Source organism: Jeotgalicoccus nanhaiensis (assembly GCF_015235105.1).
Lineage (GTDB): Bacteria > Bacillota > Bacilli > Staphylococcales > Salinicoccaceae > Jeotgalicoccus > Jeotgalicoccus nanhaiensis.
Genome location: NZ_JADGLW010000009.1, coordinates 1 through 57,671, shown reverse-complemented (window position 1 = coordinate 57,671; position 57,671 = coordinate 1). Strand labels below are relative to the sequence as shown.

General features: G+C 43.8%; 54 protein-coding genes, 3 tRNA genes, 1 pseudogene and 1 other annotated feature (1 of these 59 running past the window's edge). Of the genes and pseudogenes, 54 read left to right on the top strand and 4 right to left on the bottom strand.

The features are described 5' to 3' along the window. The 24 genes and pseudogenes from IR135_RS10370 to IR135_RS10255 form a co-directional block, all read left to right on the top strand. On the top strand, positions 1-335 hold the 3' portion of the coding sequence (locus IR135_RS10370) for a RidA family protein (RefSeq protein WP_135099152.1). It extends 40 nt beyond the left edge of the window; the window shows 335 of its 375 coding nt (coding positions 41-375); its start codon lies off the left edge, out of view; it ends in the stop codon at positions 333-335. 80 nt (positions 336-415) lie between these two features. Then, a pseudogene (gene spoVG / locus IR135_RS11600) lies at positions 416-718 on the top strand (septation regulator SpoVG); the annotation flags it as partial. A 248-nt stretch (positions 719-966) separates the two neighbouring features. Beyond that, positions 967-2,322 carry a bifunctional UDP-N-acetylglucosamine diphosphorylase/glucosamine-1-phosphate N-acetyltransferase GlmU gene (gene glmU / locus IR135_RS10360; RefSeq protein WP_135099149.1) on the top strand — a complete coding sequence of 452 codons (1,356 nt, stop codon included), beginning with the start codon at positions 967-969 and terminating at the stop codon, positions 2,320-2,322. A gap of 16 nt (positions 2,323-2,338) precedes the next feature. Beyond that, on the top strand, positions 2,339-3,316 hold the full coding sequence (locus tag IR135_RS10355) for a ribose-phosphate diphosphokinase (RefSeq protein WP_115883851.1): 978 nt from the start codon (positions 2,339-2,341) through the stop codon (positions 3,314-3,316). Positions 3,317-3,431: 115 nt separating this feature from the next. Then, positions 3,432-4,067, top strand: a complete 636-nt coding sequence (locus IR135_RS10350) for a 50S ribosomal protein L25/general stress protein Ctc (protein WP_135099147.1) — start codon at positions 3,432-3,434, stop codon at positions 4,065-4,067. Between the two features lie 66 nt (positions 4,068-4,133). After that, complete coding sequence (gene pth, locus IR135_RS10345; protein ID WP_135099145.1) at positions 4,134-4,706, top strand: aminoacyl-tRNA hydrolase; 573 nt, start codon at positions 4,134-4,136, stop codon at positions 4,704-4,706. Beyond that, complete coding sequence (mfd, locus tag IR135_RS10340; protein ID WP_135099143.1) at positions 4,699-8,169, top strand: transcription-repair coupling factor; 3,471 nt, start codon at positions 4,699-4,701, stop codon at positions 8,167-8,169. The genes pth and mfd overlap by 8 nt, the downstream gene beginning before the upstream one ends. Next, positions 8,166-9,344 carry a MazG nucleotide pyrophosphohydrolase domain-containing protein gene (locus tag IR135_RS10335; RefSeq protein WP_135099141.1) on the top strand — a complete coding sequence of 393 codons (1,179 nt, stop codon included), beginning with the start codon at positions 8,166-8,168 and terminating at the stop codon, positions 9,342-9,344. Before mfd ends, IR135_RS10335 begins: the two co-directional genes overlap by 4 nt. Next, positions 9,331-9,603, top strand: a complete 273-nt coding sequence (locus IR135_RS10330) for an RNA-binding S4 domain-containing protein (RefSeq protein ID WP_115883856.1) — start codon at positions 9,331-9,333, stop codon at positions 9,601-9,603. Before IR135_RS10335 ends, IR135_RS10330 begins: the two co-directional genes overlap by 14 nt. Before the next feature lie 75 nt (positions 9,604-9,678). After that, positions 9,679-10,068 carry an FtsB family cell division protein gene (locus tag IR135_RS10325; RefSeq protein ID WP_115883857.1) on the top strand — a complete coding sequence of 130 codons (390 nt, stop codon included), beginning with the start codon at positions 9,679-9,681 and terminating at the stop codon, positions 10,066-10,068. Positions 10,069-10,149: 81 nt separating this feature from the next. After that, positions 10,150-10,530, top strand: coding sequence for a S1 domain-containing RNA-binding protein (locus tag IR135_RS10320; RefSeq protein ID WP_135099139.1), 381 nt, complete (start codon positions 10,150-10,152; stop codon positions 10,528-10,530). Between the two features lie 68 nt (positions 10,531-10,598). After that, positions 10,599-11,858, top strand: coding sequence for a tRNA lysidine(34) synthetase TilS (gene tilS, locus IR135_RS10315; protein WP_135099137.1), 1,260 nt, complete (start codon positions 10,599-10,601; stop codon positions 11,856-11,858). Continuing rightward, positions 11,842-12,384: a hypoxanthine phosphoribosyltransferase gene (hpt, locus tag IR135_RS10310; RefSeq protein ID WP_228063490.1), complete on the top strand. Its 543-nt coding sequence runs from the start codon at positions 11,842-11,844 to the stop codon at positions 12,382-12,384. The genes tilS and hpt overlap by 17 nt, the downstream gene beginning before the upstream one ends. Positions 12,385-12,456: 72 nt before the next feature. Continuing rightward, positions 12,457-14,547 (top strand): ATP-dependent zinc metalloprotease FtsH, encoded by a 2,091-nt coding sequence (gene ftsH, locus IR135_RS10305; protein ID WP_135099135.1) that lies wholly within the window; start codon positions 12,457-12,459, stop codon positions 14,545-14,547. A gap of 144 nt (positions 14,548-14,691) precedes the next feature. Then, positions 14,692-15,564 carry an Hsp33 family molecular chaperone HslO gene (hslO, locus tag IR135_RS10300; protein ID WP_135099133.1) on the top strand — a complete coding sequence of 291 codons (873 nt, stop codon included), beginning with the start codon at positions 14,692-14,694 and terminating at the stop codon, positions 15,562-15,564. A gap of 69 nt (positions 15,565-15,633) precedes the next feature. Beyond that, a complete protein-coding gene (gene cysK, locus IR135_RS10295) occupies positions 15,634-16,569 on the top strand; it encodes a cysteine synthase A (RefSeq protein ID WP_135099131.1) in 936 nt (311 codons plus the stop codon). Positions 16,570-16,715: 146 nt separating this feature from the next. Next, positions 16,716-17,510 carry a dihydropteroate synthase gene (folP, locus tag IR135_RS10290; protein ID WP_135099129.1) on the top strand — a complete coding sequence of 265 codons (795 nt, stop codon included), beginning with the start codon at positions 16,716-16,718 and terminating at the stop codon, positions 17,508-17,510. After that, positions 17,503-17,877: a dihydroneopterin aldolase gene (gene folB / locus IR135_RS10285; RefSeq protein WP_135099127.1), complete on the top strand. Its 375-nt coding sequence runs from the start codon at positions 17,503-17,505 to the stop codon at positions 17,875-17,877. Before folP ends, folB begins: the two co-directional genes overlap by 8 nt. Next, positions 17,868-18,344 (top strand): 2-amino-4-hydroxy-6-hydroxymethyldihydropteridine diphosphokinase, encoded by a 477-nt coding sequence (gene folK / locus IR135_RS10280; RefSeq protein WP_115883867.1) that lies wholly within the window; start codon positions 17,868-17,870, stop codon positions 18,342-18,344. Before folB ends, folK begins: the two co-directional genes overlap by 10 nt. 44 nt (positions 18,345-18,388) lie before the next feature. After that, a complete protein-coding gene (gene lysS, locus IR135_RS10275; RefSeq protein WP_135099125.1) occupies positions 18,389-19,876 on the top strand; it encodes a lysine--tRNA ligase in 1,488 nt (495 codons plus the stop codon). Between the two features lie 172 nt (positions 19,877-20,048). Beyond that, positions 20,049-21,026, top strand: coding sequence for a nuclease-related domain-containing protein (locus IR135_RS10270; RefSeq protein ID WP_135099123.1), 978 nt, complete (start codon positions 20,049-20,051; stop codon positions 21,024-21,026). 158 nt (positions 21,027-21,184) lie between these two features. Next, positions 21,185-21,260, top strand: a tRNA-Val gene (locus IR135_RS10265). A 29-nt stretch (positions 21,261-21,289) separates the two neighbouring features. Then, a tRNA-Gly gene (locus IR135_RS10260) sits at positions 21,290-21,364 on the top strand. Positions 21,365-21,382: 18 nt separating this feature from the next. Beyond that, positions 21,383-21,456: transfer RNA gene (locus tag IR135_RS10255), tRNA-Ile, on the top strand. Positions 21,457-21,570: 114 nt separating this feature from the next. Here the strand turns inward: IR135_RS10255 and IR135_RS10250 are convergent. Continuing rightward, positions 21,571-22,893 carry a MurT ligase domain-containing protein gene (locus IR135_RS10250; RefSeq protein ID WP_135099121.1) on the bottom strand — a complete coding sequence of 441 codons (1,323 nt, stop codon included), beginning with the start codon at positions 22,891-22,893 and terminating at the stop codon, positions 21,571-21,573. A gap of 120 nt (positions 22,894-23,013) precedes the next feature. Here IR135_RS10250 and IR135_RS10245 point away from each other — a divergent pair, with 120 nt between their 5' ends. Then, entirely contained in the window at positions 23,014-23,823 is an 810-nt protein-coding gene (locus IR135_RS10245; protein ID WP_135099119.1) for a ZIP family metal transporter, read from the top strand. Positions 23,824-23,878: 55 nt separating this feature from the next. Here the strand turns inward: IR135_RS10245 and IR135_RS10240 are convergent, their stop codons facing one another. Further along, positions 23,879-25,090, bottom strand: coding sequence for a NupC/NupG family nucleoside CNT transporter (locus tag IR135_RS10240; RefSeq protein WP_135099117.1), 1,212 nt, complete (start codon positions 25,088-25,090; stop codon positions 23,879-23,881). Between the two features lie 215 nt (positions 25,091-25,305). Between IR135_RS10240 and IR135_RS10235 the strand changes: the two genes are divergently transcribed. Genes IR135_RS10235 through IR135_RS10220 form a run of 4 tightly spaced genes read left to right on the top strand, consistent with a single transcriptional unit; the run spans position 25,306 to position 29,743 of the window. Further along, entirely contained in the window at positions 25,306-25,773 is a 468-nt protein-coding gene (locus tag IR135_RS10235) for a CtsR family transcriptional regulator (protein ID WP_135099115.1), read from the top strand. Between the two features lie 4 nt (positions 25,774-25,777). Then, entirely contained in the window at positions 25,778-26,290 is a 513-nt protein-coding gene (locus IR135_RS10230) for a UvrB/UvrC motif-containing protein (protein WP_135099113.1), read from the top strand. Further along, complete coding sequence (locus tag IR135_RS10225) at positions 26,283-27,293, top strand: protein arginine kinase (RefSeq protein WP_135099111.1); 1,011 nt, start codon at positions 26,283-26,285, stop codon at positions 27,291-27,293. Before IR135_RS10230 ends, IR135_RS10225 begins: the two co-directional genes overlap by 8 nt. Before the next feature lie 2 nt (positions 27,294-27,295). Further along, complete coding sequence (locus IR135_RS10220) at positions 27,296-29,743, top strand: ATP-dependent Clp protease ATP-binding subunit (protein WP_135099108.1); 2,448 nt, start codon at positions 27,296-27,298, stop codon at positions 29,741-29,743. A gap of 52 nt (positions 29,744-29,795) precedes the next feature. Here the strand turns inward: IR135_RS10220 and IR135_RS10215 are convergent, their stop codons facing one another. Beyond that, positions 29,796-31,274: an anthranilate synthase component I family protein gene (locus IR135_RS10215; protein ID WP_135099106.1), complete on the bottom strand. Its 1,479-nt coding sequence runs from the start codon at positions 31,272-31,274 to the stop codon at positions 29,796-29,798. Between the two features lie 212 nt (positions 31,275-31,486). On the opposite strand from IR135_RS10215, the gene radA reads away from it, so the two are divergent. The 25 genes from radA (at position 31,487) to tuf (ending at position 57,500) form a co-directional block, all read left to right on the top strand. Next, on the top strand, positions 31,487-32,866 hold the full coding sequence (radA, locus tag IR135_RS10210) for a DNA repair protein RadA (protein ID WP_135099104.1): 1,380 nt from the start codon (positions 31,487-31,489) through the stop codon (positions 32,864-32,866). A 14-nt stretch (positions 32,867-32,880) separates the two neighbouring features. Continuing rightward, positions 32,881-33,939: a PIN/TRAM domain-containing protein gene (locus tag IR135_RS10205; protein WP_135099102.1), complete on the top strand. Its 1,059-nt coding sequence runs from the start codon at positions 32,881-32,883 to the stop codon at positions 33,937-33,939. Next, positions 33,936-34,607 (top strand): 2-C-methyl-D-erythritol 4-phosphate cytidylyltransferase, encoded by a 672-nt coding sequence (gene ispD / locus IR135_RS10200; RefSeq protein WP_135099100.1) that lies wholly within the window; start codon positions 33,936-33,938, stop codon positions 34,605-34,607. Before IR135_RS10205 ends, ispD begins: the two co-directional genes overlap by 4 nt. 4 nt (positions 34,608-34,611) lie before the next feature. Further along, positions 34,612-35,097, top strand: a complete 486-nt coding sequence (ispF, locus tag IR135_RS10195) for a 2-C-methyl-D-erythritol 2,4-cyclodiphosphate synthase (protein WP_194194260.1) — start codon at positions 34,612-34,614, stop codon at positions 35,095-35,097. Beyond that, positions 35,094-36,548, top strand: coding sequence for a glutamate--tRNA ligase (gltX, locus tag IR135_RS10190; protein ID WP_167753411.1), 1,455 nt, complete (start codon positions 35,094-35,096; stop codon positions 36,546-36,548). The genes ispF and gltX overlap by 4 nt, the downstream gene beginning before the upstream one ends. Positions 36,549-36,794: 246 nt before the next feature. Beyond that, positions 36,795-37,451, top strand: coding sequence for a serine O-acetyltransferase (gene cysE / locus IR135_RS10185; protein WP_115885270.1), 657 nt, complete (start codon positions 36,795-36,797; stop codon positions 37,449-37,451). Then, positions 37,435-38,829, top strand: coding sequence for a cysteine--tRNA ligase (gene cysS, locus IR135_RS10180; RefSeq protein WP_135099096.1), 1,395 nt, complete (start codon positions 37,435-37,437; stop codon positions 38,827-38,829). Before cysE ends, cysS begins: the two co-directional genes overlap by 17 nt. Continuing rightward, positions 38,822-39,223 (top strand): Mini-ribonuclease 3, encoded by a 402-nt coding sequence (locus IR135_RS10175; RefSeq protein WP_135099094.1) that lies wholly within the window; start codon positions 38,822-38,824, stop codon positions 39,221-39,223. The genes cysS and IR135_RS10175 overlap by 8 nt, the downstream gene beginning before the upstream one ends. After that, a complete protein-coding gene (gene rlmB / locus IR135_RS10170) occupies positions 39,220-39,963 on the top strand; it encodes a 23S rRNA (guanosine(2251)-2'-O)-methyltransferase RlmB (RefSeq protein ID WP_135099092.1) in 744 nt (247 codons plus the stop codon). Before IR135_RS10175 ends, rlmB begins: the two co-directional genes overlap by 4 nt. A 2-nt stretch (positions 39,964-39,965) precedes the next feature. After that, positions 39,966-40,490 (top strand): NYN domain-containing protein, encoded by a 525-nt coding sequence (locus tag IR135_RS10165; protein ID WP_135099090.1) that lies wholly within the window; start codon positions 39,966-39,968, stop codon positions 40,488-40,490. 60 nt (positions 40,491-40,550) lie between these two features. Beyond that, positions 40,551-41,201 carry a sigma-70 family RNA polymerase sigma factor gene (locus IR135_RS10160; protein WP_135099088.1) on the top strand — a complete coding sequence of 217 codons (651 nt, stop codon included), beginning with the start codon at positions 40,551-40,553 and terminating at the stop codon, positions 41,199-41,201. Positions 41,202-41,211: 10 nt separating this feature from the next. Continuing rightward, positions 41,212-41,349: a 50S ribosomal protein L33 gene (rpmG, locus tag IR135_RS10155; RefSeq protein WP_115885265.1), complete on the top strand. Its 138-nt coding sequence runs from the start codon at positions 41,212-41,214 to the stop codon at positions 41,347-41,349. A gap of 17 nt (positions 41,350-41,366) precedes the next feature. Continuing rightward, a complete protein-coding gene (secE, locus tag IR135_RS10150) occupies positions 41,367-41,543 on the top strand; it encodes a preprotein translocase subunit SecE (RefSeq protein ID WP_115885264.1) in 177 nt (58 codons plus the stop codon). Between the two features lie 18 nt (positions 41,544-41,561). Continuing rightward, entirely contained in the window at positions 41,562-42,101 is a 540-nt protein-coding gene (nusG, locus tag IR135_RS10145) for a transcription termination/antitermination protein NusG (protein WP_026860134.1), read from the top strand. Between the two features lie 149 nt (positions 42,102-42,250). Further along, complete coding sequence (gene rplK / locus IR135_RS10140; RefSeq protein ID WP_115885262.1) at positions 42,251-42,676, top strand: 50S ribosomal protein L11; 426 nt, start codon at positions 42,251-42,253, stop codon at positions 42,674-42,676. Positions 42,677-42,737: 61 nt separating this feature from the next. Then, positions 42,738-43,436: a 50S ribosomal protein L1 gene (gene rplA, locus IR135_RS10135; protein WP_115885261.1), complete on the top strand. Its 699-nt coding sequence runs from the start codon at positions 42,738-42,740 to the stop codon at positions 43,434-43,436. Positions 43,437-43,478: 42 nt separating this feature from the next. Further along, positions 43,479-43,628: a sequence feature (ribosomal protein L10 leader region), on the top strand. A gap of 26 nt (positions 43,629-43,654) precedes the next feature. Beyond that, positions 43,655-44,161, top strand: a complete 507-nt coding sequence (rplJ, locus tag IR135_RS10130; RefSeq protein WP_135099086.1) for a 50S ribosomal protein L10 — start codon at positions 43,655-43,657, stop codon at positions 44,159-44,161. A 44-nt stretch (positions 44,162-44,205) separates the two neighbouring features. After that, positions 44,206-44,571, top strand: coding sequence for a 50S ribosomal protein L7/L12 (rplL, locus tag IR135_RS10125; RefSeq protein WP_115885259.1), 366 nt, complete (start codon positions 44,206-44,208; stop codon positions 44,569-44,571). Positions 44,572-44,659: 88 nt separating this feature from the next. Beyond that, the gene (locus IR135_RS10120) at positions 44,660-45,247 is read left to right on the top strand and encodes a class I SAM-dependent methyltransferase (protein WP_135099084.1); all 588 of its coding nucleotides are present in this window, start codon (positions 44,660-44,662) and stop codon (positions 45,245-45,247) included. A gap of 237 nt (positions 45,248-45,484) precedes the next feature. Continuing rightward, on the top strand, positions 45,485-49,027 hold the full coding sequence (gene rpoB / locus IR135_RS10115) for a DNA-directed RNA polymerase subunit beta (RefSeq protein WP_135099082.1): 3,543 nt from the start codon (positions 45,485-45,487) through the stop codon (positions 49,025-49,027). Positions 49,028-49,066: 39 nt separating this feature from the next. Beyond that, entirely contained in the window at positions 49,067-52,687 is a 3,621-nt protein-coding gene (rpoC, locus tag IR135_RS10110) for a DNA-directed RNA polymerase subunit beta' (RefSeq protein ID WP_135099080.1), read from the top strand. Between the two features lie 401 nt (positions 52,688-53,088). Beyond that, on the top strand, positions 53,089-53,508 hold the full coding sequence (rpsL, locus tag IR135_RS10105; protein ID WP_115885255.1) for a 30S ribosomal protein S12: 420 nt from the start codon (positions 53,089-53,091) through the stop codon (positions 53,506-53,508). A gap of 69 nt (positions 53,509-53,577) precedes the next feature. Continuing rightward, a complete protein-coding gene (gene rpsG, locus IR135_RS10100; RefSeq protein WP_026860143.1) occupies positions 53,578-54,048 on the top strand; it encodes a 30S ribosomal protein S7 in 471 nt (156 codons plus the stop codon). 59 nt (positions 54,049-54,107) lie between these two features. Next, the gene (gene fusA / locus IR135_RS10095; protein WP_135099078.1) at positions 54,108-56,189 is read left to right on the top strand and encodes an elongation factor G; all 2,082 of its coding nucleotides are present in this window, start codon (positions 54,108-54,110) and stop codon (positions 56,187-56,189) included. Between the two features lie 126 nt (positions 56,190-56,315). Beyond that, on the top strand, positions 56,316-57,500 hold the full coding sequence (gene tuf, locus IR135_RS10090; protein ID WP_135099076.1) for an elongation factor Tu: 1,185 nt from the start codon (positions 56,316-56,318) through the stop codon (positions 57,498-57,500). 76 nt (positions 57,501-57,576) lie between these two features. On the opposite strand, the gene IR135_RS10085 is transcribed toward tuf, so the two are convergent. Then, on the bottom strand, positions 57,577-57,666 hold the full coding sequence (locus tag IR135_RS10085; protein WP_416212699.1) for an IS3 family transposase: 90 nt from the start codon (positions 57,664-57,666) through the stop codon (positions 57,577-57,579). Positions 57,667-57,671 lie beyond the last annotated feature (5 nt).

The following is a 57,671-nucleotide window of genomic DNA, read 5'->3' as shown; positions in this document are numbered from 1 at the left end:
GACCATACAGCCACGGAGTGAGAACGGGGAATTTATTCTATTCTTCAGGCCAGGTGCCGCTGACATTGGAAGGGGAGATTGTTTCAGACGACGTCGCTGAGCAGGCAAGACAGGTTCTCGACAATATTGGAGCTGTACTGGAAGCGGCCGGTCTCGGCTACAGCAATATTGTAAAAACGACTATTTTTATCGCCGATATGAACGACTTTGGAGTGATTAACGAGGTTTACGCTAAGTACTTTACGGGTAAATTACCTGCAAGATCATGTGTAGAAGTTAGTCGTCTCCCATTAGATGCAAAAGTGGAGATCGAGGTCGTTGCATCTTTCGAGTAACTGTTGATTTGAGTGGGGTTCTAAGCTAGATAGGTTTTACACAGAAGATCTAAAACACAAATCTATGGAGGAACAGACACATGAAAATAACAGACGTAAGACTAAGAAAAGTCAACAATCAGGATACAAGAATGAAAGCTCTCGTTTCTGTAACATTTGATGAGTCATTTGTTATTCACGATTTACGTGTAATAGACGGTAATAACGGACTGTTCGTTGCGATGCCGAGTAAGCGTACGCCGGATGGAGAGTTCAGGGATATTGCCCACCCGATTAATTCCGGCATGCGTCAGCATGTACAGGAAGAGGTAATGCGTGTTTACGAGGAAACTGCTGACCCTGCTGAAGAAAAAGAGGAAAAGGCGAGTGAGCCGACTGTGGAATCAGACCCGGCTGATGATGAAGAAACACCGGAACACGTTGATGAAGAGACCGCCGATGGTTCAAACACTGCTAAAGAAGAAAACGTGAAAAATGAAGATTCTCCAAAAGTATCGGAAGATACTGCAGAAAATGATAAATAGATAGAGAAAGTTTAGGCCGGGCCGGTGTGGTCCGGCCTAAGTTTCGTCTTGAAAGATACCATGGACTGAAATATAATTAGAATATCGTATTATAATGGGGGTTAATTATGCAAACGAGAGTGATTATTGTTGCTGCAGGTGTCGGCAAGAGAATGAATTCAAAGAAACCGAAAGTATTGCATGAGGTCTGCGGAATTCCGATGATTACGAGAGTAATTAACACCGTGAAAACGGCGGGAATCAGTGATATCCGCGTCGTGTCAGGTTCAGGGCAGGATGCGTTTGCTGAAATTCTGCCGGAGGACGTTAAAATAACAGTCCAAAAAGAACAACTCGGCACGGCACATGCTGTTAAGCAGACAGCGCCGGAACTCAGTGAAGCTGAAGGCGAGACACTGATTATCTTCGGGGATACGCCGCTGATTTCTGCAGAAACGGTCAGAAATTTAATCGCTGACCATGAAAAAACGGGGCTGAAAGCAACAGTTTTATCAGCCTATGCAGATAATCCGACTAATTACGGCCGCGTGCTCCGTAAAGAAAACGGCACGGTCAAAGAGATACTGGAAGAAACTGAAATCACGCCTGAACAGAAAGAAATTAAAGAAGTCAGCGCAGGCGCTGCTGTTTTTAATAACCGTGAACTGTTTAAAGTGCTCGATAAAATTTCGAATGATAATCCTGAACAGGAGTATTATCTGTCTGATGCCATCGGTCTTTTGAGCAGTAAAGGTGCCCGCGTCGGTGCGTTTGTCACCCCGGATAAGAATGAAATTATTAATGTGGACAACCGTCTGCTTTTAGCACGTGCCTCAGAACTTTTAAGGCAGCGTATCAACGAGCGGCATTTGGAACAAGGTGTGACAATTATCGATCCTTCGAACACATACATCGATGAAAGTGTTAGAATTGGTATGGATACTATTATTTATCCTAACACTGTTATTAAAGGCGATACGGTAATCGGAGAAAATGCGATTATTTCGGCCAATTGTGAAATCAGCAACAGCGTAATCGGCGATAAGGCGGAAATTAAACATTCTGTAGTAACCGATGCAGAAGTCGGCAGCGGCACAACCGTCGGCCCATATGCGCAGCTGCGTCCGGGAGCGAAACTGGGAGAAGCTGTGAAGATTGGAAACTTTGTTGAAGTTAAGAAATCGGAGTTAAAAGACGGCGCGAAAGTATCGCACCTGAGCTATATCGGCGATGCGTTCATCGGCGAACGCGCAAATATCGGCTGCGGCGCGATTACTGTTAATTACGACGGGGTCAATAAGTTTAAAACGACCGTCGGAGCAGATGCTTTTATCGGCTGCAACACCAATCTTGTAGCGCCTGTATCGGTAGGAGAACGTTCTATTACAGCGGCAGGGTCGACGATTACGGACGATGTGCCTGATGACAGTTTGGCGATTGCACGAAATAAGCAGACGACAAAAGAAGGCTATTATAAAAAATAATACTTGGAGGATCAAAATGTTAGCTTCTAGTAATCAAAACAAAAATTCTAAGATGAAATTATTTACGTTGACAGGCAACGAACCATTAGCACGTGAAATTGCGGAACATATCGGTATCCCGCTTGGTAAATGTACTGTAAACCGCTTTTCGGATGAAGAAGTCCAGGTCAACGTTGAAGAAAGTGTGCGCGGCTGCGACGTATTCGTTATTCAGCCGACAAGCCAGCCGGTAAATGAAAACCTGATGGAATTGCTGATTATGCTTGATGCGCTGAAGCGCGCGTCAGCCAACACAATCAATGTTGTTATGCCGTATTACGGCTATGCCCGCCAGGACCGTAAGAGCCGTGCACGCGAACCAATTACAGCGAAGCTCGTTGCAAACATTATTGAAACTGCAGGTGCAGACCGTGTGATTTCACTTGATCTTCACGCCCCTCAAATTCAAGGGTTCTTCGATATTCCAATCGATCATCTGATGGGAGTACCGATTTTAAGTGATTACTTCCTTGAACATGAAGGTATTGACCTTGAAGAAGTAGTTATCGTTTCGCCTGACCACGGCGGAGTGACCCGTGCCCGCCGTATGGCAGACCGTTTGAAAGCTCCAATTGCAATCATCGATAAACGCCGTCCGCGCCCGAATGTGTCGGAAGTAATGAACATCGTTGGAGAAATTAACGGGAAAACCGCAATTATTATCGACGATATTATCGATACAGGCGGAACGATTAAAACAGCAGCGCAAGCCTTAGTGGACAAAGGTGCCAAAGATGTTTACGCATGCTGTACGCACCCGGTGCTGTCAGGTCCGGCAATCGAACGCATTCAGGACTCTGTAATTAAAGAGCTTGTCGTAACCAACTCCATCCAGCTGCCGGAAGAAAAGAAAATCGAGAAAATTACGGAATTGTCTGTTGGCGAACTGCTTGCTCAGGCGATTGTGAGAGTCCACGAACAGGAATCAGTGAGCATTTTATTCGACCAAACATGATAATTTAGCAGTTTTTTTACAAACTGCTGTATTTTGTGGTATTATAATGCGTGGCTATGTGTTAGGATAGGCGTTATTATAATAGACTTGTATTAGATGAAAGGTGGAAATAATTATGGCTAAATTAGCCTCAAACTCAAGAGCTGAGAAATCAAAACAGTCAGAACTTAAAGAATTACGTCAAAATGGTAAAGTGCCTGCTGTCGTATACGGTTTTGAAACAGAAAATACATCATTATCAGTAGATGAGAACGAATTTATTAAAGTAATTCGCGAAGTCGGACGTAACGGGGTTATCGACCTTGAAGTTGCTGAAGGAACTACTCAGGTAATGGTTAACGATTATCAGTTCGATGCACTTAAGAACCAAATTACTCACATCGACTTCATTGCAATCAATATGCAGACTGAAGTAACGGTAGAAGTACAAATCGTTCTAGCGGGCGAAGCACCGGGACAAAAAGAAGGCGGCGTTCTTGAACAGCCATTATTCGAAGTGTCTGTAACGGCTAAACCGGCTGATATTCCAGAAACTATCGAAGTGGATATTTCTGAACTTAACATCGGAGATTCAATTCACGTTGAAGACATCCGTTCTAAAGGTAACTTCGTGATTGAAAACGAAGATACTGATGCATTAGTAATCGTAAGTGCGCCAACTGAAGAGCCGGAAGAAGATGAAAACGCTGAAGAAGAAAGCGTGGAAGTTGAAGCAACTGCTCAGAAAAATGATCAGGCGGACGAAGAGTAATAACAAGAAAAATAACAACGGCGGTGGACTTTCCATCGCCTTTTTTAACGTTGATGAGGTGATGGAATGAAATGTTTTATCGGTCTCGGAAATCCGGGTCCAAAATATGAAAAGACACGTCACAATATCGGATTTATGGCGATAGACAGATTGAGCAGTGATACTAACATCGATCTTGATAAAACGAAGTTTAAATGTCATTACGGCACAGGTTTATTAAACGGAGAAAAAGTGATGCTCGTTAAGCCGCAGACTTTTATGAATTTATCAGGTGAAGGTGTGCGCCCGCTCATTGATTACTACAATATTGAACTTGAAGATATCGTCGTTATTTACGATGATCTGGACTTGCCGCTTGGCTGGATCCGTCTGCGTCAAAAAGGGAGCGGCGGCGGGCATAACGGCATTAAGTCACTGACGCAGCATTTCGGAAGTGAAAAATATAATCGTATCCGTCTCGGTATTGAGCGCCCGCCCGCAGGTATGCCGGTAACGAATTATGTGCTCGGTAAATTTTCTGAAGCGGACTCGAAAATACTGGACAAGGTGCTCGATGCATCCAGTGAAGCCTGCCGGAGTTTTGTTACGGCACCGTTTTTAGACGTGATGAACAAGTATAATGGTGATGTCAATGCATAAAAAAATAAGCGCTAGAATACTAAACGATGAACGCGTCAAAGGCATTTTAAATTACAAGAGTGATAAAAATCTGCTCGTCACAGGTGTAAATGATGACTTTAAACCGGTCCTGCTGAAAGAACTGACACAGAATTCAGAGGAACCTCAAGTCGTTTTTGTTGAAAACAACCATCATATGGAGAAGCTCGCCAACAGTATGATGGACGTTATGGACAATATATATACATTCCCTGTCGGCGATATTATGATTGAAAGTTTATCAAAGCAAAGCCCTGATTTTATGAAAGCAAGAATGACTGCATTATATGCGCTTGCTCATGAGAAACCAGGGCTCTTTATCGTACCTGTACACGGGCTTTTAAAACCTCTGATGCCAAAAGACAAGCTGCTGTCCTACGAAAGAACGCTGCAGCTCGGCGGCACGGTAAATTACGATGAGCTGATAGAATTTCTCGTCAGCCTGGGATATAAGCGCATGAATCAGGCTCAGAACTTTGGTGAATTTGCGGTCCGCGGCGATATCTTTGATATTTACATGCATGACTCTTTTCTCCGCCTGGAACTTTTCGATGATGAAATTGATTCGCTCCGTCTGATTGACCCTGAAACACAGCGGTCTCTTCAGAATATCGACAGCATTACGCTGGAACCATATGCAGAGTATATTGTTGAGGCGAGCGAGCGCGAAGAGCTGCTCGGTAAAATTGATGAATTATACGAACAGACCGCTGAGGGGCTTGAAGGTGTAACGAAAGAAGCTCTGGAGGAATATTATGATGTTGTGACGCATCCGGATCAGCTGGTGAACCACCTTGCGCAGTTTGCGCATCTTTTGGAAGATCACGATAAATCGCTGCTTGACTATTTAACGCCCGCTCACCGGGTGTTCGTCGATGACGTCAATGCCGTGAAAACTTCTTATGATTCGGAGTTTGAAGCAGTGCATAACTATTTCGCTTCAGTGATGGAAGCGGGACAGATGTTCACCGGGGCAGCTAATTATCTGGAGGGTCAGTACGAGCGTCTGTTAAATATTAAAGGCGTGACATATTTTAATTTATTTATGAAGAGCATGCCTGTCGCTATCGGTGAAATGATTAAAATCTCTGTTAAACCGACGGAAATCTATTATGGCCAGTATGATATTCTCGCATCGAATTTAAACGGCATGCTGGACAACGATTATTTAGTCAACATTATACTGCGCGATGAAGATGAACTGAATAAGACGAAACAGCTGTTGGAAGACTTAAAGATACCGAGCTTTATTAACGATATCCCTGAAGATTCGGGAATAGTACTGACTACAGGCAGCATGGCGACAGGATTTATTCTGCCGTATATGAGCGCTGCGATTTTAACATCGAAAGAACTGTACAATAAAGTTCAAAAGCGCAAAAAGCGTAAACAGAAAATATCTAATGCTGAAAAGATTAAATCCTACCAGGAATTAAATGTCGGGGACTACATTGTCCACGTGCATCACGGGGTCGGACGGTATCTCGGCATAGAAACGCTGCAGGTCGGCGGTATTCACAGTGATTATATGAAATTGCAGTACAAAGGGACTGATCAGCTTTACGTGCCGGTGGACCAGATGGATCTCGTGCAAAAGTATGTTGCGAGTGACGACGGTTCGCCTAAAATGCATAAACTTGGCGGCGTGGAATGGAAAAAAACGAAAGCCAAAGTTGAAGCGAACGTCAACGATATTGCTGAAGAATTAATCAGGTTGTATCAGGAACGTGCACAGTCGAAAGGTTTCCAGTTCAGTCCGGACACCGAAATGCAGGAAGCGTTTGAAGCGCGCTTCCCGTATGAACCGACGCCGGATCAGCTGGCAAGCGTGCATGAGATTAAGAAGGATATGGAAGATCCGAAACCGATGGACCGCCTCTTATGCGGCGATGTCGGCTACGGTAAAACTGAAGTCGCAATCAGAGCTGCTTTTAAAGCGGTGCAGGATGGCAAACAGGTGGCATTTTTAGTGCCGACGACGATACTTGCCGCCCAGCACTTCGAAAGTCTGATTGAGCGGATTGAAGATTATCCTGTCAATGTTGCGATGATGTCGCGCTTCAGGACGGCAAAGGAAAACCGTGAAACAGCAGAGGGCTTAAAAGAAGGCCGCATTGATATCGTAGTCGGCACGCACAAAATACTCGGCAAATCGATTGAGTATAAAGATCTCGGCCTTTTAATTGTCGATGAAGAACAGCGTTTCGGCGTCAAACACAAAGAAGCAATTAAACAGATGAAAAATAATGTCGATGTGCTGACTTTAACTGCGACGCCGATTCCGAGAACTCTCCATATGAGTCTGACGGGCGTTCGGGATTTATCAGTAATAGAAACGCCGCCTGAAAACAGGTTTCCGGTGCAGACTTATGTTTTGGAATATAACGGGAATTTTGTTAAGGAAGCAATTGAACGGGAACTTGCGAGAGGTGGCCAGGTGTTTTATCTGCACAACAGAGTCGACACAATTTATAACAAGCAGGCGCACGTTGAAATGCTGGTGCCGGATGCATCGGTCGGTGTTATGCATGCCAAGATGACGGAGAAGCAGATCGAAGAAACGATGCTCGATTTTGTCAATGGTGAATTTGATGTTTTAGTCACAACGACGATTATTGAAACCGGTGTGGATGTGCCGAATGCCAATACGCTGATTATTGAAGATGCCGACCGCTTCGGCTTAAGCCAGCTGTACCAGTTGCGCGGCCGGGTCGGCCGTAGCAACAGAATCAGCTATGCATATCTCTTCCATCAGCCGAATAAAGTGCTGACGGAAGTGGCGGAAAAACGTCTCGAAGCCATTAAGGAATATACAGAACTCGGCAGCGGTTTTAAGATTGCTATGCGCGATTTGAATATCCGCGGCGCCGGTAACCTGCTCGGTAAGAACCAGTCAGGATTTATCGATTCGGTTGGTTATGAGATGTACAGCGACATGCTTGAAAGTGCAGTCCAGGAAAAACAGGGGATTGAACAGGAAGAAGAACCGGTCAATATTCCGATTAATATTGAAGCGGATGCCTATATTCCAGCGACTTACATTACACATGAACAGTCGAAAATAGATATTTACAAACGTTTAAGAAAAGCGAATTCACTGGCGGATATCCAGGATATTGAAGATGAGCTTATTGACCGTTTCGGTGAATACCCTGAAGAAGTCGTGAATTTAATCGAACTCGTAAAAGTGAAGGTTTACGCGCTTATGTTCGGTATTTACAAAGTGTCGGAAGATGCGCGGCATTATTATCTGAACGTTTCAAAAGCCGCGACGGAAGAAATCAGCGGCGAGAAACTGTTCCAGGATACACAGGATTACAGCAGAATATTGAAAATTTCAGTTAAAGACGGGGAAATCCGTTTAACGATCCGTTCTAAAAATATTAAGGAACTCGTTAATATTATGAGCGCAATACAGGACAGCAGAATGGAGGCAGTCAGATGAACACGATAAGAATTATCGGGCTCGGCACATCGGACACCGATAAGATGCCGCTCGGCGTTTACAAAGAGCTGAAAGCCGCCGGGAAAATATATGTGCGCACGCTGGACCATCCCGCAGTAAAGATGCTGGAGGATGAAGGGTCCGAAGTTATAAGCTTTGATTCTTACTATGAACAAAATGATACTTTCGAAGACACCTACGAACGCATTACAAACACCCTGCTGAAAGCAGCTGAAGCAGAAGATGTACTCTACGCAGTGCCGGGTCATCCGATGGTCTATGAAACAACGACGGAACGTCTTTTGGAGGCCGGTAAAACTGGCATAGTCCATGTGGAGCTTGCAGGCGGACAGAGTTTTATCGATGATGTGATTACAGCGCTTAAAATACCGGTGAATGAAAACTTCCAGCTGCTGGACGGGACGGCGCTCGATGTACAGGACCTTGATTACAGAAAACATACACTCATTACTCAGGTCTACGATCAGCTGTCTGTCAGCGAGGTGAAGGTCACGCTGCTCGAGTATTATAATTATGATGCTCCGGTATTTCTAGTGGACAAGGCCGGCAGTATCGATGAAAAAATTATCGAGAGCACAATTGCAGAGATAGACTTTCATGTGCCGGACTCCAATCTCCTGTGCATGTTTGTGCCGAGAGCGGCCGGGGAACAGTACGATAACAAGTCGCTCGGGCATATGATTAACATTTTTGACAAACTCGTCGGTGAAGACGGCTGTCCGTGGGATAAGGTGCAGACTCATGCATCGCTTGAACGGTATTTGCTTGAGGAGTCATATGAAGTTATTGAAGCCATTGAGAAAGAAGACGATGACGGTCTGGTTGAAGAACTTGGAGATATTCTTCTGCAGGTAGCACTTCATGCCGCCATCGGCAAGAAAGACGGCTACTTTGACTTTTATGACATACTTGCTTCGCTGAATAAAAAAGTAGTGCACCGTCACCCGCATGTCTTCAGCGATGAAACAGTTGAAAATATGGATGACTTAAATAAAGTCTGGACGAAAGCTAAAGAAGCGGAAGGCAAGAAGCCGAAAGTGAAGCATGAAAAAGAATATGCTGAAGCGATGCTGAAGTGGATGAAAGAAACAATTCACAAAGATATACCGCTGCATGACATTATTACAGAGGATGATGATTATGAGACTCGATAAATTTCTAAAAGTATCAAGAATCATTAAACGCCGCACGCTTGCAAAGGAAATCAGCAGCGAAGGGCGCATTGAAGTAAACGGGCGGCCCGCCAAAGCAAGTACAGCACTTGCAGTGGGGGATACGCTTAAAATCCGTTTTGGCCGCAGTATTGTGACGTATGAAATACTGGAACTGAACGAGAAAGCGAAAAAAGATGAAACAGACCGGATGTATAAAGTTCTAAATGAAGAGAAAATTGAAAAAGAATCAGATTTTTAATAGATTGTCACGTATTTTTCCTGTATCTTGTATATAATAGATAGTGAATACAAGATAAAGATTGGATGTGACAAGATGAGCAATAAGGTAGTCAGACTCCTGAATAACTATACGAAAAAACGGGATAGCGAAAAGAAGCGGTTAGCGAGTGAATCGCGTGTTTCACGCCGCCGTACTATGTTTTTTGGAAGTATTCTTCTCGGGATTGCCATCGTACTTCTGCTCGTTGCATTCAATCAGAAACAGGCAAATGAAGAACTGTACAGTGAAGTACTGGCAACGACTGAAGTGCTGGAAGATAAAAACAAGCAGCATTCCGATCTCGAACAGCAGATCAGGCAGCTTAATGATGATAATTACATCCTGCGTATCGCACGCAGCGAGTTCTTTTTATCCGAAGAAGGGGAATTGATATTTAACCTGCCGGATCAAGAGGGAGAAGAACAGGAGCAGGCTGAAGAATAATCATTGCTTATATAATGATTATTCTTTTATTTAATGGTAATATAGGAATGTATAATGATTTTGGGAGGATATTAAATAAACATGTCAGTTGAAGCGGGCAGTAAAGTTATCGGCAAAGTTACAGGAATCAAACCATTTGGTGCGTTTGTTCAGTTGCCAGGGGGAAATACAGGGTTAGTTCACATCAGTGAAGTAGCTGATAAGTACGTAGAGGACATCAACGAACATTTAAAAGTCGGTGACGAAATCGAAGTTAAAGTGCTAACGATAGGTGACGATAACAAGATAAGCTTATCTATTAAAAAAGCACAGGATAAACCAAAACCGAAACCGCGTGCAAAAACACCGTCTCCGGAAGACTTTGAGAAGAAATTATCAGGTTTCTTAAAAGACAGTGAAGAAAGAATGTCTACAATTAAAAGACAAGCAGAATCGCGCCGCGGCGGAAGAGGACGTAAATAATTATATTAAGAGGCCGGAGCAATTCGCTCTAGCCTTTTTCTTATTTATTGAGAGTGGGGAGACGGTGAATGATGAGCTTGACAATCAATACTGCATGGAACCCGGATGACAATATCGCTCTGGCCTTGTCCGGCGGCATAGATTCCATGGTGCTGTATCATCTTCTGACCCGGGAATATAAACATACATACAAAACGCTCACTGTCCTGCATGTCAATCATAATGTGAGAACGGCATCAAAAGAAGAAGCGGAATATATAGAAAAGATGACACGCGAGGACGGTATCCGTTCAGAAATTGCAGTACTGAACTTTACGGAGGGTTTTTCTCAAGGTGAGGGCAGAATCAAACGATATGAATTTTTCGACGCTGTAATGAAAGAATTAAATATTCAGCACCTGCTGATGGGGCATCACAAAGATGATCAGTATGAAACGGTGCTGCAGCAGCTTTTGACCGGGCGTCATCTTTATGGAAATCTCGGGATTCCGGATATAAAGGATAAAGGGGCTTACACGATTGTCCGCCCCTTTAGAGAGGTAACGAAAGAGCAGATTCAGTCTTACCAGACATTCAATAAGGTGATCTATTTTGAAGATGCGAGCAATGCAGCTGATGACTATACACGAAACTATGTGAGACATCACATTATTCCGGAAATAAAACAAGCGGCTTCCCTTGATATAGAACAGCTGTCTTACGTCCGTGAAGATATAAATGAGCTCAGTGATTTCGCTTATGATTATGCGGAACAATTCGTCAGCAGGTACAGCGGCAGGCTGCCGCGGAGCAAATATTTAGAACACAGCAGCATTATCAGGAGATATATTCTTACTGTACTGCTGAACAGCGTGTCTGTGCGTCTCGGCAGGCCGGCTCTGGAAACGCTCGATAATCTGCTGCAGTCGAAGACGGCGCAAAGTGTATTCGATGCGGGGAGCAGCGCGGTTCATATCGAATATGAATATTTCCGCGCGGCGCCGGTGAAAGAACTGCCGGCGGATTCCTGTTTATCTATTGAGGATAACGGCGAGTTTATTTATAATGATTATCATGTATCTGTGAATCTGCCGGCGTCGGAACTGCCGCTGACGTTACGGATAAAAGCTGACGGCGACAGAGTACATATTAAGAATGTAGGTACAAAAAAAGTCAGCCGGCTGTTTATCGATAAAAAAGTTCCGGCCGGCGAACGGCTGAAAATGCCTGTCGCAGTCAATTCACACGGTATTATTATTGCAGTTGGAACAATTTATAATATAATTGAACCATCTGAAAACAGACTATTAAAGATTACGAAGGAGTTTAATAATGACAATTCAAAATGATATAAGCGAGATTGTGTTATCGGTTGATGATATAGAAGCAATCAACCAGCGTCTCGGCGAGCGCATTACTAAAGATTACGAAGGCAAGGCTCCTGTGTTTGTAGGTCTCCTGAAAGGTTCTATTATGTTTATGGCAGACTTAATTAAACATATCGATACACATATGGAAATTGATTTTATGGATGTTTCGAGCTATGTCGGCACTAAATCAACAGGTGAAGTTAAAATTCTGAAAGACTTGTCTACATCAGTGGAAGGCAGACATATTATTATCGTCGAAGACATCGTAGAGACAGGCACAACTTTAAACTCTATCATTGAATTTTTAACGTACAGAAAAGCCGCATCGATTGAAATTGTGACGCTGCTCGACAAACCGGTTCCTGAAAGAAAACTGAATGTCGAAGTGAAATACATCGGCACTAAAATTCCGGATGGTTTCGTCGTCGGATACGGACTTGATTTTGAGCAGCAGTACCGCAATCTTCCGTATATCGGATTATTAAAACCTGAATTTTACAGTTAAATCATATGAGTGGAAGTTAAAGGATATTTTTGTTACTATTTTTTGTAATGCATTAGAAATGGAGGATTACGGATGCCGAAAAATACTGGCCGTAACATATTACTTATCGCCATTCTAACAGTTGTTATGTTTGGTATTTTCCAACGCTTTAACGGCGCCGGCCAAGCAGAAGAAGAGCTGCAGTATAACGAGTTCTTAGATGCGCTGGAAGCCGGAGAAGTTGCTGAATTAACGATTCAGCCAGAGAATAATGTTTATTTAATTACAGGTCGGTTAGCCGACCAGAACGAACAGGAGTCATTTACTTCTGTAGTTCCATATAACAGTGTTGATGATCTGGATCAGATTACGGATACAGCCCGCAGTCAGGATGGTCTGTCATTAACAGTAGCGCCGGAAGAAGAACCGAGCCCTTGGACGAGTATGCTGATTACTTTCATTCCATTACTGCTTATTTTCTTCCTCTTCATCTTCCTCATGAGCCAGGCTCAAGGCGGCGGTGGAGGCGGCGGCGGCAAAATGATGAACTTCGGCAAGAGTAAAGCGAAGCTTCATGAAAAAGGCAAAAAATCAGATGTACACTTTGATGATGTCGCCGGTGCCGATGAAGAAAAAGCCGAACTTGTGGAAGTTGTAGACTTCTTAAAAGATCCGCGCAGATTTGACAGAATTGGTGCCCGTATTCCTAAAGGTGTCCTTTTAGTGGGGCCTCCAGGTACAGGTAAAACACTTATCGCACGTGCAGTTGCAGGTGAAGCAGGTGTGCCGTTCTTCTCAATCAGCGGTTCGGACTTCGTCGAGATGTTCGTCGGGGTCGGAGCTTCACGTGTACGTGATTTATTTGAAAACGCTAAGAAAAATGCACCTTGTATTATCTTTATCGATGAGATTGACGCTGTAGGACGTCAGCGCGGTGCAGGTGTCGGCGGCGGCCATGATGAGCGTGAGCAGACACTTAACCAGCTGCTTGTTGAAATGGATGGATTTGCAGAAAACGAAGGCGTTATTATGATTGCAGCGACTAACCGTCCTGACATTCTTGACCCTGCTCTCTTGCGTCCAGGACGTTTTGACAGACAGATTCAGGTTGGCCGTCCAGATGTTAAAGGCCGTGAAGCGGTACTTAAAGTACACGCACGCAATAAGCCTCTGGATGAAACAGTCGACCTCGCGGCACTTGCCCAGCGTACGCCAGGCTTCTCGGGTGCAGACCTTGAGAACCTGTTAAACGAAGCAGCCCTTGTTGCTGCCCGTTCAGGCAAGAAGAAAATTGATATGCGGGATGTAGACGAAGCTTCAGACCGTGTTATTGCAGGGCCGGCTAAGAAGAGCCGTGTCATGAGTAAGAAAGAACGAAATATAGTCGCTTATCACGAAGCGGGCCACACAATTATTGGTATGGTTCTGGATGATGCGGAGACAGTGCACAAAGTTACAATCGTTCCGCGCGGCCAGGCTGGCGGTTATGCGGTAATGCTTCCTAAAGAAGACCGTTACTTCATGACGAAGCCTGAGCTCGAAGATAAAATCGTCGGTCTGCTCGGAGGCCGTGTTTCTGAAGAAATCACCTTCGGTGAAGTTTCTACAGGAGCGCATAATGACTTCCAGAGAACGACAGGCATTGCACGCAGTATGGTTACCGAATACGGCATGAGTGACAGACTCGGACCAATACAGTTCGGTGAATCAAACGGTCAGGTATTCTTAGGTAAAGAAATGTCGAATGATGCAAATTATTCAGACAGCATCGCCTACGAAATTGACCAGGAAATGCAAAATATTGTGAAGACACAATACGAGCGCTGCCGTCAGATACTGACTGAACATCAGGAACAGCTCAACTTAATCGCTGAAACACTCCTTGAAATTGAAACTCTCGACAGAGAACAAATTGAAGGATTATTCTACCACGGTAAATTACCGGAACGCAGTTTCGATAATGAACCGGAAGAAGACGAAACAGTCAGCGATTCACTGGATAACGATAAAGCTGGTGCTTCATATGAAGAAGTTAAAGATAAGATGGACAGTGAAGACACTGCTGAAGAAAACAAGCAGGAAGAACCTGAAGAACGTCCGGATATGGTGGAACCGCCAAAACCGGAGGGAGACACTGAAGATCCTTCAGTGGACAGAAACAATGATGAAAGAAACAACAGATAGAAGACTGAGCTGCCTTTCCGGCAGCTCTTTTTTATGGCGTCAGGCAATGAAATTGACTATCTTTGACGTTTGATTTATTATGCATGATAGTGAACTTGGTTTATCATATAAAATGAAAAGAATTTCCAGTTGGAGGAATATATAATGAGTGATTATTTAATTAGAGGTTTAGGACTGAATGATGAAGTAAGAATATTTGCTGTCGATACGACAGAAACTATAAATGAAGCAGTACGCCGTCATGGTGCACTGCCGACAGCAGCAGCGGCACTTGGCCGTTCAATGACTGCAGGCGTCATCATGGGCGCTATGCTTAAAGGCGATGACAAGGCGACGATTACTATCGAAGGCGGCGGACCGGTTGGCGCTATCGTAGTAGACAGTGATGCACACGGACATGTGAGAGGATATCTCGGCAATCCGGAAGTGCACTTTGACTTAAACGACCAGGGCAAACTTGATGTGAGACGTGCTGTCGGAACTGAAGGATACCTGCGTGTAGCGAAAGATATCGGTCTAAAAGATAACTTTGTCGGTTCTGTAGAATTAATTTCAGGTGAACTCGGCGAAGACTTCTCGTACTACTTCTATGCAAGTGAACAGGTGCCTTCAATCGTTGCACTGGGTGTTTTAGTTAATCCTGATAACACAATTCAGGCTGCGGGCGGCTTTGTGATTCAGGTGTTGCCGTCAGCAAGCGATGAAACAATAGAATGGCTGAATGAGCGTGCGAAAACTATGACGCCGGTCTCTAAACTGCTTGCAAAAGGTTTATCGCCTGAACAGGTCATCGACGAAGCAATTGGTGCAGATAATTGGAGATCGCTTGATAACATGCCGGTCAGCTTTGAATGCAGCTGTTCGAAAGAGCGCTTCATTAATGCAATCAGCGCATTGGATCCGAAAGACATTATGACGATGATTAAAGAAGATGGCGGCGCGGAAGCGGATTGTCATTTCTGCCGCAACAAAGAATGGATTACAAAAGAAGAACTGCAGGAACTTATCACCCGCTAATTGTTTGAAAGCCGGCGGTTTTAATGGTATATTATTCATAGTTATTAACTAGGGATAGGAGTGTTTCTTGTGAACAGCGTATTCAATAACATTTCAGAAGCAATCGGCAATACACCGCTGGTAAAGTTAAACCAGCTGACTGATGAAAACAGTGCAGATGTTTATGTAAAAGTAGAGTTTATGAACCCGGGCAGTTCGGTTAAAGACCGCATTGCCTTAGCGATGATTGAAAAAGCAGAAGCAACAGGTGAATTAACTGCTGACATGACAATCGTTGAACCGACGAGCGGAAATACCGGTATCGGTCTTGCTATGGTAGCGGCATCAAAAGGTTATAAAGCAATTTTAGTGATGCCTGATACGATGAGCAAAGAGCGCCGCAATCTGCTGCGTGCCTATGGTGCAGAACTTGTTCTGACTCCGGGAGCAGACGGTATGAAAGGCGCAATTAAAAAAGCAACGGAACTTGCAGAAAAAGACAGTTACTTTATGCCTCAGCAGTTTGAGAATCCTGCCAACCCTGAAATTCACGCTAAAACAACAGGTAAAGAATTAGTTGAACAGGCGAATTCAGCAGGCTTTGCAATCGATGCGTTTATTTCGGGCATCGGTACGGGCGGAACAATCAGCGGTGCCGGCAAAGTACTGAAAGAAAACTTCGAAAATGTTAAAGTTGTTGCGGTTGAACCGACGGATTCAGCGGTCTTAAGCGGGAAAGAACCAGGACCTCATAAAATCCAGGGTATCGGTGCAGGATTCATTCCTAAGACATTAGATACTGATATCTATGATGAAATTATCGCAATTGAAAATGAAGAATCGATGGATACAGCGAGAGAACTTGCTAAAAAAGAAGGTATCCTCGGCGGTATTTCTTCAGGTGCTGCAGTTAAAGCGGGTCTCAAAGTCGCAAAAGAACTCGGCAAAGGTAAAAACGTGGTTGTTGTGCTGCCGTCAAATGGCGAAAGATATTTATCAACACCATTATTTAACTTCGAAGACTAATTTAAATAGAAAAACTCCGTCTGCTCTGCAGGCGGAGTTTTTTGGTGTGCTGTATATTTTATCCCGGAAATATTTGAAGGAATAATCATCTTTAAACATGTTATAATATGACTATTCAATTTATGTAAAAGCAGAGGTAGATTTTAATGGAAAGACTGAAAGTAATGGGTATTTTAAACACCACACCGGATTCCTTCAGCGACGGCGGCAAGTACAATTCTGTCGAAGCGGCTGTGAAGCGCGCTCTGGAAATGGTTGAAGAAGGCGCTGATATTATTGACGTCGGCGGATATTCAACGCGTCCGGGCTATACTGAAATTACTGCAGAAGAAGAAATTGAACGTACGGCCCCAGTGGTGAAGGCGCTCAGAGAAGCAGGAATAACTGCGGATATTTCAGTCGATACGTTCAGAAGCGATGTGGCACGCGCTGTACTGGAAGCGGGTGCGACGATGATTAATGATCAATGGCGGGGTATTTACGATGAAAAAATACTCGATGTAGTCGCAGAGTTTGATGTGCCGATTTTTCTAATGCATAATAATGACCACAGCACTTATAAAAACGTGACTGAAGATATGATCAGAGAGCTTAAAGAATCCGCTGAACTCGCTTTAAAACACGGTGTTAAAAAAGAAAACATCTGGCTTGACCCGGGCATCGGTTTTGTTAAATCGAGAGAAGAAGAAATAGAAGTGATGCAGAATCTTGACCGGCTTACAGCTGAAGGTTATCCGGTGCTCCTTGCAACAAGCAGAAAGCGTATGGTCAAAGAGCTGATTGGCGGAGAAACAAATGCTGATGATCGTGATGCAGGCACACTTGCGACGACGATTATCGGTATTGACGCGGGTGTCAAGGCAGTCAGAGTTCATAACGTGAAAATGAACCGCCAGGCGGCAGATGTCTATATGAAACTTAAAGGTGATTACAATGGATAAAATTCATATTAATGGAATTAAAATATACGCGTATCACGGTGCCATTCAGGAAGAACGGGTACTCGGACAGTATTTTATTACGGATCTTGTCCTTCACACTGATTTAACAGCAGCATCTAAGACAGATGATTTGTCTGCTACTGTACATTACGGCGAAGTATATAATATAGTGGAAGAGATTGTAAAAGGTGAACCGGTGAGTCTGCTTGAACGCCTCGCTGGTAAAATCAATACGGAATTATTTGACCGGTATGATAAAATAATAGAGATAGAAACAACTATAACTAAACCTAATCCACCAATAGATGGAAATTATGACAGCGTGGCAATCACGCTGCACGGAAAGCGGGAAACATCATGGCAATAGCTTATCTCGGACTCGGAAGCAATATCGGTGACAGAGAAGGAAGTCTGAAAAATGCAATCGCTAAATTATCCGAAGTGCAGGGGATAGAAGTAACGAAAATTTCATCGCAGTATGAAACGAAACCTTACGGCAAAACAGATCAGCCTGACTTTATGAACATGGCAATAGAAGTGGACACGAATTTAACGCCGCTTGATCTTCTGGAAACGGTGCTTGGAGTCGAACATGAGCTCGGCCGAGTCAGAAACGAAGTGTGGGGACCGCGCAGCATCGATATCGATGTACTCCTTTACGAAGATCTCGAACTGCAGCTGACAGACTTAAAAGTGCCCCACCCGGAAATGCACTTGCGTTCGTTCGTCATCGATCCGCTGAACGAGATTGCGCCGAAAAGAGAACATCCGACCTTGCATATGACGGTAGAAAAAATTAAAGATAAATTAGATAAAAGTCAATCAGCCGAGTGACTTTAATATAAATATTATTACAACATATATAGGAGTGGAATATAGTGAGTGAAGAACTGAACGACCAGCTGGCTGTCCGCCGCGAAAAAATGCAGCAATTAAAAAACCAGGGAATGGATCCTTTTGGTAAACGCTTCGAACGTCTAGCATATACAGAAGAACTTATTGCCCACTGGGATGAGTTTTCAAAAGAAGAGCTTGCGGAAAAAGAAAATGAATCAGTCACAGCCATTGCCGGCCGTATTATGACTAAGCGCGGGAAAGGTAAAGCGGGCTTTGCGCACGTCCAGGACATTACCGGACAAATTCAAATCTACGTCAGAAAAGACCAGATTGGAGACGAAGCATTTGAAGTCTGGAATCAGGCAGACCTTGGTGATTTTGTTGGTGTTAAAGGTCCGATGTTTAAAACAAACACTGGTGAATTGTCGATTAAACCGACTGAATTTACGCTGCTTACAAAAGCACTCCGCCCGCTGCCGGACAAATATCACGGTTTGAAAGACGTTGAAGAACGCTATCGTAAACGCTACCTCGACCTGATTACGAGCAAGGATTCGAGAGACACATTTATTAAACGCAGTAAAATTATTCAGGAAATGCGCAACTACCTCGACAGCATCGGTTTCCTGGAAGTTGAAACTCCAATGATGCATTCAATCGCAGGAGGGGCCCAGGCACGTCCGTTTATCACTCACCATAATGCGCTCGACAGAGACTTATTCATGCGCATCGCACTGGAGCTGCACTTAAAACGTCTCGTTATCGGCGGGATTGAAAAAGTGTATGAAATCGGCCGTGTATTCAGAAACGAAGGTGTTTCGACACGCCACAATCCTGAATTTACAATGATGGAATTATATGAGGCATACGCTGACTATAAAGACATTATGAAATTAACTGAAGAAATGATCGCTTACATTGCCGAAAAAGTAAACGGTACGATGAAAGTGACATATGACGGCGAAGAAATCGACTTAACGCCTGAGTGGAAACGCGTGCATATGGTGGATATCGTCAATGAATATACCGGCGTAAACTTCTATGACATCACAACAGTCGAAGAAGCGAGAGCGGCGGCTAAAGAGCATAATGTGGAAATTGATGACAAGATGCTTTACGGCCACATTCTGAATGAATTCTTCGAACAGAAAGTAGAAGAAGAATTAGTGCAGCCGACTTTCGTTTACGGCCACCCGGTTGAGATTTCTCCGCTGGCTAAGAAAAACGATGAAGACCCGCGTTTCACAGACCGTTTCGAGCTGTTTATCGTCCGCCGCGAACACGCGAATGCATTTACGGAGCTCAATGATCCGATCGATCAGAGAGAACGATTTGAATCGCAGGTTGCAGAACGCGACGCAGGAAATGATGAAGCGCATGAAATGGATGAAGACTATCTGGAAGCAATGGAATACGGTCTGCCGCCAACAGGCGGACTCGGTATCGGTATCGACCGCTTAGTTATGCTGTTGACGGATTCAGCATCTATTAGAGATGTTCTGTTATTCCCGTCGATGCGCGACAGATAATATATATTTATGGAAACACCGCTCTCCCTACAGGATTGCGGTGTTTTTTTGCTTTATTGTGCGGAATATTTAGCAGTTTTACTATTTTTGTATCTCGTTGGATTTTTGAGAGACAACCTTTTATTTTCGCCTATTATATAAGGAGAGAAAACTTATTTTAGGAGGAGATGGAATGTTTTTAAACAAGCGTCTTATGTCACCGGAATTTTTATACTATAAAGCGCTGGAAAAGAGAACGGAATTAGATTTTGAAGAAAGACGTAATTTGTATAACATTCAGAAAGGTTTTGACGGAGAATGTCTGTACGATAAAATACTCGATGAAATTGGACATGAAAGTGTTTATATTTTAAGAAATCTGTATTTAAAAGCAGGAAAGTCGATTACACAGTTTGACAGTATTGTTATCAGCATGGACCGTGTAGCAGTTAATGAAATTAAAAACTATTCCGGAGATTACCATTATGAAAATAACACCTGGTATCGCAATGGTAAACAGCTGAAAGATAATGCGCATATCCAGCTGAGCCGGGCCAAAGGCAAAATTATTCAGCTGAGAGATGAAGCGGGTTTACATTTTAATGTGGAAGGCGCTGTAATATTTACAGGAGACGACTTTAGATTAACTACCGAAAGCGATTATATTTGGAGCGAAACAGTTATTCGGAACCAGTTGAGAAATTACTTCAGGCAATTTAAAGACGACCGTATCAGTGACAAAGCTAAAAGTATCGTGAGACACATTAAAAATGCGATAGCAGAAAATCCTTATTTTGAAGAAAAAGCGGACCTTTCAAGACTGCAGCGCGGTTTATACTGCGGTAAATGCGAAAGCTTTGACTTGAGAAAGGGACGTTTCCAATTCGCATGCGCATCGTGCGGGGCTATCGAGAGCAATGAAACACATCTGCTCCGCGCGATGAGCGATCATAAGTTTTTGTTTTACAATCAGCCTATAACTAAACAGTCGATACTCCATTTAATTGACAATCAAATTTCAGAAGATGTTGTTTATCGTTTTCTTAAAAAGTATTGTCATACTAATTTGATGGGTAAAAAGACGACATATACCTTTAAATATTATGATTGGGAGGAGCCGATTGCAGAAATAAAACAGAATCAGCGGTATAAGGATAAAATTGAATCGTGAAGTACCTGATTTGGCCGCTTGCTCCGCAATGAGCCACAATCATTGCGGAGTATATAATAATCTTCCTGACTATACCGCATTTTATTAATTTTCTGTAAAAATCTATTGACATTTTTACGTAAAATCTATATAATATATATTAGTTTGATTCTGCTTCAGGAGAATTAGCTCAGCTGGGAGAGCATCTGCCTTACAAGCAGAGGGTCGGCGGTTCGAACCCGTCATTCTCCACCATTCAAAACTTAATTTTATACTTATTACATGCGGAAGTAGTTCAGTGATAGAACATCACCTTGCCAAGGTGGGGGTCGCGGGTTTGAATCCCGTCTTCCGCTCCATTTTTTGTTTATACATAAGGGCCTATAGCTCAGTTGGTTAGAGCGCACGCCTGATAAGCGTGAGGTCGGTGGTTCGAGTCCACCTAGGCCCACTTACAATAGATAATCACTTTCGGCTATAGCAGCCGAAAGTGATTTTTTGTTTTATCCGTAAATTCTCCACAAAAAAGCTGCACCAGGTTTAACTTGTGCAGCTAAGGGCAATTCTATTTTATATGTCCTTTTTCTATAAGAGCTTTACGGATTTCAAGCATTGCAGTATATGTTGCAAGCATATGGATCTGTGTTGTCGGTGCATTTTCAATTGACTTAATTACACTCTCAAGGCTGCCTGCCGCATCGATATTTTCTCTTTCGAAGCCAGCTGTAACAAGACGGTCAGTCATTGTATCAACTGCGATACCTCCGGTAATAATCTTCTCGATATCGAGATCGGCCAGCGATTCAAAGTTTGTATCTTCAAGCCATTTCAGATCGACGCCGTCCGCAGGACGGTTGTTAAGCAGGGCGACAAGCGTAAACGGCTCTTTTTCAAGTTTAACAAGATTCAGCACCTGATTGAGTCCGACAGGGTTTTTCACGACGTTAAGGATAATCTTTTTATCATAGGCGATAATGACTTCCTGACGGCCGAAAACGCGCTCGTTCGTCAGAAATGCATCTTTAATATCCGGCGGTGATACATCGAAGAATCTGCCGGCGCTGTATGCAGCGAGAGCATTGTAGATATTGTAGATTCCTGCATTGTGCAGCGTGTACGTATCATTATCCAGCTGGAATGTTGAATGTGTAACATTCAATTCCTGTACACTTGTGACTTTGTAATCGAGTTCGGGACGTTTGAAACCGCATGACGGGCAGTAGTAGTCACCGAGGTTGGCATACGTGTAATGATGGTACTCTAAAGTGTGGCTGCATTTCGGACATTGCGCATCTTCTTTAGTTTTGTCGCCTGATTCGATATCTGTGTCAAATCCGAAGAACTTCTGCGGATTAGGCAGGGTCTGCGAGTTGAACAGAGGCAGATCACCGTTAGCAATAATAGCTGCATCCGGCACTTCGCGGGCTGCATCGGTCAGCAGGTCATATATTTTACCTGTCGTGCCGTAACGGTCGAGCTGATCGCTGAAGATATTCGTATGTACAAATAATTTAGGCTGAAGTTCTGAAACGACATTTTTTAAAGATCCTTCGTCTACCTCGAGAACCGCAATGGCACCTTTTGTAGAACGGGGCGCATTCAGAAAAGCGCCGACAATGCCCTGCTTCATATTAGAACCTGTACGATTGGTAATTATGTTTTTGTATTTTTTAGACAGCACATTTGTTGTCAGAGTTGTCGTCAAAGTTTTGCCGTTTGTTCCTGTAATCACGATAACATCGTAATTTTTTGCGAGGTTGCGAAGCAGGTTTTTATCGATGGAAAGAGCGATTTTACCGGGCAGACTGCTGCCTCCGTTTGTAAACTTTGTCAGTAAATAACGAGTAATTTTACCTGCGTTCTTAGCTATAGTGGACTTGAGTGACATTCATATACGCTCCTTTAACTTTAGACTTCGGGTATCAATTATAACATTCCGTATTATTAGGTACTATAATTTTTTGAAAAGGGTTATAATAAACAATATTAATCACTGAGGAGAGTAAACATGTTAGATTTCTTTATGAGTCTGGAAGCATGGCAGCAGGCGTTGCTCGCCACTTTATTTACGTGGAGCATGACGGGTCTCGGTGCAGCAATTGTATTCCTGACAAAAGGTGTAAGTGAAAACTTTTTAAATATAACACTCGGCTTTGCCGGGGGTATTATGATAGCGGCGAGCTTCTGGTCGCTCCTTGCTCCGGCTATTGAAGCAAGCGCTGATAATCCGATTGGAGAATGGTTCCCGGCCTTGGTCGGCGTTCTCGGCGGAGCGCTGTTTATATACTTATTCGATAAACTGATACCTCACCGTCACCGCGGTGATGACATGGCGGAAGGATTGCCTTATAAAACTTCGAGACGCAGTACGCTGCTTATTACTTCGCTCACACTGCACAACATCCCGGAAGGGCTGTCTATCGGTATTTTGTTCGGTGCAGCAGGTTTAAGTGACGATCCGGTTATGGTGCTGAGCGCATTGACATTGGCAATCGGTATCGGACTGCAGAATATCCCGGAAGGGACTGCGGTGTCCATGCCTCTCAGAGGAGATGGAGCAAGCAGAAGACGGGCGTTTTTCTGGGGCTGGATGTCCGCGATTGTCGAACCGATGGCTGCACTGGTTGGTGTACTTTTAATCGGTTTCATGGAACCTGTGCTGCCTTATGCACTTGCTGCAGGTGCCGGAGCGATGATATTTGTCGTCGTCGAAGAAGTTATCCCGAGTACGCAGAAAAATGGTCATTCCGATGTGGCAGTATTTGCCTTTATGATCGGTTTTGTGATTATGATGGTGCTGGATGTCGCTTTAGGATAGAAAAAAACTCCGGAGGATTTGTCCTCCGGAGTTTTTTTATTAATAATTTAAAATTTTAGTAGAAGAATCCGATCATTACAGAACTCAGGATTGATACAAGAGTTGCACCGTAAACTAGTTTAAGACCGAATTTCGCCACTTTGTCTCCGCTTTCGTTGTGAAGACCTTTTACAGAACCGGCAATAATACCGATACTTCCGAAGTTAGCGAATGATATCAGGAATACTGAAAGCATTGCCTGTGTTTTCTCGGATAATGTTTCTGCCAGCGGAACGAATTCCAGAATAGCTACGAATTCATTTGTAATAAGTTTTGTCGCCATCAGTGAACCGGCAGTCTGAGCTTCCGCCCATGGAATACCCATCATGAATGCTATCGGCATGAAGATATAGCCGAGAATGTCCTGGAATGATAAGTTAGAACCCGGAATTAACAGGAACAGATTGTTTAACAGACCAATCAGGGCGATAAACCCGATAAGCATTGCACCTACGACAAGAACAATTTTTCCGCCGTCGATGATATAGTCTCCAAGAACCTGGAAGAAAGATTTTCCTTTTTCCGGGTTTGTTGAAATTTCAACATCGCCGTCAACGACTTCTTCTTCGTAAGGGTTGATGATATGCACGATGATGTAAACTCCGAACAGATTCAGTACAATAGCAATAATAACGTATTGCGGATCAAGCATTGTAAAGAATGCGCCGACGATTGACAGTGAGATTGAACTCATTGCCTGTGCCGACAGTGTATACAGACGCTGTGTCGTCATTTTAGGTAGCTGGTTTTTAAGAGAAACAAAAACTTCCGACTGGCCAAGCATCATTGATGCTGCACCATTGTACGACTCTATGTAAGGCATACCTGTAATTTTTGTCAAAAGGAAACCGATACCTTTAATAACGAACGGCAGAATTCTCGTAAATGATAAAATACCAATAATCGCAGAAATGAAGATGATAGGCACTAAAACGTTAAATAAGAATACATCTACCGCTTCGCCCTCGCTGTTGGTCATTAAGTCGCCAAAAACAAATAATCCGCCTTCTCTTGCGAAGCCCAGTAATTTATCGAACGCGTTTGCCAGCCACAGAATAAACGTCTGCCCGCCTGTAGTGCTCAAGAATAAGAATGCAGCAAGCAGTTGCAGCACAAGTAATACTAAAATGTTTTTCCAGTGCTTAAACGCAAGTTTGCGGTTGCTACTTGCAATCCAGGCCAGGAAGATGGTGAATAGTATACCGACTATTCCCATTACAATACTCATAATGAAAGCCTCCAAAAAATTGATAGATGAAATTTTACTCTATGTATATGTTTCTATTTTATTATAAAGTAAATGCCGCGTAAACGCGATACCGAATTATTATAATGCAAACGTTTGCAGAAAGAAAGGTATTTCTAAAAATATAAACAAGAGATTTGCCAAAAAAACGCACAGCCTGTATACTTTAGTCAAAGTTGGTCAGAAGGAGTGATGATATGCGTAACATGTCGGATATTATTGAGCAGTATTTAAAAGATATGATTGAACAGTCTGGCAATGAAGCCGTTGAGATTAAACGCGCGCACATCGCTGAAAAATTTGATTGTGTACCCTCGCAGTTAAACTATGTCATAAAAACCCGTTTTACAAACGAACACGGATATGTAGTGGAAAGTAAACGCGGCGGGGGCGGCTACATAAGAATCACCAAGGTGGAGGTGCATTCTGAAACTGAGTACCTTGCACATCTTCAGAATTTAATCGGGGAAAACATTTCTCAGTTAAATGCAGAACATCTGGTTCAGTCTATGTATGAAAACGAAGTGATTACTTACAGAGAAGCGCAAATTATAGATGCAGTAATGAAACGCGAAATTTTATCGCTTGAGCTGCCTTACAGAGATATTTTAAGAGCAAAAATTTTACGCCGTATAATTACAGCTATACTCTATGCTAAGGAGTGATGATATGAAATGTGAAATATGCAACGAGCGTGAAGCGGCAATTCATATTTCGAAAGGTTCGGGGCTCACTCACCAGGAGCAGTATTTGTGTGAACAATGCGCCAATCAATCGATGGATATAAATTATAACCAGACGGATAATCCGTTTGATATTCAAACGCTGTTAAAAATGCTTGCCGGTAATTCAAAGCGTGATCAGACAGACACAGAAGAGCATGCCTGTCCGACCTGCGGTGCGACGCTGCAAAGTATTGTGAAGAACGGTTTATTCGGATGCAGCCACTGCTACGAGTATTTCGAACGCCATGTGCCGGAAATCGTTACACGTGTACAGCTCAACCAGCAGCGTCATATCGGGAAAATACCGTCGCAGGCGCACGATACTTTAAAGTTGAAACGCGATATCGAAACGCTTGAAAGAACACTGCAGGAAAAAGTGAAAACACAGGCTTTTGAAGAAGCAGCGGTCATCCGCGATCAGATACAGGAACTGAAGGATGGTGGGGCGCATGAATAGACATACAAGTACGTGGATTCGTGATGCGGTAAATACAGAAATAGAAATGTCATCCAGAATCCGTCTCGCCCGCAATATTAAAGGCGTACCGTTCACCCATATGCTGGAAGATGATGAAGATCTCGAAGCACTCGGAGGACTGGTGTCAAAAATGTTGCCCGGTTACAGCCTGGCCTCTCTCGACGGTTTGTCTGTGCAAGACAGAGCGCTGCTTGTTGAAAAACATTTAATCAGCCCCAATTTTGCGAAACGCGGTACTCGTGTATTTATTAACGGTGATGAAGATATTTCGATTATGCTCGGCGAGGAAGATCACATCCGCATACAGGCGCTGGGTACAAATACTACTCTCGAGGCGCTTTATGATAAAGCGGGAGCAGTTGATGATACATTGGAAGAAAAGATAGAATATGCATTTGATGAACAGTACGGTTATTTAACAGCGTGTCCGACCAATATCGGTACCGGCATGAGAGCGTCTGTTATGCTGCATCTGCCGGCGCTCGCGGCGACGAATAAAATTCAGCGTTTTCATAATAACCTGACACGTTTCGGATTTACCCTGCGTGGTATATACGGGGAAGGCTCAGAACCGCTGGGTTCCGTCTACCAGCTTTCTAATCAGGTAACACTCGGCTTCGAAGAAAGAGTCATTATTAATAATTTGAGTGAGCTGAAGAATCGCTTAATCGAAGAAGAACGTATGGCAAGACAGCATTTAATGACACTTGATACACTGGATGCAGTTAACCGTTCACTCGGCATTCTGCAGCATGCTTACAAGCTGTCTTTAAAAGAAGCGTCGATGCATTTAAGCAATGTGAAACTCGGTCTTGATCTATCGTATATTGAACTTGAAAATTTTAATTTTCAAGAATGGTTTCAGCTTATACAGCCGGCCTTTGTGAAAGAACGTGTAAATACAGAAGAATACGATTCACCTGGTATTGCCGCGGAAAGTGCGCGGGCAGCCTTAATGCGTGAATTACTAGGAGGGAAATAAACATGCTGTTTGGTAAACTAACAGAGCGTGCCCAGAAAGTACTGGCGTATGCACAGGAAGAAGCAATCACCTTAAAAAATTCTAATATCGGTACGGAGCATCTGCTGCTCGGCCTGGTCAAAGAACGGGAAGGCATCGCAGCGAAAGTTCTTGCCTCATTTAATATTGATGAACAGCGGGTTAATGAAGAAGTTCATAATTTGATTAATACGGGGACAGAAAAAGCGTCTTCGATACACTATACACCGCGTGCTAAAAAGGTTATCGAGCTGTCTATGGATGAAGCCCGCAAACTGCATCATAATTTTGTCGGTACAGAACACCTGCTGCTCGGTTTAATTCGTGAAAGCGAGGGTGTTGCAGCACGCGTACTGGCAAATCTGGATTTAAACATTACAAAAGCGCGGGCAGCTGTTATTAAAATGCTCGGCAATCCCGAATCATTCCAGTCGCACAGCAGCGTCGAAAAAGATACGAACACGCCGACGCTCGATTCGCTGGCCCGTGATTTAACGCAGATTGCGAGAGAAGAGCGTCTCGACCCGGTTATCGGCCGTGCGGACGAAATTACGCGTGTAGTGGAAATACTGAGCCGCAGAACGAAAAACAACCCGGTCTTAATCGGTGAGCCCGGCGTAGGTAAAACTGCGATTGCAGAAGGACTGGCTCAGGCTATTATCAACAATGAAATCCCTGAGAACTTAAAAGGCAAACGAGTGATGTCACTTGATATGGGTACAGTTGTTGCGGGAACTAAATACCGCGGTGAATTTGAAGAACGTATGAAAAAAGTAATGGATGAAATTCATAAAGCGGGTAACGTCGTGCTCTTTATTGATGAGTTGCACACACTGATCGGCGCCGGCGGTGCAGAAGGTGCGATTGACGCCTCAAACATTCTGAAACCAGCACTGGCCCGCGGTGAACTGCAGTGTATCGGTGCGACAACTCTCGATGAGTTCCGCAAGCACATTGAAAAAGATGCAGCGCTCGAACGCCGTTTCCAGCCTGTAATGGTTGATGAACCGAATGCTGACGATGCAGTGCTTATTCTGAAAGGATTGCGCGACCGATATGAAGCGCACCACCGTCTGACAATTACAGATGAAGCGCTTGAAGCGGCAGTACGCATGAGTGACCGTTACATTCAGGACCGCTTCCTGCCGGATAAAGCCATCGATTTAATCGATGAAGCTTCTTCCAAAGTCAGATTAAGAAGCTATGCGGCGCCGCCCGACTTAAAGGATCTCGAAACAGAGCTTGAAACTGTGAAAAAAGAAAAAGATGCGGCAGTGCAGAGCCAGGAATTTGAAGCGGCGGCGAATTACCGCGATCAGCAGACGAAAATCGAACGCCAGGTGAAAGAATGCGAGGAAAACTGGAAAAAAGAGCAGGGTGACTCGTCTCAGTCGGTAACACCGGCGGATATTGAACTTGTCGTTGCAGGTATTACAGGTATTCCGCTTGCTAAAATAGCAGAAGATGAATCGGACAGACTGTTAAATCTTGAATCGATTTTACACGAACGTGTCATCGGTCAGAACGATGCAGTCACATCTATTTCAAAAGCAGTCAGACGGGCGCGGGCAGGACTTAAAAATCCTAAACGTCCTATCGGCAGCTTTATCTTCCTCGGACCGACAGGTGTCGGGAAGACAGAACTTGCCCGAGCGCTCAGCGAAACGATGTTCGGCGAGGAAGATGCAATGATCCGGGTAGACATGAGTGAGTATATGGAGAAACACTCGGTGTCACGGCTCGTCGGTTCACCTCCGGGTTATGTCGGCTATGATGACGGCGGTCAGCTGACGGAGAAAGTGAGAAGAAAGCCATACTCTCTTGTACTGTTTGACGAGATAGAAAAAGCGCACCCTGACGTTTTCAATATGCTGCTTCAGGTACTGGATGACGGCCGCCTGACAGATTCCAACGGCCGAACAGTCGACTTCCGCAACACGATTATCGTAATGACATCAAACGTGGGTGCACGTGAACTTCAGGATCAGAGATTCGTCGGTTTCGGCGGAGCGGCTGCAGAAAGTTACGAAAATGTACGCAGCACAATGATGAAAGAGCTTAAGAATACTTTCAGACCTGAATTTATTAATAGGGTAGACGACATCATCGTGTTCCATAAACTGGAGAAAGAGCATCTTAAAGAAATTGTCAGTCTGATGATTGACCAGCTGCGCGAACGTCTGTCCGATCAGAACATTCACATTGAAGTGACAGAAAAAGCGACTGAACGCATCGCAGAAGAAGGCTACGATCCGGAATACGGAGCGCGCCCGCTTGCGAGAAGTATTCAGAAGAATATTGAGGATACGCTCAGTGAATCGCTGCTTAGCGGTGAAAGCTTTGAAAACAAACTGGTTACAGTAGATTATAAAAATGATGAATTTACCGTAGAGACTAAAGACAGAGCGGCTGATACAGTCGAACAACCATAAAAGAAACCCCAATCGCTCAAGAAATTGAGGATTGGGGTTTTACTTACATAAATTAAGAATGGAAAACTTCTTCTGCAAGATTAATCGCGTTGAACAGCGCACTCGCCTTGTTGACGGTTTCCTGGTATTCGCCTTCCGGAGTGGAATCGGCAACAACACCGGCGCCGGCCTGGACGCTGACTATATTGTCTTCCAAAATCATTGTCCGTATCGTAATGCATGAATCCATATTGCCGTCGAAACCGTAATACAGAATACATCCGCCGTACAAACCCCGGCTGTCGGGTTCGAGCTCGCGGATGATTTCCATGGCGCGTGTTTTCGGCGCACCGGTCAGCGTGCCTGCCGGAAATGAATTGAAGAAAGCTTCAATCGGTGAGACATCGTTTCGGAGGGTTCCATTAACAACGCTGATAATATGCATCACTTCGGAGAAGCGGCCGATTGTCATATAGCGGCTGACTTCAACGCTGTCCTTCACTGACACTTTACGAAACTCATCCAAAGCTAATTCGACGAGCATTTTATGTTCGGCAATTTCTTTTTCATCAGAGAGCAGTTCCTGTGCGATTGCTTCGTCTTCCTGCGGCGTCGCACCGCGTCTTCTCGTGCCGGCAATCGGATGAATTTCAAGTATCTTGTCTTTAACCTGCAGCTGGCGTTCGGGAGAACTGCCGATCAGCTCTGCGTTAGAGAAATTTAAATAAAACATGTAGGGCGACGGATTGATGTTTCTTAAAATCCGGTACAGCTCAAATCCCGAACATTGCGTCACTGTATCAAAGCGCTGGGAAAGTACGGCCTGATCTATTTCGCCGCGGCAGATATAATTTTTTATCACATCGACATCGCTTTTGAAATCAGCTTCCTGATAATTGCTTGTAAAAGTCAGTTGCGGATTTTCCGCCTGTCTTCTTGAGAGCATTAAATCCTCGAGCTGAATATTATTTTGCAGCTGTTTTTTTAATGAATGGATACGTGTTTTCAAAGTATTATATGTATCTTTAACACTTTCAAAGCGTTCGGGATTTTCAAATGAAATGATGGAAGTCTGCTGTTTGCGGTGATCGTAGGCAATCAGCGTCCGTGTGAAAACGAATTGATAATTACCGTGCCGGCCGACACTCCGCGGCTCGATGCCGGCGAGATCCTGCACGGCCTCGTAATTGATGTAGCCGACAGCGCCACCTTTAAACGGCAGGTCAATGCTGTCAGTATATGCATCGACATAATTTCCGGCATAATCAAGTGCTTCCTGCAAAGTAGTGAAGGTAAACATTTTATCTGTGTCGAGGTCGGTCATAAGAAAACCGTTCTCCGCTTCACTTATATCGATAAAAGGATCCAGGCCGATAAATGAATAATTCGACCATTCTGATTCAGGGTCCTGACTTTCTAAAATATACAGCGCGTCGTCTTTTAAGGCATTGAACATATGAATCGGTGTGAGTACGTCGGTGTAAAAACTTTCAATCAGCGGCAAAGTCTTGTACGACCCGGCGCTTTTGGAAAAATCATTAAATGACTGCATAGAATCTCCTTTTCTTTTTAAGAATATGAACATATCTTAAAGAAGCTGAAAGTGTTTTGCAACTGTACTGATGGAATAGTCTGAAAACATTTTGTGAAGGAACGAACAATATTCTGCAATATCATTAATCTCACAGGCTTCTGTCTTTAAATAAGCTGAAATAAATAATACAATAGTAATACGTAAATATAATTGGGGGAGAATATACACGAATGGCAAAAGCAAAAGTATCATTTGAATGTATGGCCTGCGGCTATGAGACGCCGAAGTGGATGGGTAAATGCCCGAACTGCGGAGCATGGAACCAGCTTGAAGAAAAAATAGTGCATAAAGAATCTGCGCCGGGCCGCGGCACTCTGGGGAAGACACCCTCTGAAGACCGTTCCCGCGCGACTAAATTAACAACGATAAAAAAACAGGATACACCGCGGACGACAACGCGCTCCGGAGAATTCGACCGTGTGCTCGGCGGCGGTATCGTAAACGGCTCCCTCATTTTAATCGGCGGTGACCCCGGGATAGGGAAATCGACAATTTTACTGCAGACGGCATTGATTTTAGCTGAAAATCATAATGTGCTTTATGTTTCCGGAGAGGAATCACTTGAACAGATTAAAATGCGGGCAGACCGTATTACGGAGACATCATCGGATTTGACCGTTTTTTGCGAAACGAACTTATTATATATTCATGAAGAAATTAAAAGGTTAAAACCCGACTTTCTAATTATAGACTCGATTCAGACCGTGTTCCATCCGGATGTAACGAGTGCACCGGGCAGTGTTGCCCAGGTAAGAGAAAGCACGCAGTCGATTATGAACATTGCAAAAGGCAATAACATTGCGACCTTTATCGTCGGACATGTAACAAAAGACGGTCAGATTGCCGGGCCGAGACTGCTTGAGCACATGGTAGATACTGTGCTTTATTTCGAAGGAGATCAGCACCACACATACCGTATACTGCGCGCTGTTAAAAACCGTTTCGGTTCGACGAACGAAATGGGTATATTCGAAATGAAAGCAAAAGGTCTGGAAGAAGTGCTGAATCCATCGGAAATCTTTCTGGAAGAACGTTCCAAAAATGCTCCGGGGTCGGCAATCGTTGCAACGATGGAAGGGACGCGGGCAATGCTTGTTGAAGTGCAGTCTCTGGTCACGCCGACACACTTCCATAATCCGAGACGCATGGCGACCGGTGTAGATACAAACCGGCTGTCGCTCTTAATGGCAGTGCTTGAAAAATCGGAAGGGCTGCTGATGCAGCAGCATGACGCTTATATTAAAGTAGCGGGCGGAGTGAAACTCGATGAGCCTGCAGTAGATTTAAGCGTTATTATCAGTATCGCATCGAGCTTCCAGAATATAGCGGTGCGCGGGGACGACTGTTTCATCGGGGAAGTGGGACTAACCGGCGAAATAAGACGGGTTACCAAGATAGAACAGCGCCTGCAGGAAGCAGCCAAGCTCGGCTTCAAACGCGCGATTGTACCCGCATCTAATTTAAGCGGGGTGAATGTCCCCGAAGGAATTGAAGCAATCGGAGTTAAAACATTAAAACAGGCAATTAAACATGCACAGCACAAAGATTAAAAAGGAGGGATAATATGCTCAAATACTTACTGTATGTTGTTTATATACTGATCGGTATTTCATTAGGTGTATGGCTGTTTCCGGAACTGCAGATGCTTCTGCCGTTCGAAATGCCGAGGATATTTAATAACATACTGATCAGCGGCACGCTCGGTGTTTTGTTATTTTTCTTATTATTTGGCTGGACGCTGTCGCACGCACAAAAATTTTTGAAAAAAAGTGAAGGCTATCTGCTCTCAAGAAGTCTGGTTGAAATCGTTTTTGCCACGCTTGGAATGATGCTGGGACTCGTAATCGCTGTCTTAATCTCTCTTTTAATCAATACACTGGATATTCCATTGATAGGTGAAATCGTACCGATTATTTTTGCAGTAGTACTCGGATATTTAGGATTTATGATCGGGCTCCGAAAATTCAGCGAAGTGCTGGACTTCTTTCCGAAATCTTCGGGCAAGTCAAAAGCTGAAGGCAATCATGCAGCGCTGAAGAAGTTTATCGACACAAGTGTCATTATAGACGGACGGATTATTGATGTTGTGGAAACGGGTTTTCTGGAAGGCGAGATTATCATCCCGCAATTTGTGCTGGATGAGCTGCAGCTGATTGCGGACGCGACAGATCCTGTTAAGCGGGAAAAAGGCCAGCGGGGACTGGATATGCTTAATGCCCTGCAGGAGAAGAGCCGGAATGTCCGCATTGAGCCGGTGTCTTATGATAAACTCGATGTCGATCAGCAGCTGATTGATATTGCGAAAAAAGAAAAAGGTGCAATTTTAACGACGGATTACAACTTAAATAAAATATGCCAGCTGCACGACATCCCTGTTCTTAATGTCAATGAACTGAGCGGCGCAATTAAAACTGTCGTTGTGCAGGGTGATGTTTTCGAACTGTTTGTATCTAAAACCGGAAAAGAAGAAAATCAGGGTGTCGGATATCTTGAAGACGGTACGATGGTCGTTGTGGAACATGGAGAGAATTTAATTAATCAAATGGTATCCGTCATCGTGACGAGTGTGCTGCAGACGAATTCGGGACGAATCGTTTTTGCGAAACTGGAGAAAAATAAATGAAATATACAGTAATTATACCGGCCGCGGGCCTCGGGACCCGTATGGGCCTCGGATTTAATAAAGTACTGCTTGAAATTAACGGAGAGCCGGTAATTAAACATACGGTCAGACATTTTGAAGAAGACCCGGACTGCGAGGCGATTCACCTGGCAGTAAGAAGAGAAGAAACTGCTGTTATGAAGGAACTGTTCTCTGACTCTGATAAAGTTTCAGGTATTCACGCGGGTGGAGCGGAGCGGCAGGACAGCATATACAATGCGCTGGTCAATGTACGGAATGCAGATTACATCTTCGTACACGACGGTGCGAGGCCGTTTCTGACGAATGATGTGCTTTCAAGGCTGAAAAGAAAAGTCAAAGAGACCGGAGCGGCTATCTGCGGTGTGAAAACAAAAGACACGCTGAAACGTGTGGTTGACGGTAAAGTCAAAGAAACGCTCAGGCGGGATGAAGTGATTGCCGTACATACTCCGCAGGCATTTGACTGCAGTCTTCTAAAACAGGCGTATGAGCATGCGAGACAGAATAAGCTTGAAGTGACAGATGACTCGATGATGGTGGAAGCGCTGGGTAAAGAAGTCTATTTAGTCGAATCGACTTATGATAATATTAAAATAACGACAAGCGAAGATTTGCAGCTTGCGCATATGATTCTTAAAGGAAAGTAGTGAGATGATGAGGATCGGTCACGGTTATGATGTGCATGCATTTGATGCATCCCGTCCGCTGATTTTAGGCGGCATGGAAATCCCCCATGATTTTGGTTTAAAAGGGCACTCTGATGCGGATGTGCTGCTGCATACGATTACAGATTCAATACTGGGTGCACTTGCTCTTGGCGATATCGGGAAATTTTTCCCGGACACAGATGAAAAATTTAAAGATGCAGATTCTGGTGTCCTGCTCGGTGAAGTGGTTGCCATGATGTACGAAAAGGGTTATGAAATCGGCAATATCGATGCTGTGGTTATTGCTGAAAGGCCGAAATTAAGAGGATATATTGATGATATACGCGGAAATGTGGCTGCACTTTTGAAGACGGATATATCAAATGTTAATATTAAAGCGACAACATCGGAAAAATTAGGATTTACAGGCAGAGAAGAAGGCATCGCAAGTGAAGCGGTAGTCTTACTTAACAAACAGGAGGCAAAATAATGAGTAAAGTAAGAGTGAGATATGCACCGAGTCCGACTGGATTCCTGCACATAGGAAATGCGCGCGCAGCATTATTTAATTATTTATTCGCACGCCATCACGGCGGAGACTTTGTTATCCGTATAGAAGATACTGACAAATCAAGACACGTGGCCGAAGGTGAAGACTCTCAGCTTAACTACTTGAAGTGGCTCGGTATTGAATGGGATGAAAGTGTGGATGTCGGCGGAGACTACGGCCCTTACCGCCAGTCGGAGCGCGGAGATATTTACGCGCCGTACATTCAGCAGCTGCTGGATAATAACCTTGCCTACCGCTGCTACATGACTTCAGAAGAACTGGAAGCTGAAAGAGAAGAACAGCTGAAAAACGGCCAGACACCAATGTACGGCGGTAAGCATGCGAACTTAACAAGAGAACAGGAAGAGCAGTTCAAAGCTGAAGGCAGAGAACCTGCGATACGTATCCGCGTGCCCAAAGACAAAACTTATACGTTTAACGATATGGTTAAAGGTGATGTATCTTTTGACTCGAACGGTTTCGGCGACTGGGTAATCGTTAAAAAAGACGGAGTGCCGACTTACAACTTTGCGGTTGTTATCGATGACCACGAAATGGAAATCACCCACGTGCTCCGCGGAGACGACCATATTTCAAACACGCCGAAACAAATGATGGTTTACGAACTGCTCGATTTGCCGCTGCCGGAATTCGGCCACACAGCTTTAATTGTTAATGCGGAGAAGAAAAAACTGTCAAAACGCGATGCTTCAATTATTCAGTTTATCGAACAGTACGAAGAATTAGGCTATCTGCCGGATGCAATGTTTAACTTTATTGCGCTCCTCGGCTGGTCGCCTGAAGGTGAAGAGGAAATCTTTACGAAAGAAGAACTGATTGAGAACTTCGATGAAAATAGACTGTCGAAAGCATCTGCATTTTTCGATAATCAGAAATTAATGTGGATTAACAACCAGTATATGAAACAGAAAAACTCTGAAGAAATTTTTGAAATGGCGCTGCCGTTTCTGAAAGAAGCGGACAGAGTATCAGAAAATCCAGACGAAGCGGAACTCGATTGGGCGCGCAAGCTCGTTCAGCTGTATCAGCCGCAGATGAGTTACGCTGCGGAAATTACAAAACTGTCGGAACAATTCTTTAAAGATCATGTGGAATTTGATGAAGAAGCACAGGAAGTACTTGACCAGGAACATATTCCTGAACTCATGACGGCGCTCCACAAACATTTCACAGAACTTCAGGACTTTTCACCTGAAGGAATTAAAGCTGAAATCAAGGCTGTCCAAAAAGAGACAGGCATTAAAGGCAAGAAATTATTTATGCCGATCCGCGTGGCAGTAACAGGTGAAACAAAAGGACCAGAATTGCCGGATTCGATTTCATTAATCGGCAAAGAAGCAGTGCTCGAGCGCATTCAGCGTTTAATCTAAGCCGGACTGTTGAAATAACATCCGGTGTGCCGTATGATATAGGTGTTAAAAGTTAAGTATGCAAACCGCTGGACACAAAGAGATTATCCGTCTGCTGAAAAGGATAACAAAGCGTTTTGCAGAATTGCGCTTTTAATATTGAACGAATTGTATATTAAAAGTGACAAAGCAGAGTGGAACCGTGCGTAAGCGCCTCTGTCCGATTACCGGGCAGAGGCGTATTTTTATGATTTTAGGAGGACGAAGATGTTTCAGAGAGTGAAAGAAGATTTGGACATGGTACTGGCACTCGACCCGGCAGCGAAAAACCGTTTAGAAGTGTTTTTTACATATGCGGGTATTCACGCGGTATGGGCGCATCTGATTGCGCACTGGTTTTATAAAAAGAATTTTAAAGTAATGGCACGTGTGATTTCGCAGCTGAGCCGTTTTGTGACGGGCGCAGAAATTCATCCGGGCGCAAACATCGGCAGACGGCTGTTTATCGACCATGGTATGGGTGTAGTCATCGGCGAGACATGCAATATCGGCAATGATGTAACGATTTACCAGGGGGTAACACTTGGCGGAACGGGTAAAGAAGATCATAAGCGCCACCCGGATATCGACGATAATGTCCTGATTGCAGCAGGCGCGAAAGTGCTCGGGAATATCCGCGTCGGAGAATCATCGAACGTTGGAGCGAACTCTGTAGTTTTAAAAAATGTGCCGCCCCACTCGACAGTTGTCGGCATCCCAGGTCATATTGTAAAGCAGCACGGACAGCGTGTCAGAAAACATAATAATTTTGACCATCGGGATTTACCGGATCCGTTGTTTGAGAAACTGCTGGAACTTGAAAAAGAAATTAATAACTTCAGAAGAGAAGTTGGAAATGAGGTAAAAGATGGTTCGCATATATAATACAATTACAAGAAGGAAAGAAGATTTTAAGCCGCTTGAAGAAGGCAAAGTGAGCATGTATGTCTGCGGTCCCACTGTGTATAACTATATTCATATCGGCAATGCGCGTCCTGCGATTGCTTTTGATACAGTGCGCCGCTATTTGGAATATAAAGGATATGAAGTAAAATACGTATCAAACTTTACAGATGTAGACGATAAACTGATTAAAGCTTCGAAAGAACTGGGAGAAACTGTGCCGGAAATTGCCGAGCGCTTTATCGAAGCGTTCTTTGAAGATACGGGCGCGCTCAATGTGAAGAAAGCAGATGTGCACCCGAGGGTAATGGACCATATGCCGGATATAGTTGAATTTATTAAAGTGCTGATCGATAAAGGTCATGCTTATGAATCGGCAGGAGATGTGTATTTTAAGACACGTTCATTTGACGGTTACGGCAAACTGTCCCAGCAGTCAGTGGATGATTTGAAGGTAGGTGCGCGCATCGATGCCGGAGAGAAGAAACAGGACCCTCTGGATTTCGCTTTATGGAAAGAGGCGAAGGATGGAGAAATCAACTGGGAATCTCCGTGGGGGAACGGGCGTCCGGGCTGGCATATCGAGTGCAGCGTAATGGCGCGTGAGCATCTAGGCGACACAATCGACATTCACGCGGGCGGACAGGATTTAACCTTCCCGCATCATGAAAATGAGATTGCCCAGAGTGAGTGCATGACGGACGAAACATTCGCAAACTACTGGATGCACAACGGCTATATCAATATCGATAATACAAAAATGTCGAAATCACTCGGTAATTTTATATTGGTGCACGATATTATTAAAGAAATCGAGCCGAACGTTCTCCGCTACTTTATGATCAGCGTTCACTACCGGAATCCGATTAATTATAACCGCGAGCTTGTGGATGCAGCGCGCAACAGTCTGATGCGCATCCAGGACAGCTATCATCAGGCAGCTGAACGTGCGGAGAAAGCAGTCGGTACGGAAGCCGATGAGAAAGTGCTCCTTGCAATCGATGATAACCTTAAGCAGTTTGAAGCGTTTATGGATGATGATTTCAATACGGCGAATGCTATTACGGCCTGGCACGAACTGACGGGCGAACTGAACAAATATCTGCGCCAGCCGTCGACATCAAAAGAAGTGCTTCAGAAATTTATGAAGGTGTTCGAAACATATTCTGAAATTCTCGGTGTAAGTCTCGACAGAAAAGAACTGCTTTTGGACGAAGAAATTGAAACACTGATTGAAGAGCGGGAAGCAGCCCGGAAAAACAAAGATTTTGCACGGGCGGATGAAATCCGCGACAGTTTAAAAGCTGAAGGCATAGTTTTAGAAGACACGAAAGACGGCGTGAGGTTTAAGCGTGGATAATTTTAAGATCGACGCAGTGCCGTCGCTGTCGCTCGCATTTTTAGGAGATGCAGTTTATGCCGTGCATATCCGCGAGCATTTAATAAGAAATAAACCTTATTTAAAACCCGATGCCCTGCACCGGGAAGCGAATAAACTTGTCAGTGCGCGTGCGCAGGCAGATGCACTGCACTTTTTGAGACGGACGGGAGTGCTGAGTGAAGAAGAATGGGATATTGCCAGAAAAGCACGCAATAAATCGAGTGCGACACGGGCGAAAAACGCTTCGATTAAAGAATACCGGAACGCTTCAGGGCTGGAAGCACTGATTGGCCATCTCGCACTGGCGGAGAATGAACAGCGGATTACAGAGCTGATGGCTCATATTATTAAAAACGGGAGTGAAGGACAATGAGCAGTTCGGTTATAGCAGGACGTCACGCAGTGAAAGAGCTGCTGCGTTCGGACAGCGATATCAATAAGATTTATATGCAGGATACTGTAAACAAAAGCCAGCTGAAAGAAATTCTGGACCTGGCGAAAGAAAAGCGTGTCGTCGTCTCGGCGGTGCCGAAAAATAAAATAGACGGACTGACGGATGAACGGCACCAGGGTATCGTTGCACTCGTCAGCGCCCATGAGTATATGCCGCTTGAAGAACTGCTGGAAAAAATTGAAGGTAAAAATGCTAATATTATTATTCTTGATGGTCTGGAAGATCCTCATAATCTCGGTTCAATTTTAAGGACTTGCGATGCAGCAGGTTTTGATGGGGTCATTATTCCGAAACGCCGTTCGGTGCAGCTGACGGATACAGTAGCGAAAACATCGACCGGGGCAATAGAGTATGTGCCGGTTGTCAGGGTGACAAACATCAACCAGACAATCGATAAGCTGAAGGAAAACAACTTCTGGGTCATCGGCAGCGACGGCACCGGGAAGCTTGATTACCGCGAGATGAATGCGAAGACCGGCAGCAATGCGCTCGTAGTCGGCAGCGAAGGTGAAGGCATCAGTAAAAAAACTTTGGAAAAATGCGATTTCACAGTTAAGATACCGATGGCCGGAGAAATTACGAGCCTGAATGCTTCGGTTTCTGCGGCTTTGCTGATGTACGAAGTTTACCGTCAGCAGAATCCGCCTGGACGTGATTAATCATGCGCAAAAAACGGCGTCTGCTGGTGGTTGACGGCTATAATTTAATTGGTGCGAACTCCGAGTTATTTGCAGAATCTAAAATTTCTCTCCAGCTGGCAAGAGAAGAAGTATTGAAAGCGCTGAGCGAGTATCAAGCGCTTCAGAATTATGAAATTATCTGTGTTTTTGATGCTTATGAAGTGAAAAATCAGGAAGCGGTTATCGATTACTACGGTATCACGGTGATTTATACGAAAGAGAAGGAAACGGCGGATGAATATATAGAGCGTTTTGTGTACGATAACTATCACCCCCACCTCTGCGATATCAGTGTTGTAACGAGTGATCTGACAGAACAGAATGCCATTTTTGCCTATGGCGCTTACCGGATTCCTTCCAGAGAGATGTGGATGAACCTGGCGGAAGCCGGTAAAAATATCAGTTCCCATATCGAGACAATAAATGAAAAACTGCCGAGAACAAAACTTGATATCAGCGACGAAGTGCTTGCGAAAATGGAAAAACTGCGGCGCGGAGAGAATTGACGGCTTGAAGGGCCGCCCGGAACCTCATATATTAGAAGTAATATAAAAGGAGGCGGGCGGATGTATTTCATAAAGTCATTGTATATTTATATTAAAGAAGAGCAGCCGGCTGTTTACGGCGGAGATAAATTATTAGATGCTTATGCACTGCAGGTAAAAGCTGGCGAATTCCACTTTTTTGATAACATCGACCATCATCTCCGTCCGATAATCAGACGGATGACTTTCAAGTACGATATGAATGAACACGACCGGGAAGATTTAATTCAGGAAATGGTGCTCAGCGCACTGATTTTATGTTTGAAATACGACTTTGCAAAGGGACATTACAAGCATTATGTTCTCCGCTCTATCAGGCTGAAGATGTACGATTATATTCACCGGCTCAAGGTCTGGCATCAGGTTGAACTCAATCCTGACGAAATTCTGCTGCTGGAACATCAGCACGCTCTGCCGCATATCATGCTGAAAGAAACTCAGGCAGAGTATGCGGGGGCGGCCGGCAATTTATCGAATTATGAAAAGCGGGCTTTGAAATTATTTCTCGACGGCTGCACAATAGAAGATATCGCAGATATATTTAACAAGGAACCGGAGTCTGTCATCAATACGTTTTACAGGATTAAAATCAAATTCAACTCAGTTGAAGATTTACACACTGTTGTTGACAATGACGCCCTGAACCGATATAGTATATTAGAATTGAAATGAGGATTTTAAGATGAAAATTGCTCTTATATGCAGCAGCTGCGGCTCGCGGAACTATTCACTGAACAAGCCGGTTCACAACGAAAGACTCGTCATGAAAAAACACTGTCCAAAATGCAATAAGCATACAACGCATAAAAGTTCTATATAATTCAGGGGGAACGGTTGATGAATAATAATAAAAACTTCTTCCAAAATGTTGTTAGCGAGATGAAGAAAGTCAGCTGGCCGACAGGGCAGGAAGTAGTCCGTTATACAACGACAGTAGTAGTTACTGTAGTATTTTTTCTGGCATTTTTCTACGTGCTGGATATCGGCATCACAGCACTAATTGATCTTATGTAATTTTAAAGGAGCGGTAAAATGTCTCTAGACAAGCACTGGTATGCAGTACATACCTATTCAGGCTATGAAAACAAAGTAAAGGCAAACCTAGAGGCGCGCCTTGAATCGATGAATATGCAGGATTTAATTTTCCGCGTAGTCATCCCTGAAGAAGAGGAAACAACGATTAAAGACGGGAAAAAGAAAACGGCAATGAAAAAAACATTTCCGGGCTATGTACTCGTCGAACTGGTTATGACAGATGAATCTTGGTACGTCGTCCGCAATACGCCGGGTGTTACCGGATTTGTCGGCTCGCAGGGTGCGGGCAGCAAACCGAATCCTCTCTTGCCGGATGAAGTTAAATTTATCCTGCGTCAGATGGGTATGTCGGAAAAAATTGTTGATGTTGAAGTCGCTGTCGGCGAATCAATCAATATTATCGCGGGTCCATTTAACAATCAGAGCGGTGTAATCGAATCGATTGATGAGGAGCGTTACAAGCTTACCGTCCTTGTTGAAATGTTTGGACGCGAAACGCCTGTTGAAGTTGAATTCGATCAAATCGAGAAACTTTAAATTTTTAATTGAAATATGTAACTAATATATGCTATACTTTCATGGTCGCAAATTTGCGGCCATCTTTATTTATGTATACAGATGAAGAGTGGGAGGATGAAATCTAAACATCCTGTGACCACATCACGATTATGAGGAGGTGCAACATCGTGGCTAAAAAAGTTATTAATGTTGTGAAATTGCAAATTCCTGCAGGTAAGGCGAACCCGGCACCACCGGTAGGTCCGGCCCTAGGTCAGGCAGGCGTAAACATCATGGGATTCTGTAAAGAATTCAACGCGCGTACACAAGAGCAGGCAGGTCTTATTATTCCTGTTGAGATCTCAGTATTTGAAGATCGCTCATTCACATTTATTACAAAAACTCCACCGGCAGCTGTTCTTCTTAAGAAAGCAGCTAACACTGAGAAGGGTTCTGGCGAACCTAACAAAAACAAGGTGGCAACTGTTACAGCGGATCAGGTTCGTGAGATCGCTGAAACGAAAATGGAAGACTTAAACGCAGCATCAGTAGACGCAGCGGTTAAAATGGTTGAAGGTACAGCTCGAAGCATGGGCTTCACTGTCGAAAAATAAATTAAGTATTAATACGGTCGTGGGAGGATTAACCCCGCTATAACCACAAGGAGGAATAGATATGGCTAAGAGAGGTAAAAAGTATCAAGCTGCTCTAGAGAAGTTTGATCAAAACTCTGTGTTCTCAATTGAAGAAGCAATTAAACTTGCTAAAGAAACGCATGTTGCCAACTTTGACGCTTCAGTTGAAGTAGCATTCCGTCTAGGTATTGATACGCGTAAAAATGATCAGCAGATCCGTGGCGCATTAGTGCTGCCGCACGGTACTGGTAAGTCACAGCGTGTATTAGTATTTGCTAAAGGCGATAAAGCTAAAGAAGCAGAAGCAGCTGGCGCAGATTACGTTGGCGAAGCAGAATTGGCACAGAAAATTAACGGTGGATGGTTTGATTTCGATGTTATCGTTGCAACACCGGACATGATGGGCGAAGTTGGTAAATTAGGCCGGGTACTTGGACCTAAAGGACTAATGCCGAACCCTAAAACTGGTACGGTAACTATGGACGTAACTAAAGCAGTTCAGGAAATTAAAGCTGGTAAAGTTGAATACCGCGCTGAAAAAGCAGGTATTGTACACGTTGGAATCGGTAAAGTTTCATTTAGCGAAGAACAGCTGGTAGAAAACTTTAAAGCGATTCACGATGCACTGGAAAAAGCTAAACCGTCATCATCTAAAGGTGTTTACTTCAAATCAGTAACAGTATCAAGCACGATGGGTCCTGGAATTACAGTTGACCCAAGCGTAGTAAGAACTGTCTAAAATAATCATTGACAAGTGTAGATATATCAGTTATATTTACACTTGTAAATTTAAAAATTACCTAAGACAGCAGGAGCTGAACATAACAGCTTAATAACTATCCTGCCGAGGCAAATAAAAATGACTTGAATGATATTCATATAAATTCAAGCACTTTTTGCCGCCGGTAAAAGGTGCTTTTTTATTTGCACCAGAAAAAATAATGGAGGTGTAACTACATGTCAAACGTGATTGAACAAAAACAACAGCACGTTGAAGTGATTTCAGAACAGCTGAAAAACTCTGTATCTACTGTATTAGTAGACTACCGCGGTCTAACAGTATCTGAAGTAACTGAACTGCGTAAGCAATTGCGCGATGCTGGGATTGAATTCAAAGTTTACAAAAACACGATGGTTCGCCGCGCTGCGGATTCTGTCGGCTTATCTGAGCTGAACGAATTCTTAGTAGGCCCGAGTGCAATCGCATTTTCTAACGAAGATGTTATCGCGCCAGCTAAAATCATCCACGAATTTGCTAAAAAACACGAAGCTTTAGAAATTAAAGCAGGTGTCATCGAAGGTAGTTTCGTACCGGTCGAAGATGTTAAATCAATTGCATCTCTGCCATCAAGAGACGGATTGCTTTCTATGCTGTTATCAGTATTACAAGCGCCAGTACGCAACTTCGCATATGCAGTTAAAGCTATCGGTGAAGAGAAAGAACAGGAAAACGGCGAAGCTTAATAACGGGCACGCTGAAAACAATTATAAAATGGAGGAATATTATTATGGCTAACAATGAACAAATCATTGAAAGTATTAAAGAAATGTCAGTTTTAGAATTAAACGACTTAGTAAAAGCAATTGAAGAAGAATTCGGCGTAACAGCTGCTGCTCCTGTAGCTGCTGCAGGTGGCGGAGAAGCTGCTGCTGCTGAAGAACAAACTGAATTTGATGTAGAACTTACAGATGCAGGTTCTTCTAAGATTAAAGTAATCAAAGTAGTTCGCGAAGCTACTGGTCTTGGTCTTAAAGACGCTAAAGAGTTAGTTGACGGCGCTCCTAAAGTCATCAAAGAAGGTCTTTCTAAAGAAGACGCTGAAGCTCTTAAAGCTCAACTTGAAGAAGTTGGCGCTGGCGTAGAAGTTAAGTAAGCTATATAAATTTTGACAGAAAAAGTTCCCGTAAACATAAGTTTATCGGGGACTTTTTTAGTTACTTTCAGCAACTGGGGGAGATTGTATGTCTCACTATTACACTACGGATGACACGCCGCACGAATTCAGCGAAATAAAATTCAGTTTCAACGATTATGTCTACCGTTTTAAAACAGACCGCGGTGTATTTTCTAAAAATCAGATTGATTATGGTACTGAAGTGCTGATCAAAACTGTATTTTCGGATTTTGAAGGCGGCGGTAAGTTTATTGACATGGGCGCAGGCTACGGACCGATCGGTACCGTGCTCGGCAAAGAACTTGGACTTAAACCGGTAATGGTAGAAGTTAACGAGGATGCAATACAATTATCTATTGAAAACACCCGCCGGGAAAAGGTTGATGCCGAGATTCTCAACCGGAGCAGTTATGACGTTTCAGATTTAAATGCATCTCTGTACGTTACGAATCCGCCATTTAGAGCGGGCAAGGATACGGTGCTCGGAATTCTGGATGACGGTTATCGGCGCCTGGAAGAAAAAGGCTGCTTTTATATGGTTGTACAGAAAAAACAGGGTATGCCTTCTTATAAAAAGTATTTAAAATCTCTGTTTGGGAATGTTGAAATTGCAGCAAAAGATAAAGGTTATTACATCTTAAAAAGCACTAAATAAAAAGAAATTATATATTTGACTTGACAAATTGTATATGTTATTCTTATAGAATGTTAAATTAATATCAATAAGTATGTACTTTTCTGTGCAGCTGTTGAATGGAACATTTTGAATAAGTGTCCAGTTTAATAGGAAATGGGGTTGAATACGATTCCGTTTTCTTTTTGTCTTTTGAACTGTTCCGCTCTTAAATGTCCATTATAGTTTACGCAAATATTATTAGGGGTGAATCTGTCGATGAGTCAATTGATTCAGTATGGAAGACATGCACAACGTAGAAGTTATGCGCGTATCGAAGAGAAGTTAGAATTACCTAACTTAATTGAGATTCAGACGAAATCGTACGAGTGGTTTTTAGAAACCGGTCTAATCGAAATGTTTAAAGATATTTCTCCGGTAGAAGATTTTACTGGGAATATGTCTTTGGAATTTGTAGATTATAAACTCGGCGAACCGAAGTATAACGAGGAAGAAGCGAAAGATCACGATTCTACTTACTCAGCACCGCTGAGAGTGAAAGTTCGCTTAGTCATCAAAGAAACCGGCGAAGTTAAAGAGCAGGATGTATTTATGGGAGATTTCCCATTGATGACGGATACAGGGACTTTTATTATTAATGGTGCCGAGCGTGTAATCGTTTCGCAATTAGTAAGAAGCCCGTCTGTATATTTCTCTGAGAAGTTCGACAAAAATGGTAAATTGAACTTCGGAGCAACAGTCATCCCTAACCGTGGCGCATGGTTGGAATATGAAATCGACGCAAAAGATGTCGTATATGTAAGAATTGACCGCACGCGCAAATTGCCGATTACGGTATTATTACGTGCGTTAGGTTTTGCAACTGACGAAGAAATCATCAATCTTCTCGGCGATAACGAATACCTTCGCAATACGCTCGAGAAAGATGCGACAGAAACAGTCGACCAGGCCCTGTTAGAAATCTATGAAAGATTGCGTCCAGGCGAACCGCCAACAGTAGAAAACGCACGTAATTTATTATATTCGAGATTCTTTGATCCGAAACGGTACGATCTTGCAAATGTCGGACGTTATAAGATGAATAAAAAACTTCATCTGCAAAACCGTCTCTTCAACCAAGTGCTTACAGAACCGGTTGTCGACTCAGAGACAGGTGAAATTATTGCTGAAGCAGGCTCAACTATCGATCGCCGTACACTGGACTCGATTATGGAGCAGCTTGAAACAACTGCAAACCTGAAAACTTATCACCTTGAGCAGGGGCTCTTAGACGAGCCTGTTGAAATTCAATCGGTGAAAGTCAAATCACGCAACAATGAAGAGCATTCAACGACAGTAATCGGCAACGCCTTCCCTGATGTGGAAGTTAAATCAATCACGCCTTCAGATATTATTTCTTCAATGAGTTATTTCTTTAATTTATTGGAAGGTGTCGGATTCACAGATGATATTGACCATCTCGGTAACCGTCGTCTGCGTTCAGTCGGTGAATTGCTGCAAAACCAATTCCGTATCGGTGTTTCCCGTATGGAACGTGTTGTACGTGAAAGAATGTCTATTCAGGATACTGAAACGGTAACGCCTCAACAGCTGATTAACATTCGTCCGGTAATTGCATCTATTAAAGAGTTCTTCGGAAGCTCGCAGTTATCACAATTTATGGACCAGACAAATCCGCTTGCAGAACTGACGCACAAACGCCGTCTGTCTGCCTTAGGACCCGGCGGTCTGACTCGTGAACGCGCCGGCATGGAAGTGCGTGACGTTCACTACTCTCACTACGGACGTATGTGTCCGATTGAAACTCCGGAGGGGCCGAACATCGGTCTGATTAACACGCTGTCAAGTTATGCACGCGTTAATGATTTCGGATTTATCGAAACACCGTACAGAAGAGTTGATCCTGAAACGAATAAAGTAACGAATAAAATCGATTACTTAACAGCTGATGAAGAAGACAGCTATGTCGTTGCGCAGGCGAATGCTGTTCTCGATGAAGACGGCTCATTCCTCGATGAGGAAGTTATCTGCCGTTTCCGCGGAAACAACACTCAGATGCAGCGGGATCGTATGGACTACATGGACGTATCGCCTAAGCAGGTAGTATCTGCCGCGACTGCTTGTATTCCATTCCTTGAGAATGATGACTCTAACCGTGCACTTATGGGTGCGAACATGCAGCGTCAGGCAGTTCCATTATTAAATCCTGAATCGCCGTTTATCGGTACAGGTATGGAACACGTGTCTGCCCGCGACTCAGGTGCTGCTGTAGTTTCACGCTACAGAGGGCGCGTTGAACATGTCGAAGCGAAAGAAATTCACGTCCGCCGTATCGAAGATAAGAACGGTAAAGACGTAGAAACAGAAAAAGATATTTACAGAATGTCTAAATTCGTGCGTTCAAACGCAGGAACATGCTATAACCAGAAACCGATAATTACTGAAGGCGACATCGTTGAAAAAGGTGAAATACTTGCCGATGGACCTTCTATGGACAACGGTGAAATGGCTCTTGGACGCAACCTTGTTGTCGGCTTTATGACGTGGGATGGTTATAACTATGAGGATGCTGTAATTATGAGTGAGCGTCTTGTGAAACAGGATGTATACACTTCAATTCATATTGAAGAATACGAATCTGAATCAAGAGACACAAAACTCGGACCTGAAGAAATTACACGCGACATTCCAAACGTATCGGACAGCGCGCTTAAAAAACTGGACGATCGCGGAATTGTGCACATCGGTGCTGAAGTTATCGACGGTGATATTCTCGTCGGTAAAGTAACGCCTAAAGGTGTGACTGAATTAACTGCAGAAGAACGTTTACTGCATGCAATCTTCGGTGAAAAAGCGCGTGAAGTCAGAGATACTTCACTGCGTGTACCTCACGGTGCAGGCGGAATCGTGCTTGATGTTAAAGTCTTCAACCGTGAAGACGGCGACGAATTATCACCTGGTGTGAACCAGCTCGTTCGTGTTTATATCGTTCAGAAGAGAAAAATTTCTGAAGGAGATAAAATGTGCGGACGTCACGGTAACAAAGGTGTTATTTCGAAAATTTTACCTGAAGAAGATATGCCTTATATGCCTGACGGCACGCCAATTGATATCATGCTTAACCCGCTTGGTGTCCCGTCCCGTATGAACATTGGTCAGGTTCTTGAACTGCACCTCGGTATGGCGGCGCGTGCAATGGGCTTAAGAATGGCATCTCCGGTATTTGACGGAGCGAACGAAGATGATGTATGGACTACGATGGAAGAAGCAGGACTTGCACGCGACGGTAAGACGGTACTTTACGACGGACGCACAGGCGAACCGTTTGAAAACCGTATTTCTGTTGGTGTGATGTACATGCTTAAACTTGCGCACATGGTTGACGATAAACTGCATGCAAGAAGTACCGGACCTTACTCATTAGTAACGCAGCAGCCACTGGGCGGTAAAGCGCAGTTCGGCGGACAGCGTTTCGGTGAGATGGAAGTTTGGGCGCTTGAAGCATACGGTGCCGCATACACATTACAGGAAATTCTGACAGTTAAATCCGATGATACAGTCGGGCGTGTGAAAACATATGAAGCAATTGTTAAAGGTGAAAACCTGCCGAAACCGGGCGTTCCGGAATCATTCAGAGTATTGATGAAAGAACTTCAGAGTCTGGGTCTCGATGTAAGTATCATGGATGAAAACGACGAAGAAATTGAATTGCGCGATACAGAAGATGACGAGATGGAAAGCCAACCGACTCAATCGGACAAGGTAACTGCTTCAGCTGAAAATGAAAATGTTACTGAGTAATGTGCTGAGCTTCGAGAAAACTTTAGGGAGGAAAGCTCATTGATAGATGTTAATAGATTTAAATATATGAAAATTGGTTTAGCGTCACCGGAAAAGATTCGTTCATGGTCTTTCGGTGAAGTGAAGAAACCGGAAACGATTAACTACAGAACATTAAAACCGGAACGCGATGGTTTATTCTGTGAGAAGATTTTCGGACCGACTAAAGACTGGGAATGCAGCTGCGGTAAGTACAAACGTGTCAGATATAAAGGGATGGTTTGTGACCGCTGCGGAGTCGAAGTTACACGCGCTAAAGTAAGACGTGAAAGAATGGGGCACATCGAGCTTGCAGCTCCTGTAACTCACATCTGGTACTTTAAAGGAATTCCGTCACGCATGGGTCTCCTTTTAGATATGTCACCCCGCTCGCTTGAAGAAATTATCTATTTCGCATCTTACGCTGTAATTAAGCCGGGACCTACGGGTCTCGAGCCTAAGCAGCTCTTAAGCGAACGTGAATACCGCGAGTATTACGATAAATTCGGCAATACATTTGCAGCGAAAATGGGTGCTGAAGCGATTAAAGAATTACTTCAGCAGGTGGACTTAAACGCGGAACTTGAAATGCTCAGAAAAGAGCTTGAAACAGCAACAGGACAGCGTCTGACAAGAGCGATCAAACGTCTTGAAGTCGTTGAAGCTTTCCGTCATTCAGGCAATGATCCGTCATGGATGATTCTTGATGTGCTGCCGATTATTCCTCCGGAAATTCGTCCGATGGTACAGCTGGACGGCGGGCGTTTTGCTACGAGTGATATGAACGACCTTTACCGTCGCGTAATTAACCGTAACAACCGTCTGAAACGTCTCCTTGATTTAGGAGCACCGGGAATTATCGTCCAGAATGAGAAACGCATGCTGCAGGAAGCTGTAGATGCGCTTATCGATAATGGCCGCCGTGGCCGTCCTGTTACAGGACCGGGTAACCGCCCGCTTAAGTCACTGTCTCATATGCTTAAAGGTAAACAGGGACGTTTCCGTCAGAACCTTCTTGGTAAACGTGTTGACTATTCAGGACGTTCGGTAATCGTTGTCGGACCGGGTCTGAAAATGTATCAGTGCGGACTGCCGAAGGAAATGGCGCTCGAACTGTTCAAGCCTTTCGTGATGAAAGAACTTGTAGCACGTGACTTGGCGACAAACATCAAGAATGCCAAAGGCAAGATTGAGCGCATGGAAAATGAAGTATGGGATGTTCTGGAAGATGTTATTTCCGAGCACCCGGTACTGCTGAACCGTGCACCGACACTTCACCGTCTCGGTATTCAGGCTTTCGAAGCGAAATTAGTGGAAGGCCGCGCTATCCGTCTTCACCCGTTAGTTACAACAGCATACAATGCTGACTTTGACGGTGACCAGATGGCAGTGCACGTTCCATTATCGAAAGAAGCACAAGCTGAAGCACGCATGCTGATGCTCGCTGCTCAAAATATCCTTAACCCTAAAGACGGCAAGCCGGTAGTTACACCGTCCCAGGATATGGTTCTTGGTAACTACTACTTGACACTTGAACGTGAAAACATGAAAAATGAAGGGCATATCTTCAAGAGTATCGATGAAGTTGTGATGGCTTACCAGAACGGTTACACATCACTTCATACGCGTATCGGCCTTCATACACAAACCTTATCTGAGGAAAAAGTTTCTGCGGAGAACAAAGGTAAACTATTAATGACGACTGTCGGCAAAGTAATCTTCAATCAGATTATGCCGCCTTCATTCCCGTATATTAACGAACCGACACGCGAAAACTTAGAACGCAAAACACCAAACAAATACTTCATTGACGCTAAAGATTTAGGCGAAGAAGGTTTAGTTGAAAAAATTCAGGAAATGCCGCTTGTCGATCCATTTGACAAGAAATATCTTGGACAGGTTATTGCGGAAGTCTTCAACAAGTTCCACATTACAGAAACATCTGTCATGCTGGATCTGATGAAAGACCTCGGATTCAAATACTCCGCTAAAGCCGGTATTACGGTAGGGGTAGCAGATATCGTTGTACTTCCTGAGAAACAGGTCATCATCGACGATACTGAAGAAAAAGTTGAGAAAGTTCAGAAGCAGTTCTCCCGCGGTTTAATTACTGAAGAAGAACGTTATAATGCTGTTATTGAACTTTGGACAAAAGCTAAAGATGTTATTCAGGAAAAACTGATGGCATCATTACACCGCCTGAACCCGATCTTCATGATGAGTGACTCAGGTGCCCGCGGTAACGCATCAAACTTTACACAGCTTGCCGGTATGCGCGGACTGATGGCGAACCCGTCAGGTGAAATCATCGAGCTTCCAATCAAATCAAGTTTCCGTGAGGGACTGACAGTACTCGAGTACTTTATCTCGACTCACGGTGCGCGTAAAGGTCTTGCCGATACAGCACTGAAAACTGCTGACTCGGGTTACCTGACACGCCGTCTGGTTGATGTTGCGCAGGATGTTATCGTACGCGAAGAAGATTGCGGTACTGATAAAGGACTGAGTGTTTCTGCACTGACAGAAGGATCAGAACTTATCGAGCCGCTTATCGACCGTCTGGAAGGCCGTTATGTAAAAGAAACTGTAAGACATCCGGAAACTGACGAGGTCATTCTCGGCAGCAACGAGTTAATCACTCCGGATATCGCTAAAGAAATCGTGAACAGCGGCATTGAAGAAGTATATATCCGTTCAGCATTTACATGTAATACACGTCATGGTGTATGCGAACGCTGCTATGGTAAAAACCTTGCGACTGGTGAAAAAGTTGAGGTCGGCGAAGCAGTTGGTACAATTGCCGCTCAATCAATTGGTGAGCCGGGTACACAGCTTACAATGCGTACATTCCACACAGGCGGGGTAGCAGGTAGCGATATTACACAAGGTTTACCGCGTATTCAGGAACTATTCGAAGCGCGTAACCCGAAAGGGCAGGCACAGATTTCAGAAATACACGGTACAGTAACGGATATTGAAGTTGTTAAGGACCGTCAGCAGGAAGTTAAAGTTAAAGGTGAGCATGAAACCCGCACTTACATGGTGCCAGGGGCAGCACGCCTGCTGGTTGAAGTCGGCGATAAAGTCGGTCCTGGTGAAGTGTTAAATGAAGGTTCAATCGAACCTAAACAGCTGCTTCAGGTAGCCGGTTTAAATACGACACAGGAATATCTGCTTAAAGAAGTACAGAAAGTATACCGCATGCAAGGGGTAGAAATCGGTGATAAGCACGTTGAAGTTATGGTTCGTCAAATGCTGCGAAAAGTGCGCATTATCGATGCCGGAGACACTTCGTTATTACCAGGTGCTTTAGTAGAAATTCATACGTTTACGGACGCCAACAAAGAGATCTTCAAACAGAGAAAACGTCCGGCAACAGCAAAACCGGTACTGCTCGGTATTACGAAAGCTTCACTTGAAACTGAAAGTTTCCTTTCAGCAGCAAGCTTCCAGGAAACAACACGTGTCCTGACAGATGCAGCGATTAAAGGGAAACGCGATGATCTTCTCGGCCTTAAAGAGAACGTTATTATCGGTAAACTGATTCCTGCAGGTACAGGAATGGCCAAGTATAAAGATGTAGAGATAGATGTAGCTGAAAAAGCAGTATCGGAAGAAGAAGTTGTTCTTTTAGAAGATTAACTTTTTCGGAAGGTACTAAAATAAGAGGGAAGCACATGCATTGAAGGGTCAACTGCATGTGCGGTAGCCGCTCCGTAACAGGAGCGGCTTTTTATAAAAATGAAACTGCCCGAGAAAGAAAAAACTTCAACAAAAATCCCCGGTTTATTGTAGCTATAGAAGGAGATTTGTGTTAATCTGTTTATGTCTTAGCGATATGTTTTTTTATATCGGGAAAGCTTGACACTGAAGCTGCCGCAGTGGTATTATAGTTAAGGTTACTTTGTGAGGGGACTTTGTGCCCAGTCATAAAGGAGACAAAGTGTATTTTGTGTAAGATTTACATCTTACAGATTTTTTATACCCTGAAAATGAACCACCTGGATGTGTGGATTAAGAAAAAGAGAGGAGGACATTCGATTATGCCAACTATTAATCAGTTGATCAGAAAGTCACGCAGTACTAAATCACAAAAATCTGCATCGCCTGCATTGAACAGAGGGTTTAACAGTCTTAAGAAACGCGTTACTACTGACGCTGCGCCACAAAAACGCGGTGTTTGTACACGTGTAGGTACTATGACTCCTAAAAAACCAAACTCTGCTTTGCGTAAATATGCACGTGTCAGATTATCAAATAATATTGAAGTGAACGCGTATATCCCTGGTATCGGTCACAACCTGCAAGAACACAGTGTTGTACTTATCCGCGGAGGACGTGTTAAAGACTTACCGGGGGTACGTTACCACGTAGTTCGCGGTGCTCTTGATACTTCAGGTGTTGAAGGACGCAGACAAAGCCGTTCACATTACGGTGCTAAAAAACCTAAAGGCGACAAGTAATATTCAGTCACTTTAGATGCGTAAGCAAATTAAAAAAATGATAAAATAAAAAATGGAAGGAGGATAATTATGCCACGTAAAGGTCCAGTACCAAAAAGAGATGTATTACCGGATCCGATTCACAACTCTAAGCTTGTGACTAAACTCATCAACAAAATGATGATTGACGGTAAACGAGGAACTTCGCAAAAAATTCTTTATAACGCATTTGATCTAGTACAAGAACGTTCTGGTAAAGATGCTATGGAGGTTTTTGACGAAGCGATTGAAAACATTATGCCACTTCTTGAGGTTAAAGCACGCCGGGTTGGTGGGTCAAACTACCAAGTGCCGGTTGAAGTTCGTCCAGAACGCCGTACTACTCTAAGCTTACGTTGGCTTGTGAACTACGCACGTCTGCGTGGGGAAAAGACAATGGAAGAAAGATTAGCTAACGAAATTCTTGATGCTGCTAACAACACAGGTGGAGCAGTTAAGAAACGCGAAGAAAGTCATAAAATGGCTGAAGCTAACAGAGCATTTGCACACTACCGCTGGTAGGAAGCACTGCCTTTTAGTATTTAAATCTAATCCATTCCTGGAAGGAGCAAAGAATACTCATGGCAAGACCATTTACTCTAGAAAGAACGCGTAATATCGGTATCATGGCACACATCGATGCAGGTAAAACTACGACGACTGAACGTATTCTTTATTACACAGGGCGTATCCACAAACTAGGTGAAACACACGAAGGTGCTTCACAGATGGACTGGATGGAGCAGGAGCAGGAACGTGGAATCACGATCACATCTGCTGCGACAACAGCTGAGTGGGATAACCACCGTGTAAACATTATCGATACACCTGGACACGTAGACTTCACTGTTGAAGTTGAACGTTCATTACGTGTACTCGACAGTGCGGTTACAGTACTTGATGCACAATCAGGTGTTGAGCCACAAACTGAAACAGTATGGCGTCAGGCGACAACATACGGCGTTCCAAGACTTGTATTCGTAAACAAAATGGACAAAGTCGGTGCAGACTTCCAGTATTCAGTAGGCACTATCAGAGACCGTTTACAGGCGAATACACACCCGATCCAAATTCCGATTGGTGCTGAAGATAATTTCACAGGAATCATTGATCTTGTAGAAATGAAAGCATACAGCTACGGTAACGACCTGGGAACTGATATTAACGAAATAGAAATCCCTGCAGATTACGCTGACGAAGCAGCAGAAGCAAGAGAAGCTCTTATCGAAGGTTTAGCCGACGTCAATGAAGACGTTATGGAAAAATACCTCGGCGGAGAAGAACTTTCTGTGGAAGAACTTAAAGCAGCAATTCGCAAAGCGACTTGTGATGTTGAATTCTACCCTGCACTTTGCGGTACTGCATTCAAAAATAAAGGTGTTCAATTACTGCTTAACGCGGTAGTAGATTACCTTCCATCTCCATTAGACGTTAAACCGATTGTCGGTCATAAAGCTGATAATGAAGAAGAAGAGTATATTGCAAAACCGGATGATTCTGAGCCGTTTGCAGCATTGGCATTTAAAGTAATGACGGATCCATTCGTTGGTAAGCTTACTTTCTTCCGCGTGTACTCAGGTACACTTGATGCTGGTTCTTACGTACAGAATACTACCAAAGGCAAACGTGAACGTGTCGGCCGTATCTTACAGATGCACGCTAACTCACGTGAAGAAATCTCGACTGTTTATTCAGGAGATATCGCTGCTGCAGTAGGTCTAAAAGACACTGGTACTGGTGATACTCTTACACAGGAAAAACTTAACGTAATCCTTGAATCTATGGAATTCCCTGAACCGGTTATTCACTTATCGGTTGAGCCGAAGTCTAAGAGTGACCAGGATAAGTTAACGACTGCACTTGTTAAATTGCAGGAAGAAGACCCGACGTTCACAGCCCGTACTGATAAAGAAACCGGACAGGTTATTATCGGCGGTATGGGTGAGCTTCACCTGGACGTACTTGTTGACCGCATGAAACGTGAATTCAAAGTTGAATGTAACGTTGGTGCGCCAATGGTATCTTACCGTGAAACATTTACTGCACCTGCTAAGGTACAAGGTAAATTCGCCCGCCAATCTGGTGGTCGCGGTCAGTTCGGTGACGTTCACATTGAATTTACTCCAAACGAGCAAGGCGGCGGTTTCGAGTTCGAAAACGCGATTGTCGGAGGGGTGGTTCCACGTGAATATATTCCATCTGTAGAAGCTGGACTTAAAGATTCTATGGAAAACGGTGTAATTGCCGGATATCCTTTAGTTGACGTTAAGGCTAAACTTTACGATGGTTCATACCACGATGTCGATTCATCTGAAATGGCGTTTAAAGTCGCTGCATCACTGGCACTGAGAGAAGCTGCGAAAGTATGTAAACCAGTTCTTTTAGAGCCGATGATGAAAGTTGAAATCGTTATGCCTGAAGAATATTTAGGTGACATCATGGGTGACGTTACAAGCCGTCGCGGACGTGTAGAAGGTATGAATGCCCGCGGTAACGCTCAAGTCGTTAACGCATTCGTTCCACTTTCTGAAATGTTCGGATACGCAACATCACTGCGTTCTAACACGCAGGGTCGCGGTACTTACTCAATGGTATTCGACCACTATGAAGAGGTTCCTAAATCAGTATCTGAAGAAATCATCAAGAAAAATACAGGTGCTTAATTCATATACTTGATTTTTTAGAATAAATGCTTTATAAGTGTTGTAAGAAAGACTTCGAGACGGGTTTACCCCGTTCTCGGGTTTTATATAAAAAATAATGTTCTATATAAGGAGAGGTATTTTACAATGGGTAAAGAAAAATTTGACCGTTCGAAAACGCATGCCAACATTGGTACTATTGGTCACGTTGACCACGGTAAAACAACTTTAACAGCTGCTATTGCGACTGTATTATCTAAACACGGTGGCGGAGAAGCACAAAGCTACGACATGGTAGACAACGCACCTGAAGAAAAAGAGCGTGGTATTACAATTAACACGTCTCACATCGAGTACGAAACTGAAAAACGCCACTATGCACACGTTGACTGCCCAGGACACGCTGACTATGTTAAAAACATGATTACTGGTGCTGCACAAATGGACGGCGGTATCTTAGTAGTATCTGCTGCTGACGGCCCAATGCCACAAACTCGTGAGCACATCCTGCTTTCACGTAACGTAGGTGTACCTGCACTTGTTGTATTCTTAAACAAAGTTGACATGGTAGACGACGAAGAATTACTTGAATTAGTTGAAATGGAAGTTCGTGAATTACTTTCTGAATATGACTTCCCTGGCGACGACGTTCCAGTAATCGCTGGTTCAGCTCTTAAAGCTCTTGAAGGCGACGAAGAGTACGAACAAAAAATTCTTGACCTTATGAATGCTGTTGATGAGTACATTCCAACTCCGGAACGCGACTCTGACAAGCCATTCATGATGCCTGTTGAGGACGTATTCTCAATCACTGGCCGTGGTACTGTTGCTACAGGACGTGTTGAGCGTGGACAAGTTAAAGTCGGTGAAGAAATCGAAATCATCGGTATCACTGAGTCTAAGAAAACAACTGTTACAGGTGTAGAAATGTTCCGTAAGCTTCTTGACTACGCTGAAGCTGGTGACAACATCGGTGCTCTTTTACGTGGTGTTGCACGTGAAGACATCCAGCGTGGACAGGTTTTAGCTGCTCCAGGATCAATCACACCACACACAAACTTCAAAGCTGAAGTTTATGTTCTTTCAAAAGATGAAGGTGGACGTCACACTCCTTTCTTCACTAACTACCGCCCGCAGTTCTACTTCCGTACAACTGACGTAACTGGCGTATGTAACTTACCAGAAGGAACTGAAATGGTTATGCCTGGTGACAACGTTGAAATGACAGTAGAACTTATTTCACCAATCGCTATTGAAGACGGTACTCGTTTCTCAATTCGTGAAGGTGGACGTACTGTAGGATCAGGCGTTGTAACTGAAATCCAAAAATAATAATTTTTGAATTGTTATAACTGTAAATAAAAAGAGCTGAGATTTGACGTGCTACCCAAAAGTTGAACTTTTGGATTTAGGCTGATTTCAAGGTATGTTTCCTGAATTGTTCAGGAGACATGCCTTTTAATTTTGTCTTGATTCTATATTTATTATAATAATTAATGTACT

Excerpts from the sequence above, each read along its gene's own strand:
- rpsG (WP_026860143.1), top strand. The coding sequence starts at position 53,578 with ATGCCACGTAAAGGTCCAGTACCAAAAAGAGATGTATTACCGGATCCG.
- glmU (WP_135099149.1), top strand. The coding sequence starts at position 967 with ATGCAAACGAGAGTGATTATTGTTGCTGCAGGTGTCGGCAAGAGAATG.
- hslO (WP_135099133.1), top strand. The coding sequence starts at position 14,692 with ATGAGTGATTATTTAATTAGAGGTTTAGGACTGAATGATGAAGTAAGA.
- cysS (WP_135099096.1), top strand. The coding sequence starts at position 37,435 with ATGGTTCGCATATATAATACAATTACAAGAAGGAAAGAAGATTTTAAG.
- ftsH (WP_135099135.1), top strand. The coding sequence starts at position 12,457 with ATGCCGAAAAATACTGGCCGTAACATATTACTTATCGCCATTCTAACA.
- IR135_RS10330 (WP_115883856.1), top strand. The coding sequence starts at position 9,331 with ATGAGACTCGATAAATTTCTAAAAGTATCAAGAATCATTAAACGCCGC.
- ispF (WP_194194260.1), top strand. The coding sequence starts at position 34,612 with ATGATGAGGATCGGTCACGGTTATGATGTGCATGCATTTGATGCATCC.
- IR135_RS10250 (WP_135099121.1), bottom strand. The coding sequence starts at position 22,893 with ATGTCACTCAAGTCCACTATAGCTAAGAACGCAGGTAAAATTACTCGT.
- pth (WP_135099145.1), top strand. The coding sequence starts at position 4,134 with ATGAAATGTTTTATCGGTCTCGGAAATCCGGGTCCAAAATATGAAAAG.
- mfd (WP_135099143.1), top strand. The coding sequence starts at position 4,699 with ATGCATAAAAAAATAAGCGCTAGAATACTAAACGATGAACGCGTCAAA.
- tuf (WP_135099076.1), top strand. The coding sequence starts at position 56,316 with ATGGGTAAAGAAAAATTTGACCGTTCGAAAACGCATGCCAACATTGGT.
- rpoB (WP_135099082.1), top strand. The coding sequence starts at position 45,485 with ATGAGTCAATTGATTCAGTATGGAAGACATGCACAACGTAGAAGTTAT.
- fusA (WP_135099078.1), top strand. The coding sequence starts at position 54,108 with ATGGCAAGACCATTTACTCTAGAAAGAACGCGTAATATCGGTATCATG.
- cysE (WP_115885270.1), top strand. The coding sequence starts at position 36,795 with ATGTTTCAGAGAGTGAAAGAAGATTTGGACATGGTACTGGCACTCGAC.
- folB (WP_135099127.1), top strand. The coding sequence starts at position 17,503 with ATGGATAAAATTCATATTAATGGAATTAAAATATACGCGTATCACGGT.
- IR135_RS10325 (WP_115883857.1), top strand. The coding sequence starts at position 9,679 with ATGAGCAATAAGGTAGTCAGACTCCTGAATAACTATACGAAAAAACGG.
- IR135_RS10225 (WP_135099111.1), top strand. The coding sequence starts at position 26,283 with ATGAATAGACATACAAGTACGTGGATTCGTGATGCGGTAAATACAGAA.
- IR135_RS10350 (WP_135099147.1), top strand. The coding sequence starts at position 3,432 with ATGGCTAAATTAGCCTCAAACTCAAGAGCTGAGAAATCAAAACAGTCA.
- IR135_RS10205 (WP_135099102.1), top strand. The coding sequence starts at position 32,881 with ATGCTCAAATACTTACTGTATGTTGTTTATATACTGATCGGTATTTCA.
- IR135_RS10235 (WP_135099115.1), top strand. The coding sequence starts at position 25,306 with ATGCGTAACATGTCGGATATTATTGAGCAGTATTTAAAAGATATGATT.
- tilS (WP_135099137.1), top strand. The coding sequence starts at position 10,599 with ATGATGAGCTTGACAATCAATACTGCATGGAACCCGGATGACAATATC.
- rplA (WP_115885261.1), top strand. The coding sequence starts at position 42,738 with ATGGCTAAGAGAGGTAAAAAGTATCAAGCTGCTCTAGAGAAGTTTGAT.
- nusG (WP_026860134.1), top strand. The coding sequence starts at position 41,562 with ATGTCTCTAGACAAGCACTGGTATGCAGTACATACCTATTCAGGCTAT.
- IR135_RS10160 (WP_135099088.1), top strand. The coding sequence starts at position 40,551 with ATGTATTTCATAAAGTCATTGTATATTTATATTAAAGAAGAGCAGCCG.
- IR135_RS10220 (WP_135099108.1), top strand. The coding sequence starts at position 27,296 with ATGCTGTTTGGTAAACTAACAGAGCGTGCCCAGAAAGTACTGGCGTAT.
- ispD (WP_135099100.1), top strand. The coding sequence starts at position 33,936 with ATGAAATATACAGTAATTATACCGGCCGCGGGCCTCGGGACCCGTATG.
- IR135_RS10165 (WP_135099090.1), top strand. The coding sequence starts at position 39,966 with ATGCGCAAAAAACGGCGTCTGCTGGTGGTTGACGGCTATAATTTAATT.
- IR135_RS10245 (WP_135099119.1), top strand. The coding sequence starts at position 23,014 with ATGTTAGATTTCTTTATGAGTCTGGAAGCATGGCAGCAGGCGTTGCTC.
- IR135_RS10320 (WP_135099139.1), top strand. The coding sequence starts at position 10,150 with ATGTCAGTTGAAGCGGGCAGTAAAGTTATCGGCAAAGTTACAGGAATC.
- secE (WP_115885264.1), top strand. The coding sequence starts at position 41,367 with ATGAATAATAATAAAAACTTCTTCCAAAATGTTGTTAGCGAGATGAAG.
- IR135_RS10215 (WP_135099106.1), bottom strand. The coding sequence starts at position 31,274 with ATGCAGTCATTTAATGATTTTTCCAAAAGCGCCGGGTCGTACAAGACT.
- IR135_RS10120 (WP_135099084.1), top strand. The coding sequence starts at position 44,660 with ATGTCTCACTATTACACTACGGATGACACGCCGCACGAATTCAGCGAA.
- IR135_RS10230 (WP_135099113.1), top strand. The coding sequence starts at position 25,778 with ATGAAATGTGAAATATGCAACGAGCGTGAAGCGGCAATTCATATTTCG.
- IR135_RS10240 (WP_135099117.1), bottom strand. The coding sequence starts at position 25,090 with ATGAGTATTGTAATGGGAATAGTCGGTATACTATTCACCATCTTCCTG.
- folK (WP_115883867.1), top strand. The coding sequence starts at position 17,868 with ATGGCAATAGCTTATCTCGGACTCGGAAGCAATATCGGTGACAGAGAA.
- rlmB (WP_135099092.1), top strand. The coding sequence starts at position 39,220 with ATGAGCAGTTCGGTTATAGCAGGACGTCACGCAGTGAAAGAGCTGCTG.
- IR135_RS10270 (WP_135099123.1), top strand. The coding sequence starts at position 20,049 with ATGTTTTTAAACAAGCGTCTTATGTCACCGGAATTTTTATACTATAAA.
- hpt (WP_228063490.1), top strand. The coding sequence starts at position 11,842 with ATGACAATTCAAAATGATATAAGCGAGATTGTGTTATCGGTTGATGAT.
- folP (WP_135099129.1), top strand. The coding sequence starts at position 16,716 with ATGGAAAGACTGAAAGTAATGGGTATTTTAAACACCACACCGGATTCC.
- rpmG (WP_115885265.1), top strand. The coding sequence starts at position 41,212 with ATGAAAATTGCTCTTATATGCAGCAGCTGCGGCTCGCGGAACTATTCA.
- rplJ (WP_135099086.1), top strand. The coding sequence starts at position 43,655 with ATGTCAAACGTGATTGAACAAAAACAACAGCACGTTGAAGTGATTTCA.
- rplL (WP_115885259.1), top strand. The coding sequence starts at position 44,206 with ATGGCTAACAATGAACAAATCATTGAAAGTATTAAAGAAATGTCAGTT.
- radA (WP_135099104.1), top strand. The coding sequence starts at position 31,487 with ATGGCAAAAGCAAAAGTATCATTTGAATGTATGGCCTGCGGCTATGAG.
- IR135_RS10355 (WP_115883851.1), top strand. The coding sequence starts at position 2,339 with ATGTTAGCTTCTAGTAATCAAAACAAAAATTCTAAGATGAAATTATTT.
- IR135_RS10335 (WP_135099141.1), top strand. The coding sequence starts at position 8,166 with ATGAACACGATAAGAATTATCGGGCTCGGCACATCGGACACCGATAAG.
- rpsL (WP_115885255.1), top strand. The coding sequence starts at position 53,089 with ATGCCAACTATTAATCAGTTGATCAGAAAGTCACGCAGTACTAAATCA.